The 57528-nt window shown below is 62.2% G+C and carries 49 protein-coding genes (2 of these 49 cut by a window edge); 19 read left to right on the top strand and 30 right to left on the bottom strand.

What is annotated here, in order from left to right:
* From AC3ISG_RS10520 to AC3ISG_RS10510, 3 genes are all read right to left on the bottom strand, one after another.
* Positions 1-1563: the 5' portion of a type VI secretion system Vgr family protein gene (locus AC3ISG_RS10520; protein WP_489299199.1), read on the bottom strand. It extends 1164 nt beyond the left edge of the window; 1563 of the gene's 2727 nt are visible here — the first part of the coding sequence; it begins with the start codon at positions 1561-1563; its stop codon lies beyond the left edge, outside the window.
* Positions 1564-1565: 2 nt separating this feature from the next.
* Positions 1566-2249 carry a type VI secretion system protein TssL, short form gene (gene tssL, locus AC3ISG_RS10515; RefSeq protein WP_489299198.1) on the bottom strand — a complete coding sequence of 228 codons (684 nt, stop codon included), beginning with the start codon at positions 2247-2249 and terminating at the stop codon, positions 1566-1568.
* A gap of 438 nt (positions 2250-2687) precedes the next feature.
* Positions 2688-3872 (bottom strand): aspartate aminotransferase family protein, encoded by a 1185-nt coding sequence (locus AC3ISG_RS10510; RefSeq protein ID WP_489299197.1) that lies wholly within the window; start codon positions 3870-3872, stop codon positions 2688-2690.
* A 99-nt stretch (positions 3873-3971) separates the two neighbouring features.
* Here AC3ISG_RS10510 and AC3ISG_RS10505 point away from each other — a divergent pair, with 99 nt between their 5' ends.
* The 3 genes from AC3ISG_RS10505 to AC3ISG_RS10495 all read left to right on the top strand — a co-directional run bounded on the left by AC3ISG_RS10505 (position 3972) and on the right by AC3ISG_RS10495 (position 7175).
* Complete coding sequence (locus tag AC3ISG_RS10505) at positions 3972-4874, top strand: LysR family transcriptional regulator (RefSeq protein ID WP_489299196.1); 903 nt, start codon at positions 3972-3974, stop codon at positions 4872-4874.
* 132 nt (positions 4875-5006) lie between these two features.
* Positions 5007-6023 carry a zinc-dependent alcohol dehydrogenase family protein gene (locus tag AC3ISG_RS10500; protein ID WP_489299195.1) on the top strand — a complete coding sequence of 339 codons (1017 nt, stop codon included), beginning with the start codon at positions 5007-5009 and terminating at the stop codon, positions 6021-6023.
* Between the two features lie 213 nt (positions 6024-6236).
* A complete protein-coding gene (locus tag AC3ISG_RS10495; protein ID WP_489299194.1) occupies positions 6237-7175 on the top strand; it encodes a PI-PLC domain-containing protein in 939 nt (312 codons plus the stop codon).
* On the opposite strand, the gene AC3ISG_RS10490 is transcribed toward AC3ISG_RS10495, so the two are convergent.
* The 3 genes from AC3ISG_RS10490 to AC3ISG_RS10480 form a co-directional block, all read right to left on the bottom strand.
* Positions 7162-7479 (bottom strand): class I SAM-dependent methyltransferase, encoded by a 318-nt coding sequence (locus AC3ISG_RS10490; protein WP_122538480.1) that lies wholly within the window; start codon positions 7477-7479, stop codon positions 7162-7164. The two genes, AC3ISG_RS10495 and AC3ISG_RS10490, sit on opposite strands and share 14 nt — an antisense overlap.
* A gap of 284 nt (positions 7480-7763) precedes the next feature.
* Positions 7764-8201: a DoxX family protein gene (locus AC3ISG_RS10485; RefSeq protein WP_489299193.1), complete on the bottom strand. Its 438-nt coding sequence runs from the start codon at positions 8199-8201 to the stop codon at positions 7764-7766.
* A 104-nt stretch (positions 8202-8305) separates the two neighbouring features.
* Positions 8306-9709: an MltF family protein gene (locus AC3ISG_RS10480; RefSeq protein WP_489299192.1), complete on the bottom strand. Its 1404-nt coding sequence runs from the start codon at positions 9707-9709 to the stop codon at positions 8306-8308.
* 197 nt (positions 9710-9906) lie between these two features.
* On the opposite strand from AC3ISG_RS10480, the gene AC3ISG_RS10475 reads away from it, so the two are divergent.
* Both AC3ISG_RS10475 and AC3ISG_RS10470 read left to right on the top strand, forming a co-directional pair.
* A complete protein-coding gene (locus AC3ISG_RS10475) occupies positions 9907-10731 on the top strand; it encodes a TatD family hydrolase (RefSeq protein ID WP_489299191.1) in 825 nt (274 codons plus the stop codon).
* Positions 10732-10932: 201 nt separating this feature from the next.
* Complete coding sequence (locus tag AC3ISG_RS10470; protein ID WP_272635224.1) at positions 10933-11154, top strand: hypothetical protein; 222 nt, start codon at positions 10933-10935, stop codon at positions 11152-11154.
* A gap of 64 nt (positions 11155-11218) precedes the next feature.
* On the opposite strand, the gene AC3ISG_RS10465 is transcribed toward AC3ISG_RS10470, so the two are convergent.
* From AC3ISG_RS10465 to AC3ISG_RS10440, 6 genes are all read right to left on the bottom strand, one after another.
* Positions 11219-12013, bottom strand: coding sequence for an acyl-CoA thioesterase (locus tag AC3ISG_RS10465; RefSeq protein ID WP_489299190.1), 795 nt, complete (start codon positions 12011-12013; stop codon positions 11219-11221).
* Positions 12014-12148: 135 nt separating this feature from the next.
* Positions 12149-12919, bottom strand: a complete 771-nt coding sequence (locus AC3ISG_RS10460; protein WP_489299496.1) for a CHAD domain-containing protein — start codon at positions 12917-12919, stop codon at positions 12149-12151.
* A 45-nt stretch (positions 12920-12964) separates the two neighbouring features.
* Positions 12965-14965, bottom strand: a complete 2001-nt coding sequence (locus AC3ISG_RS10455; RefSeq protein WP_489299189.1) for a transglutaminase TgpA family protein — start codon at positions 14963-14965, stop codon at positions 12965-12967.
* A 13-nt stretch (positions 14966-14978) separates the two neighbouring features.
* A complete protein-coding gene (locus AC3ISG_RS10450) occupies positions 14979-15962 on the bottom strand; it encodes a DUF58 domain-containing protein (protein WP_489299188.1) in 984 nt (327 codons plus the stop codon).
* Complete coding sequence (locus AC3ISG_RS10445) at positions 15932-16849, bottom strand: AAA family ATPase (RefSeq protein ID WP_122623224.1); 918 nt, start codon at positions 16847-16849, stop codon at positions 15932-15934. The genes AC3ISG_RS10450 and AC3ISG_RS10445 overlap by 31 nt, the downstream gene beginning before the upstream one ends.
* Before the next feature lie 175 nt (positions 16850-17024).
* Positions 17025-17303 carry a hypothetical protein gene (locus tag AC3ISG_RS10440; RefSeq protein WP_062381160.1) on the bottom strand — a complete coding sequence of 93 codons (279 nt, stop codon included), beginning with the start codon at positions 17301-17303 and terminating at the stop codon, positions 17025-17027.
* A gap of 162 nt (positions 17304-17465) precedes the next feature.
* Here AC3ISG_RS10440 and AC3ISG_RS10435 point away from each other — a divergent pair, with 162 nt between their 5' ends.
* Positions 17466-18527: a patatin-like phospholipase family protein gene (locus tag AC3ISG_RS10435; protein WP_122538457.1), complete on the top strand. Its 1062-nt coding sequence runs from the start codon at positions 17466-17468 to the stop codon at positions 18525-18527.
* Between the two features lie 505 nt (positions 18528-19032).
* On the opposite strand, the gene AC3ISG_RS10430 is transcribed toward AC3ISG_RS10435, so the two are convergent.
* From AC3ISG_RS10430 to kdpF, 6 genes are all read right to left on the bottom strand, one after another.
* Entirely contained in the window at positions 19033-19722 is a 690-nt protein-coding gene (locus tag AC3ISG_RS10430; RefSeq protein WP_122623226.1) for a response regulator, read from the bottom strand.
* 63 nt (positions 19723-19785) lie between these two features.
* Positions 19786-22443 (bottom strand): DUF4118 domain-containing protein, encoded by a 2658-nt coding sequence (locus AC3ISG_RS10425; RefSeq protein WP_489299187.1) that lies wholly within the window; start codon positions 22441-22443, stop codon positions 19786-19788.
* Between the two features lie 55 nt (positions 22444-22498).
* Positions 22499-23065 carry a potassium-transporting ATPase subunit KdpC gene (kdpC, locus tag AC3ISG_RS10420; protein ID WP_489299495.1) on the bottom strand — a complete coding sequence of 189 codons (567 nt, stop codon included), beginning with the start codon at positions 23063-23065 and terminating at the stop codon, positions 22499-22501.
* A 65-nt stretch (positions 23066-23130) separates the two neighbouring features.
* Entirely contained in the window at positions 23131-25227 is a 2097-nt protein-coding gene (gene kdpB / locus AC3ISG_RS10415; protein ID WP_489299186.1) for a potassium-transporting ATPase subunit KdpB, read from the bottom strand.
* Between the two features lie 10 nt (positions 25228-25237).
* Positions 25238-26932 carry a potassium-transporting ATPase subunit KdpA gene (gene kdpA, locus AC3ISG_RS10410; RefSeq protein ID WP_122623228.1) on the bottom strand — a complete coding sequence of 565 codons (1695 nt, stop codon included), beginning with the start codon at positions 26930-26932 and terminating at the stop codon, positions 25238-25240.
* 5 nt (positions 26933-26937) lie between these two features.
* Complete coding sequence (kdpF, locus tag AC3ISG_RS10405; protein WP_037009437.1) at positions 26938-27033, bottom strand: K(+)-transporting ATPase subunit F; 96 nt, start codon at positions 27031-27033, stop codon at positions 26938-26940.
* A gap of 1190 nt (positions 27034-28223) precedes the next feature.
* On the opposite strand from kdpF, the gene AC3ISG_RS10400 reads away from it, so the two are divergent.
* Both AC3ISG_RS10400 and AC3ISG_RS10395 read left to right on the top strand, forming a co-directional pair.
* A complete protein-coding gene (locus tag AC3ISG_RS10400; protein ID WP_122538444.1) occupies positions 28224-28976 on the top strand; it encodes a response regulator in 753 nt (250 codons plus the stop codon).
* A complete protein-coding gene (locus AC3ISG_RS10395) occupies positions 28973-30052 on the top strand; it encodes a sensor histidine kinase (RefSeq protein WP_489299185.1) in 1080 nt (359 codons plus the stop codon). The genes AC3ISG_RS10400 and AC3ISG_RS10395 overlap by 4 nt, the downstream gene beginning before the upstream one ends.
* A gap of 102 nt (positions 30053-30154) precedes the next feature.
* On the opposite strand, the gene AC3ISG_RS10390 is transcribed toward AC3ISG_RS10395, so the two are convergent.
* The 9 genes from AC3ISG_RS10390 to AC3ISG_RS10350 all read right to left on the bottom strand — a co-directional run bounded on the left by AC3ISG_RS10390 (position 30155) and on the right by AC3ISG_RS10350 (position 41839).
* Positions 30155-31207, bottom strand: coding sequence for an AI-2E family transporter (locus tag AC3ISG_RS10390; RefSeq protein ID WP_122624826.1), 1053 nt, complete (start codon positions 31205-31207; stop codon positions 30155-30157).
* Between the two features lie 165 nt (positions 31208-31372).
* Positions 31373-32293, bottom strand: coding sequence for a cation diffusion facilitator family transporter (locus tag AC3ISG_RS10385; RefSeq protein WP_489299184.1), 921 nt, complete (start codon positions 32291-32293; stop codon positions 31373-31375).
* Positions 32294-32368: 75 nt separating this feature from the next.
* Entirely contained in the window at positions 32369-33211 is an 843-nt protein-coding gene (locus AC3ISG_RS10380; protein WP_489299183.1) for a DUF4892 domain-containing protein, read from the bottom strand.
* A 186-nt stretch (positions 33212-33397) separates the two neighbouring features.
* Entirely contained in the window at positions 33398-34252 is an 855-nt protein-coding gene (locus tag AC3ISG_RS10375) for an alpha/beta fold hydrolase (protein WP_122538434.1), read from the bottom strand.
* A complete protein-coding gene (locus tag AC3ISG_RS10370; RefSeq protein WP_122538431.1) occupies positions 34249-35088 on the bottom strand; it encodes an alpha/beta fold hydrolase in 840 nt (279 codons plus the stop codon). Before AC3ISG_RS10370 ends, AC3ISG_RS10375 begins: the two co-directional genes overlap by 4 nt.
* Before the next feature lie 581 nt (positions 35089-35669).
* Entirely contained in the window at positions 35670-36851 is a 1182-nt protein-coding gene (locus AC3ISG_RS10365; protein WP_122534659.1) for a hybrid sensor histidine kinase/response regulator, read from the bottom strand.
* Complete coding sequence (locus AC3ISG_RS10360; protein ID WP_205483034.1) at positions 36845-37462, bottom strand: chemotaxis protein CheB; 618 nt, start codon at positions 37460-37462, stop codon at positions 36845-36847. The genes AC3ISG_RS10365 and AC3ISG_RS10360 overlap by 7 nt, the downstream gene beginning before the upstream one ends.
* The gene (locus AC3ISG_RS10355; protein WP_122624832.1) at positions 37459-38280 is read right to left on the bottom strand and encodes a CheR family methyltransferase; all 822 of its coding nucleotides are present in this window, start codon (positions 38278-38280) and stop codon (positions 37459-37461) included. Before AC3ISG_RS10355 ends, AC3ISG_RS10360 begins: the two co-directional genes overlap by 4 nt.
* Positions 38281-38329: 49 nt before the next feature.
* Entirely contained in the window at positions 38330-41839 is a 3510-nt protein-coding gene (locus AC3ISG_RS10350; protein WP_489299182.1) for a response regulator, read from the bottom strand.
* A 269-nt stretch (positions 41840-42108) separates the two neighbouring features.
* Between AC3ISG_RS10350 and AC3ISG_RS10345 the strand changes: the two genes are divergently transcribed.
* A complete protein-coding gene (locus tag AC3ISG_RS10345) occupies positions 42109-42471 on the top strand; it encodes a response regulator (protein WP_122624834.1) in 363 nt (120 codons plus the stop codon).
* 88 nt (positions 42472-42559) lie between these two features.
* A complete protein-coding gene (locus tag AC3ISG_RS10340; RefSeq protein WP_489299494.1) occupies positions 42560-43774 on the top strand; it encodes a glycosyltransferase family 4 protein in 1215 nt (404 codons plus the stop codon).
* Between the two features lie 10 nt (positions 43775-43784).
* On the opposite strand, the gene cobF is transcribed toward AC3ISG_RS10340, so the two are convergent.
* A complete protein-coding gene (cobF, locus tag AC3ISG_RS10335) occupies positions 43785-44546 on the bottom strand; it encodes a precorrin-6A synthase (deacetylating) (RefSeq protein ID WP_489299181.1) in 762 nt (253 codons plus the stop codon).
* A 251-nt stretch (positions 44547-44797) separates the two neighbouring features.
* Between cobF and AC3ISG_RS10330 the strand changes: the two genes are divergently transcribed.
* The 8 genes from AC3ISG_RS10330 (at position 44798) to AC3ISG_RS10295 (ending at position 54335) form a co-directional block, all read left to right on the top strand.
* Positions 44798-45703 carry an AraC family transcriptional regulator gene (locus AC3ISG_RS10330; protein ID WP_122624836.1) on the top strand — a complete coding sequence of 302 codons (906 nt, stop codon included), beginning with the start codon at positions 44798-44800 and terminating at the stop codon, positions 45701-45703.
* A gap of 242 nt (positions 45704-45945) precedes the next feature.
* The gene (locus AC3ISG_RS10325) at positions 45946-47268 is read left to right on the top strand and encodes an ABC transporter substrate-binding protein (protein ID WP_489299180.1); all 1323 of its coding nucleotides are present in this window, start codon (positions 45946-45948) and stop codon (positions 47266-47268) included.
* A gap of 81 nt (positions 47269-47349) precedes the next feature.
* Complete coding sequence (locus tag AC3ISG_RS10320; RefSeq protein ID WP_489299179.1) at positions 47350-48282, top strand: carbohydrate ABC transporter permease; 933 nt, start codon at positions 47350-47352, stop codon at positions 48280-48282.
* Between the two features lie 10 nt (positions 48283-48292).
* Entirely contained in the window at positions 48293-49126 is an 834-nt protein-coding gene (locus tag AC3ISG_RS10315; protein WP_205483031.1) for a carbohydrate ABC transporter permease, read from the top strand.
* A gap of 95 nt (positions 49127-49221) precedes the next feature.
* Entirely contained in the window at positions 49222-50325 is a 1104-nt protein-coding gene (locus AC3ISG_RS10310) for an ABC transporter ATP-binding protein (protein ID WP_489299178.1), read from the top strand.
* Between the two features lie 34 nt (positions 50326-50359).
* Positions 50360-51877 (top strand): mannitol dehydrogenase family protein, encoded by a 1518-nt coding sequence (locus AC3ISG_RS10305; RefSeq protein WP_489299177.1) that lies wholly within the window; start codon positions 50360-50362, stop codon positions 51875-51877.
* Positions 51878-51885: 8 nt separating this feature from the next.
* Positions 51886-53367, top strand: a complete 1482-nt coding sequence (gene xylB, locus AC3ISG_RS10300; protein WP_489299176.1) for a xylulokinase — start codon at positions 51886-51888, stop codon at positions 53365-53367.
* 32 nt (positions 53368-53399) lie between these two features.
* Entirely contained in the window at positions 53400-54335 is a 936-nt protein-coding gene (locus AC3ISG_RS10295) for a carbohydrate kinase family protein (protein WP_489299175.1), read from the top strand.
* A gap of 910 nt (positions 54336-55245) precedes the next feature.
* On the opposite strand, the gene AC3ISG_RS10290 is transcribed toward AC3ISG_RS10295, so the two are convergent.
* The gene (locus AC3ISG_RS10290; protein WP_489299174.1) at positions 55246-55860 is read right to left on the bottom strand and encodes a hypothetical protein; all 615 of its coding nucleotides are present in this window, start codon (positions 55858-55860) and stop codon (positions 55246-55248) included.
* Between the two features lie 218 nt (positions 55861-56078).
* A complete protein-coding gene (locus tag AC3ISG_RS10285; protein WP_489299173.1) occupies positions 56079-57107 on the bottom strand; it encodes an alpha/beta fold hydrolase in 1029 nt (342 codons plus the stop codon).
* A gap of 308 nt (positions 57108-57415) precedes the next feature.
* Between AC3ISG_RS10285 and AC3ISG_RS10280 the strand changes: the two genes are divergently transcribed.
* Positions 57416-57528: the 5' portion of a dipeptidase gene (locus tag AC3ISG_RS10280; RefSeq protein WP_489299172.1), read on the top strand. Its footprint extends 1624 nt past the window's final position; 113 of the gene's 1737 nt are visible here — the first part of the coding sequence; its start codon is at positions 57416-57418; its stop codon lies beyond the right edge, outside the window.

Genomic DNA, 57528 nt, shown 5'->3' with positions numbered 1-57528 from the left:
CTTGACGTGCTCTTTGCCGCGCTCGTCTTCCATGCGCAGTTTGTTGTTGGCCGGCGTGCGCAGCACGTTGCGGGTGAAGTCCCGGTCTGCCAGGGTCACCGGGTCCGGGTGGCGGTCGTCGTGCAAGGCATGGGCGATGTAGGGCCGGTCGGGGTCGCCGTGCTCAAAGGCCACGGCCACTTCGGTGCCGGCAATCAGCGGCAGGTGCAGGCCGTGGGTATCGCCGGCGTAGGCGCGGGCCAGCCGCAGCCACGCGCTTTCTTCACCGGTTTCCCAGCTGTCCAGGTCGAACAGGAAGTTGACCTTGTAGCGACCTTCCTTATCGATGTGGCTGTAGGGGTCATTGGCGATGACGCTGGTCACACGGGCGGCAACGGTGCCGGCGAGCTGTGGCTTGCGCGGCACCGGGGGCCGGAAGCAAACGCTCTCGCTGTAGGGAATGGCGACGAAGCTGACTTCGAAACTGCGGTCCCGGGCAGCGCGCAGACTCAGGCCGGTGATCACCGCACCGGGTTCGAACGCATGGGGGGGATTGCCGGTGACGCTGAGCATCTGCCCCAGCGCCAGGGTCGCACTGCTGCTGACGCCGCTGAGTCGCGTCTGGGCATTGAGATAACGTTCGTGGCGCAGCCGCGCATAGAAAAAGCCGCTTTCGCTCTCAAGGTCCTCATCCAGATCCCGTGGGTCGCCGAGCACGGTGTAGGGCTCGGCGTAGTGATAGGCCTCGCCATAGGTGGTGGTGGCGCGGCGGCTCTGGTCGACTTCGCCGTCGAGCCAGGCGTTGGCATCCCGTGGGTCGTAGGCACGAAAGTGGATGTGCTTTTCCACCACGCAATGCTCGGATTGCAACTGCCACACGGCGTCCTGATCATGGCTGTCCAGCCCCGATGGCGAGCGATACGGCACCTTGATTTGAGGCCATTGGTAGTGGCGCTGGTCGTCGTGAAATTCGATCACATCGATGTCGAGACGGGCGTCGTGGGCGAACCGAAACCAGATGCCCACCTCGGCCAGCAGCCGTGAAATGAACGCCAGATCGCTTTCACCGAACTGCATGACTTGCTCTCGGCGAGGGTAGTCACGAACGAGGTTGAACCGGAAATCCTGCCCCTCCATGCCGTGGCGACTGCGCAGAATGCTCTCGACAATCTCCGGCACCGACCTCTGTTGGTAGATCCGGCACTGACGGCCGCGGGACAGCAACGCCATGCGCGGTTCCAGCGTGACTTCGTAACGCGCCTCGTCTTTGGAGGCTGACAGCCACTTGAAACCCGTGACCACACCGCAAACAGTGCGCAGTGGCTCGGTGGTTGGCAGCGGCAACCCGCGCATCGCGCCGGGCGCCAGGTGCGCCGCGGTGTGCAGCGTGAACTGCGCCTCTTTGCCAAGCATGTGCCCGGCGCCTATATCCTGAACCGTCGAGGTGAACTCGATGACGTAGGTGAATGGCTGGCTGAGCTGTTCTTCGCCCGTGAACGTCAGCACGTCGAGGTCGGCATCCAGTTCATCGACGCGCAGGGTGTGACGGCTGTGGTCAAAAAAGGCCGGGGGTGAGTCCGTCATGGTCAGACGCCCCTCACGACAAGCTCGTCGACCATGTTGGCGAGCGTGCGATTCAGAAACCACCACAAGACGACCAGCGCCAGCCCCGCGATTGCCAGGTGCAGGCGTGGAGAACGTAGCCACCAGGGGAATGTGCGGACAGGCCCTCTGGCGTCTATCCAGGTCGGCCGCACCGGGAACAGGTGCGGCCCTGCCAGTGCGTCCAGCCGGTTTTTCAGGACCAGGCGTTCTTCGTCATCCAGCGATCGATAACCGCCCAGAAAGCCCAACATCATCACCCGCTGGAATAGGGTCACGACGTGCATGTCCGGGGCAGGCTCGCGCAGCACTTCCCGCATTTGCTCATGCAGAATTTCACCCGCTCGGTGATGCCCGCAGAACCGCGCCTGCAAGGATTCAGTGATCCATACCTCTCGGACCCCGTCCCCGACGTTGGCCAAAACGGATTCGTCGAGCAGCGCGCATTGCGCATGGGTGATCAAGTCGACACTGCGTGAGTGCATGCCCGCCCGCTGCAATGCTTCACGGGCGTTTTCGACCTGCGCAATACAGGTCTGACGCAACGTCTTGCTGTCGGTCATTACCGGACCATGACGCAGCTCAACGGCCAGCAAATAGGTGTCCTGGAATATTAGATCTATATCAATCGCGGCAACACCGGATCGCTCATGATTAGCTGAAGTCATAGGAAACACCGCGAGCAGTTGGATAATTAAATGATTAAAGCGTTTTCCCGTGGGACAGGCGGCGGGATATATTTAATTCACCCGCCGTAAATGTGATGCGATCAAAATGATCGGCGCGTGTGACGAGCATCGCCGGGGTGAGCCGGGCACGGGAGGGAAAGGCTAATCACTGAAAAATTAAAATACTACCCTTGTTTTCACTTCAGGAAACTTCTTACAAATATCAGGAGACTTCTGACAGAAGGGTCTGACAGGCTAACCAATAGGCATCCGAAGCCAAATTCAAATAAATTTAAACCTGACGCCAGAGAGTTAATCAATGCACCGTGGCAACACCTGGCGAATAGCAAAACGCGCCAGTAAACATACTGTTTACTGACGCGTTTAATATTCAAGTTAATTGCCCTGTGATGAGATCGCCCGGGGCAGATCAAAGGCTCATCCCGTTACGCGTTGGCTCAGCGCCCCCACCACCCCTGCCACAATCCTGTCGACATCCGTTGCATCAATCACCAACGGCGGCAACAGCCGAATCGTCTGCCCGCGAGTGACGTTGATGAGTACGCCATATTCCCGCGCCGCCACCAGGCACACTTCCCGAATCGGCCGCGTCAATTCAATCCCGATCATCAAACCCATGCCCCGCACCTGTGCGACATCGGGGTGCCCCGCCAGCGCAGTGCGCAGTCCCGCCAACAGCCGCTCGCCCTGCACCGCCGCATTGTGCAAAAGCCCCTCCCCCTCAACGATATCCAGCACCGTGCAGCCGACCCGGCATGCCAGCGGATTACCGCCAAACGTACTGCCATGACTGCCCGGCGTGAACAACCGCGCCACCGCCGCCGTTGCCAGACACGCACCAATGGGAATGCCATTGCCCAGCGCCTTCGCCAGGGTCATCACATCAGGCACGATCCCTTCGTGCTGAAACGCAAACCAGCGCCCCGTCCTACCGATGCCGGTCTGGATCTCGTCAAGCATCATCAGCCAGCCGTTCTGCGTGCAATGCCCGCGCAGTGCTTTCAGGTACCCGGGTGGAGGCAACGCCACGCCTCCCTCGCCCTGCACCGGCTCGACCAGCACCGCGACGATGCGTTCGCCATACACCCGCGTCGCCTGTTTAATCGCGACGATGTCACCAAACGCCACCTTGACGAACTCCGCCGACATCGGTTGATAACCCAGCCGCGCGGTGCCGTTATCGCTGGCCGACAAGGTGCCGAGGGTGCGGCCGTGAAAGGCGTTGTCCATCACCAGCACCAGCGGGTGCTCGATGCCCTTGGCCCAGCCATACAAACGCGCCAGCTTGAGCGCGGTCTCATTGGCCTCGGCGCCGGAATTGTTGAAAAACACCTGTTCCAGGCCCGACAGCTGCGTCAACCGTTGGGCCAGTTTCTGCTGCCAGTCGATGCGGTAATGGTTGGAGGTGTGCAAGAGCAGCCCGGCCTGCTCGCTGATCGCCGCGACAATCTTGGGATGGCTGTGGCCGACGTTGGTCACGGCGACACCCGCAACAGCGTCCAGGTACTGGCGGCCACTGTCATCCCACAGCCGCGCGCCTTCGCCACGAATGAAGTTCAAGGGCATCGGTTTGTAGGTATTCATCAGGCAGGCGGCGGTCATGTCGGTGGCTCCATCACGGGTCAGTGAGGCCAGTATCGTTAGCCCGTTCTGATGTATAAAGACCGGCATCCTTCAGTGACTTTAAAGCAGGGCTTGATAATGGACGTGTTTCTGGCGATGACGGTATTCGTCAAAGTGGTGGAAGGCGGCAGCATGACCGCGGCTGCGCGCCAGTGCGAAATGTCGACGACCATGGTCGGCAATCACTTGAAAGCCTTGGAGCAACGCCTGGGGGTAAGCCTGTTGCAGCGCACCACCCGCCGGCAAAACCTCACTGAATTTGGCGTCGAATACTACCGGCGTTGCGTCGAAGTGCTGGGCCTGGTCAACGATTCCGAACGCATGGCCGAGCAGGCACAGACCGAACCCAGTGGCACTCTGCGCGTCACCGCCCCGCCGGCCTTCGGCGCCGAACGCCTGTCCCCGATGCTCAGCGATTTCGTTCAGCGCTACCCGCAGATCAAGGTCGAGGTGGTGCTCAGCAATCAGACGATGGACCTGATCGAGCATGGCTTCGACGCTGCCATCCGCCTCGGCACCCCGGAATCATCGGCGTTGATCGCCCGACCGCTGCAGGACTACACCTTGACCATCTGCGCCGCGCCCGCGTACCTGAAACGCCGAGGCACGCCGCAGGGCGCCGATGACCTGAGGGATCACGACTGCCTGGCGTTCGCCTACCCGGCCGGTGACGACTGGCGTGCCGCCGACAAGTTATGGCGACTGACCGGCCCCGACGGCGTGATGGAAGTGCCGGTATCAGGCTCGATGATCGTCAACAGCACGCCGGCGCTGCGCCAGGCCGTGCTCGCCGGGATGGGCGTGTCGATGCTGCCCGACGTGCTGATCACCGAGGACATCGCCAGCGGAAAACTCGTGCCGTTGCTGCAGGATTACCAGCCGCCCAGCCGCACGCTGTGGCTGATGTACCCCCAGGACCGCTATCGCCTGCCCAAGGTGCGCCAGTTCGTCGAACAGGCGTTGCGGGCCTGGGGCAAATAAGCGCTCACGTCAGCCAAGTCGTCAACGCGAATTGATAGCAGGCATGTCGGGTATCGACCGACAGAAATAGTGCCCCGTGGTCCCCATCGATACAGTCGTTGCAACACTCAACGACAGGCATCGAGGTCGACAATGTCACGCGCCATCAAATTCTATCGCTTCGGCAAAGCCGATGTGCTCAGTTGCGAGGAGCAGCCTGACCGGTCCCCCGGCCCACAGGAAGTGCTGGTTCGGGCCGAAGCCATCGGCATCAGCTGGGACGACGTGTTGTGGCGGCAGAACCTGTCACTGGCACCGGTGCAGTTGCCGGCGGGGCTGGGCAGCGAAATGGCCGGCGTCGTCGAAGCCGTGGGCGCCGGCGTGAGCGACTTGCAAGTGGGCGACAAAGTGGCGAGCTTCAAAGCCATGAGCGCCAACCAGTATCCGGTGTGTGGCGATCATGTCATGGTGCCGCGCAATGCGCTGACCCGCTACCCGGACGCACTGACGCCGGTGCAAGCCAGCGTTCACTACACGCCGATGCTGCTGGCCTGGTTTGCCTTCGTCGACCTGGCCAATGTGCAACCCGGCCAGACCGTGCTCGTCACCGACGCGACATACAGCCCCGGGATTGCCTTCGTGCAGTTGGGCAAAGCGTTGGGCCTGCGGGTCATCGCCGCGACGGCCCATGGGGAAGACCGGGAATACCTGATGGCGAACGGCGCCGATCGAGTGATCGTCACCGACGAAGACGACATCTGCCTGCGCATCGAATCCCTGACCCACGGCCACGGCATCGAAGCGGTGTTCGACGGCCTGGGCGGGATGCAGATGTCGATGCTCGGCGACGTGCTGGCCCCGCGCGGCAGTCTGGTGCTGTACGGCCTGCGGGGCGGCAACAAAACGCCTTTCCCGGCGCAGCAGGCCTTCCGCAAGAACATGCGCTTCCATGTGCATTGCCTGGAAAACTTCACCGGCAAGCCGGAGCTGGGCATCGAGCAGAATGGCCCCGCGCTGGAGCGTGCACTGGACGCGATCAACGCGCTGACCGCCGAGGGCCTGCTCAAGCCGGACATTCACCGCACCTGGCCGTTCGAGCAGTTCGGCAAGGCGCACAACCACCTCGACGAACACCCGGTGCGCGGGCGGGTGGTGCTCAAAGTCAAATGAGCGACGTGCCGGGTACCGTTGCCCGACGCGCGACTGCAGGAAGACTTGACGCCTGCGCTCGAGCCGCCCTCTCACATCAAGCAACAGTCGGGCAGCGACTGTTCAGTTGACGCCCGCGAGGCGGCAGCCAGACTTTAGAAAAGGACTTGCGAGCGAATGACCGCTCACCCCGCTCCGCCCTCGGAGCTTCATGACACGTCAAGGAATGACTGTATGCCCCCTATCGCACCCGCTTCACCCCGTCCGCCCCATCTCGACTGGATGGCGCACATCCCCGAACTCGCCCAGTTGCGCATCGACCAACTCATCCTGCCCGGCGCCCACAATGCCGGCAGCGACAAGCTATCACCCAACTTCGCGGTCCCCCAGGAGATGGCCCAGGACGTCGCGCCCCTGGAGCAACTTCGCCAGGGCGTGCGCGCGCTGGATTTGCGCGTGGCGTTTTATTCGAAGTATGAAAAGGGTGACCCGCGGCGTTTCCAGCTGTTTCATCTGACCTCGTCAGGGCGCACGGTCGCCGGAGACATTCTGGCGTGCGTCCATGCATTCTTTGAAGAAGTGGAGCAGAACGGCTCGCCCGCCCGGGAAATAGTCATTCTCGACTTCCACCGATTCAAGAATTTCAGCGAAATCGTCCACCGGGAGTTTCAGAACCTGCTGACAACCACCCTCGGCCCGAGGGCGGTCCCTCGGCGCCTGAGCAGGCTGACGCTGGAAGACATCTGGCGTGATCATGCGGGCAAGAACGTCGTAATCGCCTACAACCACAGTTCGGGCGACGAGTTGCTGTGGCACGGCGTCAAGCAGCGCTGGCCGGGAGAAAACCTGTTCAACACCAACACTTTGAAAGCTTTCGTGAACGAAGTGGCGGTGGAAAACAAACCCGAGTTCAGCCTGACTGCCATTCAATGCGCCAAGTATTCACTGCCGCTGCACGCGCCCAGTGACTTGAGCCTGAAGATCGATCAGTGGTTCGCATCGACGGATGAAAACAGCTTTATCCAGAACTTTTACATCATCAACACCGACTGGACCCTGCGCAGCACGCTGGTCACCCAGTGCTGTCACGCCAATGGTGTGCGCGCCCGCTTCAACCTGCGCAACCCCGATCAGCCGCTGCAACCCAAGCGGCGAGCCGTCAGCAGCGCGTGATCAAACCCTGTCGGGCGACGCGGATCAGGTGGTGAATCACCGCCTCCGCGCGCTCGGCAGCGGGCGCCTGAATCACCGCCAGGTCGAACTGGTCGTTGCTGAAGCGCTCAAGGGCGTCGTCGGTTTCGATGAACTGAATGAGAAAGGCGTGTGGGCCGCCCTGGCGACGCGGCCAGCCGTCGAGATAACGCAGCAGCGTCGGCTGATGGGCACCGCCCAGAAGAATTTGTGGATTACGACGATTGAACTGGCTGGCGATGGGGGCCAGACGTACGAGGGGACGCGGGTGGGAATGACTGCTCATAGTGTCGTTTTCTCTGCCTCATTGATCCGCTGGGCAGCGGTGAGAGGCAACACCGAACCAGCGCTTTAGCGGAATTTCGATGACGAATGACCGTCACCCGGCGCCCCGCAAGTAGCTGTTTAAATCGGCGCATGAACGGCATCCTAGAGAAGCGGCGTGGGCATTGTCAATCGGCGGCTCCTGTCGATCGCCTATTGAACCGAACGCAAAAAAAACCCGGCATCCTGAGAGGCCGGGTTTCTTGTGTGCTACGAATCTGGATGCGCCGCATGTGACGGGGAGAATCAGCCGCGGGCGATCAACCGGTCCAGGGACAGGCGACCCGCACCTTCGAACAGCACCGCCACCGCGCCGGCAATCAGCGCCAGGCCGAACTCATAACCGTTGTTGGCCATGAACAGACCGTTGTGGATGTGCACCGATAGAATCGCCACCACGAGCATCACGATTACCACCAACGCAGCAGGCCGTACCAGCAAGCCAAGGAACAGGGCCAGGCCGCCGAAGAATTCTGCGCTGCCGGACATCAACGCCATCAGGTACCCAGGGTTCAGGCCCAGGCTCGCCATGTACTGGCCGGTGCCTTCCAGGCCATAGCCGCCAAACAGGCCGAACAGCTTCTGGCTGCCATGGGCCATGAGGATGATGCCGATGAGAATCCGCAAGCCGGTGATGCCGAAACCGGCGTGGGTGTTGAAGATCGATTTGAGTTGAGCATTCATGGCGGTTAATTCCGTTTGAGTGGGGAGAATGGCGCCATGATAATCGGTTCTACAAATATGAAAATCGCAAAATACCCGCCATAAATATCGAATGGATAGATATATCAGCGGGTCGCAGGACGCTCCAATGAACTGCGCGCCTGATCAAATGCCAGGTAGTACTTGTTGACGCTGTTGACGTAACTCACGACATTTTTGCCGCCCTGCTCCATGGCGACGCGCTCGACCTGGAAAAACCACTGATTCGGGTTGAGTCCCTGTCGCTTCGCTTCCATCCGCATGGCCTGCACCCGCTCGGGGCCTAGGTTGTAGGCGGCCAGGGTAAAGGCCATGCGCTCGCGTTCATTGATTTTCGGGCTGGCGAAAAACTTGCGCCGTAGCAGCGCCATGTACTTGCTCGCCGCCTGCACGTTGCCGTCAAGGTCGTGAATGTTGTCGACGCCGACGCGCTGGGCAGCCGACGGGGTGATCTGCAGCAGACCGGTGGCGCCGCTGCCACCCTTGGCAACCGGGTTGAGCGCCGACTCCTTGAAGGCCACGGCAGCGAGGTCGAGCCAGTCCATCTTCTGTTTGTCGGCATGCAGCTGCAGCGTGGGGCGCAGCTTTTCCAGGCGTTGACGGTCTTCGCGGGCCAGCGGATTGTGGATCTGATAGCGGTCCTTGTAGGCGGTCTGGAAGGCCGCGTCCTGATTGCGCGGCGGTTCGTAGGTTTGCAGGAAACGGTCAACAGCGCCGCGCAGCATGATCGCGTCCTTGCGCACGAACCAGTTCATCTCGCCCGGATCGCTCAGGGCGGCCGTGCGGTCGATGCGCAGTTTCGGCATCACTTTGGCCCAGCGCTCGGCGATGGGTTGCTCGACCACGGTCAAGTGGTAAACCCCGGCCTGAACCATTTCCAGCACGTCCTCCACGGCCAGGCTCGGATCAACCCATTCGATCTTCACCGGCGGCAGCTTGCGCAGGGCCAGTTTCTGATTCAGTTGCAGGATGGCTTGATCAGCGGCGCTGCCACTGGTCAGCATCAGCGTGCGGCCGGAAAGCTGTTCGGGATGCCTGAGGCCCCGCTCACCCTTGACACCGACCACCACCAGTGGCACTTGGGCGACCACCGGTTCAGAGGCGTCGACATAGCGCGCAGCTCTGGCATCGAGCATTTCGCCTGGCGCGACCATGTCACCTTCGCCCCGCTGCAGCGCGGCCAGCAGTTGGTCCTTGGCTTTGGGGATGAGTTTGAGGGAGATCTTCTGGCCGTCGCGGGCGTGGCTGTTGAGGTAGGTTTCGAACGCCTGCAGGCGACGGCACTCGACGCCAATAGGCTCACCCTGAACTTCAGCGGAGCTGTTGCGGCTCTGATTGACCAGCACCCGCAGGACTTTGCCGCTGCGAATCGCCGGCAGGTCGCGCACCTGATTCTTTTTGATCACCACGGGCGGGCCGGCAGGGCGCGGCGAGGCATGGCTGGGCACGGCCATGACACACATCAGGGAAAACAGGGACGCTCGGATCATTGACGCTCCGATGAAAGGCCGAAAAAAACGGGCTTGAAGTCTGCGTCCCACAGCTGACCGGCTCGCCGTCAGGATCGCGGCAGGCGTCAACAAAAGCGGGGTCACAGGATTGGGTATTCCAAGCAGTTGAGCCTGCTTGTTTTTTATCGCTTCAATCGCTCTGGTATTCTTCTCGGCCTCTGGCCTGAGGTAGCACCATGCAACTAATAGACATTGGCGTCAACTTGACCAACCCCAGCTTCGCCGGCCGCGAACGCGAGGTGGTGGAACGCGCGTACGCCGCCGGCGTCGGCCAGTTGATCCTCACCGGCACCGACGTCGAAGGTAGCGAACAGGCCCTTGCCTTATCCCGCAGGCTCGACGAAAGCGCAGAGCGGTTGTTCAGCACCGCCGGCATTCATCCCCATTCGGCAAGTGCCTGGACGAACGAAACCGAGAGCCAGCTCAGGGCGCTGTTGCGTGAAAAAACCGTTTGCGCCGTAGGTGAATGCGGGCTGGATTTCAATCGCGACTTCTCCCCTCGCCCGCAGCAGGAAAAGGTTCTTGAAGCGCACCTGGCGCTGGCCGTCGAGCTGCAGCTGCCAGTGTTTCTACATGAGCGCGACGCCGACGAGCGCCTGCTCGCGATCTTGCGGGATTTTCGTGATCAGCTCCCGGCGGCGGTGGTTCACTGCTTCACCGGCGAGAAACGCGCGCTGTTCAACTACCTGGACCTTGATCTGCACATCGGCATCACCGGGTGGATCTGCGACGAGCGCCGGGGCACCCACCTGCACCCGCTGGTCCGCGAGATTCCCCGCGGCCGGCTGATGCTGGAGAGCGACGCGCCCTACCTGCTGCCGCGCACCTTGCGCCCAAAACCGAAAAACGGTCGCAACGAGCCGGCCTACCTGCCCGAGGTCCTGCGCGAAGTGGCGCTGCACCGAGGTGAAAGCCCGGACGACGTCGCGGCCCACACCACCGATTGCGCTCGGGGGTTCTTTTCGTTGCCGGTGGTTGCGGCCCTCGTTCAACCATCCTGAACGCGCGACCTGGCAATGTCGCCCTGACATCGTGGGAGCGAGCTTGCTTGCGAATGCATCGGCTCATCCGTCAAAACTTCAGCGGCTGAAATGCTGCCTATCGAGCTGATAGCAATCCTCGATTCGCCGAAGTGAACCTCCAGGCCTATTCTCACCTCTATCGAAAACACTTCTTGTTTACGTTTCACCGAGGTAAGCGTCATGCCCAAGTTCATCACGGATCTTCACATCGGCGAATTCTTTCACTCAACCCGTAAAGAAGGCCTGCCATCCAGTGCGGTGCTGTCGTCACTGGCGTTCCCGCTGTCCATCGTCGCCGGCTTGTTGCTGCTGGACGGCGCGTTCAACGGCAGCCTGACCTCCGCCGCCATCGGCGTGCTGGGTCTCGTCGCTGCCCAAGCCATAAAAGCCCGAGGCCAATAAGGCCTCAGGCTGTAGCGCTCTCTGTATCCGTCACGTGGGCCTGTGTGAGCACCCTCGCCTCCGATCAGCCAAAGACCGTTACCGTCTGACGACTGATAGCCACCAACTCCCCTTTCGGCGTCCACAGCGCTGCGGCGGTATGACCGTAGCCGTCGCGGGCATGCTCGATCACCGCTCGGTACTGCGTCCAGTCATGGGTGGTCATCGCGGGCAACGGCTGCACGAACTCAATCGTCCAGGTTAAAGAACTCCCCGGCGCCGGCTTGCTCAGATGCGGCAGCACGGCCGGTGGCCAGGTGTCGACCAGCGCCAGCAGATGCGCTTCGGTCAACGGCTCCTCTTCCACGTCACGCAAGCGCGCGTAGCCGCCGATCGCACCCGACGGCGTGTTGGAAAACGGCAGGCCGCCCAGCGCCCAACGCAGGTCAATGAAGCGCAGGTATTCCGGCATCACGCCCGAGACAAATGGAAACGGCTGAATGTCGTCCACCGGCTTGAACACGGGTGCAGGCTCGGCCTGCACCGAAATCACCGACTCACGGGGCGCGCCGAAGCTGCCCTGAATCAGGGTCATGACCTCGCCGTTCTGCACCGCCCGGCCCAGGACCTGACTGACGGCCTTGCCTTCGCGCAGGATCTCCACTTCAAAGGCAATCGGCGTGTCGATGGCCGGCGGGGCCACAAAACAGATCGCCAGCGAGCGAACCGGCCGCTCCGTTGACACCTTCGCGCGCATCGCTTCATACATCAACGCCGCCATCAGCCCGCCGAAGCAGGCGCGGCCCTGGGCCCACGAGGCAGGGATGCTGACGGATTCGGGATGGGTGCGGACAGCGTCGAGCAGCTCGGAAAATTTCATGCGCATTCCAGGGTGGCGGCGGGATGGGCGAATGGTAGCGAGTGAGCCGCCGCAGGACAGGGTTTATAACCGCCAATCCTGCGGACCAGACGGTTTAAAACCGCCGGGCTCGACAATCCTGCGGGCCAGCCGGCCTCAGCGCGGAGAATGTTTACCAAAGCAGGCCTTGTACAAACGCTCCAGTACTTTGTCGGACTTTTGTTCTGCACGATGAATGCCCAACTCCCAACCTGCTACGCAAGGCGCGAGATCCGCCTGATGCCGCGCTTGTTCCAGCCATTGCAGATGATCATGCCAATCGCCCAAGGCGCCTTGGGCCGCTTTGAGACGGCGTTGCATGTCTTTGGGCTGATGGCTCAGTTCCGGGTAGGCCTCGCCGGCGTAACGCACGCGCTTGATCAGCAGGCGCAGACGATGGCGGTCGTGGGCAGGGTCGCCCATGGCTTCTCGCAGCTGTTTCCACTGTTTGTCCAGGCGCTTTTCAATGCGCCGCTCCAGCGAGTCGAGCAAGCCATGGCGCTCCTGGGTGCGCAACAGCGCCGGCAATTGATCGAGCACGCCAAACAGCCGATTCAGTTCTGCAGAACCGGCCACTTCCGGGCACGCAGTGTTCAGGTACTGATCGCGTTTGGCCGCCGCCTCGTGCAGACCCTGCTCATCAAGAAATGCGGCCAGCACCTGCATGTCGCGCAAAGGCGTGGTCAGCGCACCGACGTCCTTCGCTGCGGCTTCCACCTGATCCAGCCCCGGCAGTCCACGCAGTGGACGCAACACGCTGCGCAGGCGGCGGACGTTGGTGCGCAGATCGTGCAACGCCTCGCTGTCGGTGGAGACTTCCAGCCGCGCGTGGCAGGCAAGCAGTTTGATGTTGAGACCGATAATCTCGGCGACCAAGTGATCGACCATCGCTGACATGAAGCACTCCTTGGTTGAAGATGAATGTCTGATGATTTACGGCCGCTTGCCCCTCACAGCGGACAAACGCCACGGCAGGCTGCGGCGCAGGGATTTCAGGCGCTGGCGCAGGGCGCCAACGGAGCCGTCTGCGCCGGCGTAGCGCTGGGCCTCGAACTCGTGGGCAAAATCCCTGATCGCCCCGGCGTGCTCCGGAAGCTGCTCGGCAGCACGTTGCGCGAACGCCTGAGCGCCTTCACCCGGCTGACGTTTAAGACCCTGCCGGGCCAGCAGACGTTCGAAATGGTCGAACAGGCGCAGCTGCGAATCACTTTCGCGCCGCCACGGCTTGAACAGCCACAGCGCCAGCAGGCCGAGAATTATCGCTGCGGCGCCAGCAAACACCGGCGCCTGAAACCCTGAAAACCAGCGGCCGAGCACTTGCAGTTGCTGCTGCCCCTGATAGCCCAGCACCCAGCGCTGCCAACCGTAATTGAGGGTGTCCCAGCTCATGCGGATCGAATTGACCCAGGCCAGATGCCGATAGCGCAGCGGGGACATTGGCGAATCGCCAAGGAAGTCCTCGTCAGCGGCGAGGGCCTGTTCAAGCCCTTGCTCGACACGCGCGGGTGCCACCGCGGCAGTCGGGTCGACACTGCGCCAACCCACGTTCGGTTGCCAGTATTCGACCCAGGCGTGGGCATCGAACTGGCGCACGGTCAGGTAATTGCCATCCGGGTTCAGCTCGCCGCCCTGATAACCGGCCACCACCCGCGCCGGCACGCCTGCCGCCCGGAGTGCGAAGGTCATGGCGCCGGCGTAGTGAGCGCAGAAGCCGGCACGGCTGCCGAACAGAAAATCATCGATGCTATTGGCCCCCAGCGCGGGAGGTTTGAGGGTGTAACGAAACGGCTGCGAGGTGAAATATGACAGCAGCGCGTCCACCACGTCGTCGGTGCCCGGATGGCGGCGATGCAGGTCCGCTGCCCATTCGCGCACCTGAGGATTGCCCTTGGCCGGCAGTTGCAGGGCCTGCAAGCGCGCGCCGTCGCTGAGCACGGTCTCGCGCACGGCGTCAGGCCAGGATTCGACGTTGTAGAGCATCGATTGCTCGATCGGTCGCCGACGCTGCCAGCGGAAATCGCTCATCTGCCGCACGCCCGAAAGATCAGTCTGGCCCACATCAAGGGTCATCAGCCACGGCTTGCCGGTCGGTTCCAGCACCACGCTGTAGCTGACCCGCTCGCCTTCCCGGCGCCACAGCGGTGCGTTCGGCACTTGCGCCCGGGAGGATTGCGACCAGCGTCTGCCGTCGAACTGCTCCAGGGTCAGTGCGCGCCAGTACAGCTGATTGCGCGGCGGCAGCGGGCCATCGAAACTCGCGCGAAACACCAGCTCCGCAGATTTGCTCAGCTCGGCGATATCCCCCGGCGCCATGCTGTCGGACAACCCGGTCAGCGCTTTGTTGCTCGGTTGCGGCAGAGACCACAGGGGCTCAAGGCGCGGGAAAAACACGAACAGCAGAAGCATCAGCGGCACCGCCTGCAGCAGCAATTTGGCCGATAGCCGCAGCGTAGCCGCGGGCTTGCTGGAGATGCCGGACTGTTGCAGGCCGATCAGCGCGGCCAGCAGGGTGGTGATCGGCAGCAGGGTGAACAGGCCCCACAGCAGCGAGTCTTCGAACAGATAACCCACCGCGATGCAGAAGAAGCCGAGAAAGATCAGCACCAGCGCGTCGCGGCGGTTCTGCATTTCCAGCATCTTCAGAATGAACGCCGCTATCAGCAGCGCTGCCCCCGCCTCCAAGCCAATCAAACTGCCCCGCGCCAGATAAATGCCCCCGGCGGTGCCGACCAGCAGTCCCGACTTGATCCAGGTACCGGGCATCCTCACCCGCATGCGGAAGATCTGAATGCGCCAGAACGAACAGACCAGCCACAGCACGATCAACGCCACCGGAACGTGCAAGGCGAACGGCACGATCACCAGCGCCTGGGCAATCAACAACCAATTGAGGCTGACCCGGGGGATCGGTTTGGCCAGGCTTGAGGAGGTCATCGCGCCGCGCCTTTCATGCCCGCACCCCGTACAGCGCCAACTGGCGCAGACAGGCTTCACGGTGGGCGTCGCCGCTGTCCACCGCCGAGATAAAACCGGGCAGCCGCAGCGCGAACGGCTGCTGACGCTGGGACAATTCCAGCACCCAGTAACACAGGCGCGACAGCCGCTCTTCGATATCCCCACCCAGGGCCATGAAATCCAGACACAGGTCGTGACCGCTGAGGTCGCTGAACTCCTTGACCATCAGCCCCTGTCCCCGCGACCAGGCTTTCCAGTGCATGCGCCGCATCGAGTCGCCTGGCTGCCACAGACGCAGGCCCTGATAATCGTCGACGCCCGGCCCCGTCGTCGCGTGGCCGTCGTCCTCGGCATGGGGTTGCACGCCTTGCAGCAGCGGCATCGTGCCGGCCAGCGGTTGCGGGTAGATCAGCACGGTCTGTTCCAGGTCCAGCCAGCTCCAAGCGCGAAAAATCCCCAGCGGGAACACGCTCTCCACGCGCAAACGCGGGGCCCGCATCCAGCCGCGTTTGAGCGCCGGCAGCGTCAGGCCGACTTCGACCAGACGCTCGGCTTCAACGTCGGTCTGCTCCAGTTGTTCGCTGTCCCAGCCCAGGGCAATTGCCTGATGCCCATGACCGGTGCTTTCCAGACGCAGGCGCAGTTGCACCGGTTCGCCCACGAACACCGAGCGGGCATGGCCGCCGCTGAGGATCAGCCCGCTGACATTGCGGTAGGTGTGCAGAATGGCGAGCACACCCACCGACAGCATCAGGAACGTCAGGCCGTAGGCGAGGCTGTTCTGGTAGTTGATCGAGACCAGCAGCAATAGAAACAGAATGAGCGCGTAGGTGCCGCCGACCCGGGTCGGCAGGATGAAGATTCGGCGGTGATCCAGCTCGACCCGCGACGCCGGGGGAATGCGGCGTCCCACCCAGCGCTGCCAGACCGGTTTGAAGCGTTCGATCACAGCACCGGCACCTCGCGCAGTAGCCACTGGACCAGCGCGCCGCCGCCATGCCCGGTGGGGTCAGTGCGCTCGCGCAGACGGTGTCCGATGACGGCGGGCAGAATCGCTTGCACGTCTTCGGGAATCACATAATCACGACCGGCAAGCATTGCCCAGGCCCGCGCGGCCGAAAGGATCGCCAGGCTCGCGCGGGGTGACAGGCCGTAGGCGAACTGCGGCTGGCTGCGGGTGGCATCGACCAGCCGCAGCACGTAATCGACCAGGGCGTCGCTGGCCCGTACCTGACGCGCCTGCTGCTGGAGGGACGCGAGTTCGGCGTGGTCCAGCAACGGCTCGATGCGCGGCAGCAGGTCGCGGCGGGATTCACCCAGCAGCAGAGCCTTCTCCGCCGAACGCGCGGGGTAGCCGAGGGACAGGCGCATGAGGAAGCGGTCCAGTTGCGACTCTGGCAAAGCGAAGGTGCCGCCCTGGCTGAACGGGTTCTGGGTGGCGATGACGAAAAACGGGTCGGGCAGTAAACGGGTCGCGCCCTCAATGGTGACCTGGCCCTCTTCCATGGCTTCCAGCAGCGCGCTTTGGCTCTTGGGGGTGGCGCGGTTGATTTCGTCGGCCAGCACCAACTCGGCGAAGATAGGTCCGGGATGGAAGGTGAATTGCCCGGTGTCGCGATCAAAAACGGACGTACCGAGGATGTCGCCCGGCAGCAGATCGGAGGTGAATTGAATGCGTTGAAAGCTCAGGCCGAGCACCCGCGCGAGGGTGTGGCTGAGGGTGGTTTTGCCCATGCCGGGCAAGTCCTCGATCAACAGATGCCCGCCGCCCAGCAGACAGGTCAGCGCCAGCCTGACCTGTGGCTCCTTGCCCAGCACCACTTCATTGATTGCGTTGAGACACGCATCCAGTTTTCTGCCCATCGGAAGGCCTCCCCAGGCGACTGCTCATGGCTAATAGGACTGCAGACGATGCCAGACGTGCCGCCACTGTAAGGTCAGCGTAGGCGTTTTCGCTAGAGCGGGTTCGGGGAATTGAAGGACGTGCGGGGTGAAGGGAGGGACGCGCGGTGTCAGGCACCGCGCGGGGTAAAGCAGATCAACGACCGGCGCGGGATTCACGGATGTAGAAACGGGCTTTCTCGGCTTTCTCGGAGCAACCCTCGAACGCCTCGAACTGCTGCTGCGTCTTGGCGCCGGTCAGCAGCGACAGGGCCTTGGAGTAGCTGACCGTGCCGGCGAAACCTTCGGCCTTGGCCAGATCGAGCTCGTGCCAGGCCGCGTCAAGGTTGGTGGCGCAGCTGTCGCGATAGGCCGTTTTGCCGGCGCAACCGGTGAGAACCAACGCCAACAGGGGCAGGCAGATCCAGGCTTTCATGGGTGTTACCTCAACTAAGGAAATCATTGATGCGGCTTTGACGGTGCGGCGATGCAAAAGTGCCACACCGGGGGGGGATGCACGATACCTGTTTCGGGCCGTTGGCGTTACGCTGGTGTGGGACGAATCGGCTGACTGAGTGCTGACAATGGGAAACCGCACATGAATAAACGCATCGCGCTGGTTCTGGGCTCCGGAGGCGCCAGGGGTTATGCGCACATCGGCGTCATCGAAGAGCTCGAACATCGCGGCTACGACATTGCGTGCATTGCCGGCTGTTCCATGGGCGCAGTGATCGGCGGGATCTACGCGGCGGGCAAGCTGCCCGAGTACAAGGCGTGGATCGAGAGCCTGGATTACCTGGACGTGCTGCGGCTGGTGGACGTGAGCTTTCGGCTGGGGGCGATTCGCGGTGAGAAGGTGTTCGGCAAGATCCGCGACATCGTCGGCGAGATCAACATCGAGGACCTGCCGATCCCCTACACCGCCGTGGCCACGGACCTGACCAACCAGCAGGAAATCTGGTTTCAGGAAGGCAATCTGCATTCGGCGATGCGCGCCTCGGCGGCGATCCCGAGCCTGTTCACCCCGGTGGTTCAGGGCAATCGCACGCTGGTCGATGGCGGCCTGCTGAACCCGTTGCCGATCGTGCCGGTGGTGTCGAGCCATTGCGACCTGATCGTCGCGGTCAACCTCAACTCCACCACCCAGAAGCATTACACCTTGCCGGTGATCGAGCGTCCGCCGGCGGTGAAGAAGCGTTTCGACGGGCTGATGAACTCCATCGGATCGCACCTGCCGTTCCGCCGCAAGCTGGACTTGACCGGCGAAGACGGCTCCCGACTGGCGCAGGAAAGGCTCAAGCCCAGCGCCGCCGTGCTGACGGGCAATCCGTGGTTGATGGCCGACATCGAATCCGCCGACCCCCAGGGCCAGCAACCTTCCGCTGCGCCCACCCAGGCCGGGGCGCCGAGATCGGCCAGCGGCTCAATCATCATCGACAACGTCGGCCCGGCTTCGCTGCTGGACCTGATCAACCAGAGCTTCGAGGTGATGCAGACCTCCCTGGCGCAGTACAAGATCGCCGGCTACCCGCCGGATATCCTGATCAACGTGCCGAAGCGGGTGTGCCGATTCTTCGAATTCTACAAAGCGCCGGAGCTGATCGCGCTCGGGCGGCAGATCGCCAGGGAAACGCTGGATCGGTATGAGCAGGAGCATTGAAGGTGCTACACCTGACGCTTTCCCGGCTAAAGCCGGTCCTACAGTCGAGCTCACCGACAATCGCAGACTGGACGCAATACCCGGGTAGGACCGGCTTCAGCCGGGAAGAGGTCCGCATGAACGCCATCAAACATGCGGTGTGACCACCGACGCCTTCCCGGCTACAGCCGGTCCCACTGTCAAGGTCACCGACAATCGCAGACTGGACGCAATACCCGGGTAGGACCGGCTTCAGCCGGGAAGAGGCCCGCATGAACGCCATCAAACATGCGGTGTGACCACCGACGCCTTCCCGGCTACAGCCGGTCCCACTGTCAAGGTCACCGACAATCGCAGGCTGGACGCAATACCTGAGTGGGACCGGCTTCAGCCGGGAAGAGGCCCGCATGAACGCCATCAAACATGCGGTGTGACCACCGACGCCTTCCCGGCTTAAGCCGGTCCCACTGTCAAGGTCAACGCCAGTCCCGCAGGTATACGCGGCCGTCCTTGGGAGCACCATCCATCACCCATTCACCAACCGATACCCGACCCCCGCCTCGGTGACGATGTACTGCGGCGCGGCGGGGTCGTCACCGAGTTTCTGGCGCAGGTGTCCCACTACGATGCGCAGGTAATGGGTGTCCTCGACGTGGGTCGGGCCCCAGATGTCCTTGAGCAGTTGCTGCTGAGTGATGACCCGTCCGGGATGCCGCGCCAGTTGCGCCAGCACTGCGTATTCCTTGCGGGTCAGGGCGACTTCGGCATCGCCCAGCGACACCCGGCGGTAGGCCAGATCGATGTTCAGCGGGCCAATGACCACTGCCGATTCCACCTGACCGCTCTCCGGCGCCTGGCGCAACAGCGAACGAATCCGCGCCAGAAACTCCTGAATGCCGAACGGCTTGGTCACGTAATCGTTGGCGCCGGCGTCCAGTGCGCGAACTTTCTCACCCTCGCTGGCACGCACCGAGAGCACCAACACCGGCACCGTCGACCACTCGCGAAACTGGCTGAGCACGTCCTGTCCGTCCATGTCCGGCAGGCCCAGGTCGAGCACCAGCAAGTCGGGTTTATTCAATGCGGCCTGGGTCAGGCCGTCGTTGCCGGTGCCGGCCTCCAGCACCTTGTAGCCTTGTGACGCGAGGCTGATGCGCAGGAATTTGCGAATCTGCGGCTCGTCATCGATCACCAGAATGGTCGCCGTCTGGCTCATGGGTGTCCTGTCATAAAAGAAAAGGTCGGTTACAAACGCCCGTCAGGGTAGCGCAAAGCCGGTTCAGACCGCCTGGTCCATTTCCGCTTCGGGCTGCGCCTGCAGCGGCAGGTGCAGACTGATGCAGGTGCCGCGACCGTCGATGCCATCGCCCACGCTGATCCGCCCGCCATGGGCGCCGACCATGCCCTGACAGATCGCCAGACCCAGCCCCGTGCCCTGCCCGCCTCGGTCACCCCGCGCGGCGGTGTAGAACATGTCGAAAATCTTCGCCCGCTCACCCTCGGGTATTCCCGGCCCCTCATCGCTGACGGCGAAGACAATCTCCTCGTTCTGCGCAGTGACCGCCATCTGAAGACGGCCATTGACCGGCGAGAAGCGCGCGGCGTTTTCGATCACGTTGATCAGCGCCTGCTCGATCAGCGCGGCGTGGACATACAGCAGCGGCAATTCCGCCGGCAATTGGGTCATGACCTGCAGCGGCGCGAGGACGGCGCGAAGGCGATTGAGTGCGCTGCCGACGATGTCACCCGGCGAGACCCAGTCCCGCGCCAGTTTCAGCGCGCCGTGGCCGAGGCGCGTCATGTCCAGCAGGTTCTGAATATAGCGATCCAGACGCTCGGCCTCGTCGCGGGTGCCTTCGAGCAACTCGCGCCGGTCTTCCAGCGGAATCGCCTCGCCCAGCGCCAGCAGGCTGTCGATGCTGCCGCGCATGGCCGTCAGCGGCGTGCGCAAATCGTGGGACACCGACGCCAGCAAAGCGCTGCGCAGCTGTTCGGTCTCGCCATGCAAGCGCGCGGCCTCCAGGTCCTCGGCCAGACGAGCCCGGGCCAGGGCCTGACCCAATGGCTGACTCAATGCGGTCAGCAAACGCCGACGCTGCGGGGTGAAGGTCTGGCCCTGTTTCGCACGAATCCCCACCAGTGCCAGCGGCGCATCGTCCACCCACAACGGCAGCCACCACCAACTCCCCGACGGCAGCGTGCCGGTGCCCCTGCCCGCCGGTTGCCCGTGCTGCCAGGCCCAGTCCGCCGCCGCGCGCTCGAATTCGGAAAACTCCAGCGGCCCGCCCGCCTCCACCTTCCAGCCCTGCTCGCGGTCGTTGTCCAGCACGCACAGCTGCAATTCGCTCCAGCCGGCCAAGTGATGATCGGCTGCACTGAGCACCGCCTGGCGATCGGTAGCGGCGGTCAGGCGGCGGGACAGGTCGAGCAGTTCGCTGGTCTCCTCCTGGGTGTCGCGCAGTGCTTGCAACTGGCGCCGCTGGCGGGCGGCGAGATTGCCGGTCAGTGCCGCCATCAGCAGAAAGAACAACAGCGTCAGCACGTCTTCTTCGCGCTGGATGCTCAAAGAAAAATTCGGCGGAATGAACAAAAAGTCATAGGCCAGGAATGACAGCACCGAGCAGACCATCGCCGGGCCGACGCTGCTGCGCACGGCCACCAGCAAAACGGCGGCGAGAAAGACGAGGGAAATGTTCGGCAGCGCCAACCAGCTGGACACCGCCCAGGCCAGCGCGCTGGCGCCAAGGGTGGCAAACAGCGCCAGGGCGTAATCGAACCAGACCAGATTGCGCGGCGAGGTGGATTGCGCCTGATCGGGGCGCGACTCGCTGTCGAGGACGTTGATTTCCAGGCCATGGGCATTTCGCAGCAAACGCGACGCCAGCCCGCCGCCCAACACCCGCCGTCGCAGGGATGGCCGCGACTGCCCCACCAGCACCAGACTCGCGCGGCGCTCGGTGGCGTGCTGAATCAGCGTCTTCGCCACTTCCGGCGCGCGCAATACCACCACTTCCCCGCCGAGGCGTTCGGCGAGCTGCTGGGCATTCTGCAAACGACTGCGCGCCAGTTCATCCAAAAAGCGCCCGTTGTCGACATGCACCAGACTCCACGGCAGATGCCGACGCTGGGCGACGCGGCTGGCGTGGCGCACCAGACGTTCGGCCTGAGCGTCGCCGTCGATGCCGACCAGCAGACGACCCCGCACCGCCGGCGCAGCCTGGCCCAACTGCCGATAACCCAGGGCCAGATCGTTATCCACCTGGGCGGCGGCGGTCTGCATCGCCATTTCCCGCAGCGCGGTGAGGTTGGTCTGGGTGAAGAACGCATCGATGGCGGCGCGGGCCTGCTCCGGCACGTAGACCTTGCCGTCGCGCAGCCGCTCCAGCAGCTCCCGGGGCGGCAGGTCGATCAGCACCAGTTCGTAGGCTTCCTGCAACACCCAGTCCGGCAGGGTCTCGCGCACTTGTACGCCAGTGATGCCGCGCACCTGATCGTTGAGGCTTTCCAGGTGCTGAACGTTGACCGTGGTGTAGACGTCGATCCCCGCAGACAGCAGCTCCTGAATGTCCTGCCAGCGTTTGGCGTGACGGCTGCCGGGGGCGTTGGAATGGGCCAGTTCGTCGACCAGCACCAGTTTGGGTTTCGCCGCAAGAATACCGTCGAGGTCCATCTCTTCGAGCATGACCCCGCGGTACTCGGAGCGAACCATGGGTTGCTGCGGCAAACCGCCCAGCAGTGCTTCGGTTTCGGCACGGCCGTGGGTTTCGACGACCCCGGCCAGCAGCGAAACGCCTTGGCGCATCTGGGTGTGCGCGGCCTGGAGCATGGCGTAGGTCTTGCCGACGCCGGGTGCAGCGCCGAGAAACACCTTCAGCCGCCCGCGATCGTCCCGAGGAAGATTGACCAGCAAAGCGTCGGCGCGGGTGGTTGAGTTCACGAAAAGTTTTCCTGGTGCAGAGTGATGTGTGCGCGTGTGGCGTCACCCATTGGGGTCAGTTCACGACTTTGCCAGACGGTAACCGATTCAGACTCAGATTCAAGTCCAGCACGTTCACCACCGGCGGGCCGATCAGCGAGGTCTGGGTGTTGTCCGCCACCAGTTTCTGCACCGACTCGGCCGGCAGGTTGCGCGCCGCTGCGATGCGGGCCACTTGATATTCCGCCGCAGCCGGCGACAGGTGCGGATCAAGGCCGCTGCCGGAGGTGGTCAGCAGGTTCAGCGGCACCGGACCCTGGCTGTCGACTTTTTCCTTGGCGGCATCCTCGGTCACTCGCATTGCCAACGCCGGATTGCTCGGCGCCAGGTTACTCGCGCCGCTGGCGACGGTGGCGTAGGCCCCGGCAGACGGACGCGGATGAAACCATTCTTCGCCGGTGAAATTCTGGGCGATCAGCTCCGAACCGATCACCTTTTCATGGTCGTCGTACACCAGGCTGCCATTGGCCTGATCCGGGAACGCCACCTGGGCGACGCCGGTCACCACCAGCGGGTAAGCCACGCCGGTGATCAGGGTCATCAGAACGATCAGGCTCACGGCCGGACGCAATACGCTGGACATCATTCAATCCTCATTTCGAAGTGAGCGCCGCGCGGGATCAGTCACCACGCGGCGCGATCAACGGGTTAAACCAGGTGCAGAGCCGTCAGCAGCATGTCGATCGCCTTGATGCCCACGAACGGCACGACAATCCCGCCCAGTCCGTACACCAGCAGGTTGCGGCGCAGCAAATGCGCAGCGCTGGCGGCCTGCACCCGCACGCCACGCAGTGCCAGCGGGATCAGCACGACGATGATCAGCGCGTTGAAGACGATGGCCGACAAAATCGCGCTCTGCGGGCTGGCCAGGTGCATGACGTTGAGCACGCCCAGTTGCGGGTAGATCGACGCAAACAGTGCCGGCAGGATGGCGAAGTATTTGGCCACGTCGTTGGCGATGGAAAAGGTCGTCAGGGCGCCGCGGGTTACCAGCAATTCCTTGCCGATCTGCACCACGTCCAGCAGCTTGGTCGGGTCGCTGTCGAGATCGACCATGTTGGCCGCTTCCCGCGCCGCCTGGGTGCCATCGTTCATCGCCATGCCGACGTCGGCCTGGGCCAGGGCCGGGGCGTCATTGGCGCCGTCGCCGCACATCGCCACCAGTCGTCCGTCGTTCTGTTCCTGACGGATGCGCTCCAGTTTCTTCTCGGGAGTGGCTTCGGCCAGCACGTCATCAACGCCCGCCTCTGCCGCGATCGCCGCCGCCGTCAGCGGGTTGTCGCCGGTGACCATCACGGTGCGAATGCCCAGTTTGCGCAGTTCCTCGAAGCGCTCGCGAATGCCCGGCTTGACCACGTCCTTGAGGTGGATCGCGCCCAGCAGTTTGCCGTCGCCACACACCAGCAACGGCGTGCCGCCGGTCTTGGCGATCTTGTCGATCTCCCGCGCCAGTACCGGCGGCAGGTCATTGCGGTCACGGCCGAGGAATTTCAGCAGCGAATCCACGGCGCCCTTGCGGTACACACGGCCCTCGAAATCGACGCCAGACAAACGGGTTTCCGCCGTGAACGGTACTGCCGTCAACTGGCTCGGTGCAGGCTCGGTCATCGGGTGCAGACCGCGCAAGTATTCAACGATGGACTTGCCTTCAGCCGTGTCATCGGCCAGCGAGGCCAGCAGCGTGCCTTCGCTCAGCTCTTTCGGCGTCACGCCCGGCGCGGCATACACCGCCGCGCAACGACGGTTGCCGAAGGTGATGGTGCCGGTCTTGTCCAGCAGCAACACGTGCACGTCACCCGCTGCCTCCACGGCGCGCCCGGATTTGGCGATCACGTTGAGGCGCACCAGGCGGTCCATGCCGGCAATACCGATGGCCGAAAGCAGGCCGCCGATGGTGGTCGGAATCAGCGTCACCAGCAGGGCGACGAGGAACACCAGTGGCAGGTTACCGCCGGCAAAGTGCGCGAACGGCTGCAGGGTCACGACCACCAGCAGGAAGATCAACGTCAGGCCGATGAGCAGAATATCGAGCGCCACCTCGTTGGGGGTTTTCTGGCGCTTGGCCCCTTCCACCAGCGCAATCATGCGGTCCAGGGTCGATTCGCCGGGGTTGGCGCTGATGCGCACCAGCAGCCAGTCGGAGACCAGTCGGGTGTTGCCGGTCACGGCCGAACGGTCGCCGCCGGACTCGCGAATCACCGGCGCAGACTCCCCGGTAATTGCCGCTTCGTTGACCGCCGCGATGCCTTCGATCACCTCGCCGTCGCCGGGGATCATCTCACCGGCTTCGACGCGCACCACATCACCCTTGCGCAGGGTCGCGGCGTTGACCATCTCGTAACCGCCGTTGGCGCTCTGCTTCCGCGCCTTCAGGCCTTCGCTGCCCGCTTTCAGGCTGTCGGCGCGGGCCTTGCCGCGACCCTCGGCCAAGGCTTCGGCGAAGTTGGCGAACAACACGGTGAACCACAGCCAGACGGCGATCTGCACGGCGACGGAGGTTGGCACGGCCGGATCGGGGATCAGGCACAGAACGGTGGTGAGAATCGCGGTCAGTTCGACCACCAGCATCACCGGCGCACGGTGCAGCTGGCGCGGGTCGAGCTTGACGAACGCCTGCACCAGCGCCGGTCGCCACAGGGCAGCAAGACCGGTTTTGGCGGCTACGGGCTGCGCGTCATGGCGTGCTGTCTCGCTCGCCGGGCTTTTACTGTCCGGGCTCTTTGTTACGGGGGCTTGCATGTTCATGGTGTGGTCCTCAGAAGCCCAGGCTCAAGTGTTCGGCGATCGGTCCCAGTGCCAGGGTCGGCAGGAACGTCAGGCCACCCACGAGCAAAATGGTCACGGTCAGCAGGGTGACGAACAGCGGGCCGTGGGTCGGGAAGCTGTTCTGGCCCAGCGGCGAGCTCTTCTTCGCCGCCAGACTGCCGGCCAGCGCCAGCACCGGCAGGATGTAGCCGAAGCGGCCGATGAACATCGACAGGCCCAACATCAGGTTGTGGAAGGTGGTGTTGGCGCTGAAGCCGCCGAAGGCCGAACCGTTGTTGGCGGTCGCCGAGGTGTAGGCATAAAGCAACTGACTGAAACCGTGGGCGCCGGGATTGCTCACCGCCCCCGCCGGGCCCGGCAGCGAGGCCGCCAGCGCACCGAACACCAGCACGCCGACCGGCATCACGATCAAGGTCGCCACCAGCAACTTGACCTCACGGGCCTGCAGCTTCTTGCCGAGGTATTCCGGGGTGCGGCCGATCATCAGGCCGGCGAGAAACACCGCGATCAAGACGTTCAGCAACATGCCGTAGAGGCCTGCGCCGACGCCGCCGAAGATCACTTCGCCGACCATCATGTTGGCCAGGGCGATCATCCCGGTGAGCGGGTTGAGGCTGTCATGCATGCCGTTGACCGAACCGTTGGACGCCGCCGTGGTGGTCGCCGCCCAGAGCACAGTGGCGGTGGTGCCGAAGCGGGTTTCCTTGCCTTCCATCGGCGCGGTCTGCTCGACCGAGGCGATGTTCAGCGCAGGATTGGGCTGGTACTCGGACCACATCGCCGTCGCGCCGCCAATCAGAAACAGCGCCAGCATGCAGGCGATGATCGCGCGGCTCTGGCGCATGTCCTTGACGTAATGGCCGAAGGTGAACACCAGCGCCACCGGGATCAGGATGATCGACACCAGCTCGAACAGATTGCTCCAGATGGTCGGGTTCTCGAACGGATGCGCCGAGTTGACGCCGAAGAAGCCACCACCGTTGGTGCCCAGTTGCTTGATCGCAATCTGGCTGGCGGCCGGGCCCAGCGGGAGGGCCTGGTCGGTGCCTTGCAGGGTCACGGCGTCCACGTAATGGGCGAAGGTTTGCGGCACGCCCTGCCAGACCAGCAGCAGCGCCAGTACCAGGCACAGCGGCAGCAGACCGTAGAGGGTCGCGCGGGTCATGTCCGCCCAGAAGTTGCCCAGGTGCTGGGTCGAGCGACGGCTGATACCGCGGCAGAACGCCACCAGCACGGCGATGCCGGTGGCGGCGCTGACGAAGTTCTGCACGGTCAGGCCGGCCATCTGGCTCAGGTAGCTGAGGGACGATTCGCCGCTGTAGCTCTGCCAGTTGGTGTTGGTGACGAAGCTCATGGTGGTGTTGAACGCCAGCGACCACTCCATGCCCGGCAGGCCCTGTGGGTTGAGGGGCAGCGAGCCTTGCAGGAGCAGGATGGCGAACAGCACGACGAACCCGGCCAGGTTGAAGGCCAGCAGGGCGATTGTGTAGGTTTTCCAGTTTTGTTCGATCGTGGGGTCGACGCCGGCCAGGCGATAGCAGATGCGCTCGACCGGGCCCATGACCGGGGTCAGAAAGGTGCGCTTGCCTTCCATGACGTTGTAGTAGAACCGTCCCAGCAACGGCGCGGGCAATAGCACCAGGGCGAAAAACGCCAGTATCAGCAGGTAGTCGTAACCGTGCATGGCCGTTACTCCTCGACCCGGCCGGCGCGCAGGAGCGCAACCAGCAAGTAAACGAATAACCCTGCTGCGAGCAGCAGTGACACCCCATCCAGAACGCTCATGAAAAACTCTCCGTCATACGGCGACTGCCGTGTGGGGCAATTGTCTGCAGTGGGGGTGTAAAGGAACGAGAGCGACGGGGGTCGGGGGGCATAAAGAAAGCGTAAAGAGTGAAGAAAACAGAGCGTTTAGAAGCTTTACACCGTGGGCATATCCGGTATTTGTAGGTGGAGTTGTTATGGTTCCGCCCTTACGGCGGGTCACTTTTTCCAAGAGCCGAAAAAGTAACCAAAAAGGCCCTGCTCCTGGTTGGGTTCCTCCTTCGTCGGAATACCCTCACTCCGCCGACGCTCCGTGGGCCCGCGCCGAACGGACATCCATGTCCTGACGGCGCTCTCGCCGCATCCATGCAGCTCGGCCCACTGCGCGTCGTCTACGTTCGGCCTGCACCCAAGTCGCGTTTTGCGGCGTTTGAACTACCGCGTAGAAGATCAAAAGCAAATCAGAGGCAGATCAAGGGCGGGTCAAGCGCCAGGGACTTTTGGGAGTGAGCTTGCTCACGAAGGGGTCGGTACATCCACCGGATATCTGGTGTTTGGGATAAAGCATTCGCGAGCAAGCTCGCTCCCACAGATGGGGTGTCCAATCAGCAAAACTGTCGCCGCCTGGGCTGGCCTCTTCCCGGCTAAAGCCAGTTCTACAGGGGGTACGTGGTGCTTTTGTAGGACCGGCTTCAGCCGGGAAGCCGTTGCTCTGCTTTTGCTCTGCTTTTGCTCTGCTTTTGCTCTGCTTTTGATCTGCATTTGATCTGCTTTTGATCTTCATGCACAAAAAGCACAGTCACCGCCAATCGCGACTTGGGTGCAGGCTGAACGCAGGTCTCGCGCAGTGGGCCGAGCGGCATGGATGCCGCGAGAGCCGCCCCCCGCCATGGATGGCGGATGGCGGCGGGCCCACGGAGCGAGACCGGAGTGAAGGAACCCCGAAGAACGAGGGGCCCAACCAGGAGCAAGCACCCTTGGTTACTTGGGGTGCTTTTCCAAGTAACTCGCCGAAGGCGAAACCCGAGGCCGTTAGGCCGACGCTTTTGATCTTTCTGAGCCACACCGCCGATGTACCGGTCTTGATACATTCAAGACAACCCACCGACACCTCCCCACCCCACCCTTCCGCCCCGCTCGCCAGCGAAGTAGCATGGCAGCGTCGACTCCTATCCGCGGCCCAATCGGCGGCACCACACGGCGGCAGCACCATGCAGACAACACCCGACAGCCCCACCGCCACCGCACCGAGCGCAGAGCGCCGCTGGACCACCCGCGCCCTCATCGTCGATGACGACATCCCCATCCGCGAACTGCTCTGCGACTACCTCGCCCGCTTCAACATCCACAGTACCGGCGTCACCGACGGCAACGCCATGCGCCTGGCCCTGACCGAAGACACCTACGACGTCGTCGTCCTCGACCTTATGCTCCCCGGCGAAGACGGCCTCTCCCTCTGCCGCTGGCTGCGCAGCACCTCCGACATCCCCATTCTCATGCTCACCGCCCGCTGCGAACCCACCGACCGCATCATCGGCCTGGAACTGGGTGCCGATGACTACATGGCCAAACCCTTCGAGCCCCGCGAACTCGTGGCGCGGATCCAGACCATCCTGCGCCGCGTGCGCGACGACCGCACCGAAGAACGCACCACCCTGCGCTTCGACAATTGGCGGCTGAACAGCGTGCTGCGCCAACTCACCGCGCCGGACGGCCTCGTCGTGCCCCTGTCCAACGCCGAATTCCGCCTGCTGCGGGTCTTCCTCGAACGTCCGCGTCGCGTACTCAACCGCGAACAATTGCTCGACGCCGCCCGCGGTCGCTCCATCGAAGCGTTTGATCGCAGCATCGACCTGCTTGTCTCGCGTCTGCGCCAGAAGCTGGGCGATGACCCGAAATCCCCGCAACTGATCAAAACCGTGCGCGGCGAAGGCTATATGTTCGACGCCCGGGAGATTGGTTGATCCGCTCGGCCGACACCCTGTTTGCCCGGCTGTTTGGCGGGGCGCTGCTGGCGATCGTCCTCGCGCACCTGCTGGCGTTCGTCTGGTTTCACTACTACGGCCCGAGAATGCCGCCTCCGCCCGGCTGCGATCGGCCGACGGCCAGCCAGATGCAAGCGCCGTCCGACCGCGACCCTGCCGCCAAGGAAGACCAGAACAACACGCGCCGGCCGCCGTGCCGCCCGCCAATGCTCGGCATTCCGCTGGTGCCCCTGCTGTTCCAGTTGATCAGTCTGGTGCTTGCTGCCTGGTTCGGCGCCAAGGCCCTGAGCCGCCCGATCCGTCGATTGAGCGAGGCGGCCGAACGTCTCAGCGAGAACCTCGACAGCCCGCCCCTGGCTGCCAATGGCCCTCGTGAAGCACGACAGGCGGCGCAGGCATTCAATTTGATGCAAGAGCGCATCCGCGACCAGGTGCAACAGCGCGGACGCATGCTCGCCGCCGTGTCCCATGACCTGCGCACGCCCCTTGCGCGCCTGAAATTGCGGGTCGAGCAGATCGACGAACCGCGGCTGCACGGGCAGATGAGCCAGGACCTCAACGACATGATCGGCATGCTCGACGCGACCCTGACCTACCTCAACGAACAGCGCACCAGCGAAGCGCTGCAGTATTTCGACGTGCAGGCGCTGATCGAATCCCTGGCCGAAAACGCCCAGGACAATGGCGACGACATTCAGGCGAGCGGCACCTGCCGGCCACTGAATTCGCAGCCCATGGCCCTGCGTTCGTGCTTGAACAACCTCATCGACAACGCCCTGCGTTACGCCGGGCATGCGCGGGTGGAGATTGAGGACGCCAGTGATCGCCTGCGGGTCAGCGTCATCGATCACGGCCCGGGGATTCCCGAAGACCTGCGCGAAGTGGTGTTCGAGCCCTTCTATCGCGTCGAAAGCTCGCGCAACCGCAACTCGGGCGGCGTCGGCATCGGCATGACCATCGCCCGGGAAGCCGCACGTCGAATGGGCGGCGACCTGCGCCTCGCACACACCCCCGGCGGCGGTTTGACCGCCGTGCTGGATTTGCCGCGAATCTGACCCCCCGCCGTCACCAAAGCCTGTCATGGCTGCGCTGGGACAAACCCGCGCGTAAAATTGACCGAGTGCCCCGGACGACGGCAGTTTTTTATTGAATTTTAATTACTTGACCGGCTGCCGCGCGCGGCTGTCTCCAACCCAGTCCAGCAACAAACTGTAAGCCACTGCCAGCAACGTCGGGCCGATGAACAGGCCGATAAAGCCGAACGCCAGCAACCCGCCAAACACACCGAGCAGGACAATCACCAACGGCAGATTGCCGCCGCGACTGATCAGGTACGGCTTCAGTACGTTGTCGACGCCACTGACGATGAACGTGCCCCACAGGCCGAGAAAGATCGCCATGCCGTAATCGCCTCTCCAGGCCAGCCACGCCGTGGCCGGTATCCAGATCAGCGGCGGGCCCATGGGCACAAGGCTCAGCAGGAAGGTGCCGATGCCCAGTACCAGGGCACCCGGCACACCGGCAATAAGGAAACCGATCAGAGCCAGCACTGCCTGCGCCGCTGCCGTGCCGATCACACCGTTGACCACCCGTTGCACCGTGCCGGCCACCAGATCGAGGTAATACTGAGCGCGATCGCCGATCAGCCGCTCCAGCAGACTCAGCACGAACGCCGCCACGCGCGGCCCGTCGCGGTAAAAAAAGAACACGAAGATGATGCTCAGGGCCAGCTCGAGAATCCCGCCGCCGATCTGCGCACTGCGCGCCAGCAGCCAGTTGCCGACCTGCCCGAGGTAAGGCCGGACGCTGACCAGCAGCGCCGCGCCCTGTTGGTCGATGGTGTTCCAGTAACCCACCAGCCGCTCACCCACCAGCGGAATGCCCGCCAGCCAGGTGGGAGGATCAGGCAGGCCGTCCACTTGCACGTCCTTGACGAACGCCGTTGCGTCGCGCACGTGGTCCGCCAGATTGAAGCCCAGCCAGACCAGCGGCGCGAGCACCAGCACCATCCAGCCCAGGGTCAGAATGGCGGCCGCGAGGGACTCCCGCCCCTTGAGCGCGCGGGTCAGCAGACGCATCAGCGGCCAACTGGCGAATGCCAGCACCGCCCCCCAGAACAGCGCCGACCAGAACGGCACCATTACCCACAGGCAGGCGCCGAGCAGCGCGAGCAGGAGAATCTGCACCAACAGGCGATCGTTATTGAACATCGGTCATTCCGCAGCAAAAGGGGGTTGAATCAGACAAGCATACCGTCGAACTGCGCAACCCGCCTTGTGCGGATACCTGGGCCTGACTTCAAGACGGGAACAGAGCCCATTTCTATGGGTGCTGATGACTTGACCGGTGATGTCAGCGGGCGAATTGACCTTCTCTCATTCAGCCCATTCTTTATTAACGGTAAAGGCTATTGTCAGCCAACGATCAGGGCCGGTACCTCCAACCTCTTCGCCAATTTCATCCCGGATCAGATCCCATGCCTCCAGGGATCGCGGCGGCAAGCCCGGCGGAACGATGAAGTAAATCTCGATCTGCCTCCCGCGCCCCACACGGGCCACATAGGCACGGTAGGAAAGGAAGCCATGTCGCTGGACAGCATCGCTGGCAACGTCATCGACTCTTTTCTTCATTTCTGGCGGGGTCACCAGCAGAACATCTGCGAGAGCGTCACGAATTGTTGGCAGAGGCAAGGGTAAAACGATGAGACAAACAAGCGCCAACACCGCTGGATCGATATAAGGCGATAACCATTCCAGCGCTGTGCCCCTGATCATCCAGCCGGTCAAGAATGCGACCAACAGAGCGCCGGTCATTGCGGCGGAGATCGTCCAGGCTTTTACGTCCAGCGCAATGAAGCTTGAATGGAGTCGTTTGTTTGCTCGTCGGCCATAGATGATCATTCCAACCGCGCTCACGAGGGCCACTAGCGCAAAAATGAGCGCAAGACCGAAGTCCAGGTGTCGCCCGCCCGCCATCAGGCTTCCAACGGCCATGATCAGACCATAGCCAGCAGTGCCAACCAATAGAGTCCCGGACAAACCAAGCACAATGGGCTCAAGGTGCCAGAACCCCATTGTGAAATTCCTGGTCAGGCGGGCTCGACCGACATCGTTGTGAGAGAAGGCAATCAGCTTGGCAACGATCAGTGCAAAGCTCGTCATGATTGCGTCGATAAGGGTATAGACACCGTCAAAAATAATCGACGCAGATCCGGTCAGCAGACCGAAAACCACTCCAAAAAAAGCCAGAGCAAACGTCACAATAATGGAAAGGCGAAGCACGCTTGGCTCTGTCATCTGACTCACGGGTACGATTGGAGGGCGGCATTGTAAACACATGGTGAAGTCAGACCAAACCTGGCTCTGCGGCGGTCAGCGAATGAGTTCGAGGGTCAGGCCGGGATTTTTCCGGTCGCCCGCTTCCAGCCGTGCAGCGCGTACGCCTTTGGCCACCAGCGCTTGACGCCACGCTTCGCGCTGATCCCCGGAAAGCGTAACCCGCAAGGTGCTGTCCAGATTCAGGCCACGGGACAGCAAGGTGATCCACGGCTCCTGCGGCTCAGCGGTCAGCATCGGCAGCTCCAGCTCGCCGGTGCTTTTCAGCTCGCGCAACAGGGTCGCGGAAGTCGGCAGCAAATCCCCCAGCGGCGTGCTCGACTGAAACTGCTCGACATGGAGGAAAGCCCGGCGGTTGCCCCGGGTGATGCCGTACAACGCCACGAGCGTGTTGTTCGCCGGGGCGGCGAGGCGCAGCAGCAGATAGGACTGACCGTTGTCGGCGCCATACAGCTTGGCGTTGCCGAATACCTCGTTGGCCCACAGGCTGCTTTCGCCGCAATCGCGGGCCTGGCACCAGAACAGCAACTGCGCGCCCTGCTGCTGCAAGGCTTCACGGGCGGCGGTGAAGGCCTCGTCGGCAGTGTGCTCGACCGGCAACTGGTAAGTGATCCCGGTGACATTGCCGCGCCCGGACACCTGCCCGTCGAAGCGCAACTGGCCGCTGATCTTGCGGATCGAGCCGAGCGGGTAGACGCGTTCCAGCTCGACGGAGGGCCGGTAATCGACGATTTCAGCGTCTTCCAGTCGCGGCAGATTGGGCAGATCCTGGCTTCCGGGAACGTCGGCTGCATGGGTGACAGTGCTGAGGCCGGTGAGCAGCAGCGTGATCGCGAGCGTGCGGGTGAAGGCGTGGCTGAACGTTAGGGATGCGCTCATGGCAGGGCAATCGGCGAGGCGGGGGTTGATGCGGCGGATAAACCCGCAGGCAACGTAATCGGCAGGCAAAACAAAGCCGCGACAACGCGCGGCAGACATGAAAATAAAACGGTGAGGCGTGGGCAGTGGTCCATCGTGCAGTCTCCTGTTTCAACTGCCCCAGCCTCGGCAGTTGCAGGCCGCAAGTCAAGGAACGGCGAAGAAGCGATTGAAACAGTCTGCAACAGAGGCCGCACCCGCCTCGTCGTTGAGGTGCAGATGGTGCCCGCCCGGCAAGGACGTCACCGTGAAAGGAACGCTGGCGAGCAGCTCCCGGTTCTGCGCAAGCATGCCCTCCTCGGCCACGATTAACTGCGCCGGACAGCGCACCGCCGTGACGAAAGACAGCGCCTGCGCTCGCGTCAGACGAATTGCCGAGGGCAAAGTCAGCCGGCTGTCGCTGCGCCAGGTGTAGCCACCCGGCACCGGCATCAAGCCACGCTGGGCCAACAGCTCGGCGGCGTCGCGACTGACCGCCACCATGCCTTTCATCCGCGCTTCCACCGCCCGGTCCATGTCCGGGTAGACCGGTTTGTGTTTGCTCTGCTGGGTCAATTGCGCCTGCAGCGCCGCGCCCATGCGCTCGACGACAGACTCTGGCTCGCCCACCGGCGGAACCAACCCGTCGATCAAGGCCAGACGGCTCACCCGCTGGGGAACGGCCGCCGCAACGATCACCGAAATGATCGCCCCCAACGAGTGACCCAGCAGGGAAAACCGTTCCCAGCCCATCTGCCCCGCCACCTGCAAAACGTCGTGGGCGTAGTCCGGCAGACCATAAGCCGATCCCGGCGGGCGGTGGTCAGAGTGGCCATGCCCGGCCATGTCCAGCGCCAGGATCCGCAGCCCCTCAAGCTTGGGCGCCAGCCGCGCGAAGCTGTTGGCGTTGTCCAGCCAGCCATGCAGGGCGATCACCGGAATGCCGTCCTGGGGCCCGAACAGATGAGCCGCCAGCTCGATATGGGGCAGGCTCAGGCGGATTTCTTCCACCGAGCAGGTCATGCGCCGGCTCGGTGCAGCGCGGCGTTAGCGTCAGCGGTGGCGGCGTCGGCTCTGGCCGTCCAGCGGGAAAACAGCGTTCTGAGCATGCGGGCGGTGTCCTCGGGATGTTCGAGCGGGAACATATGCCCGCCGGGCACGGAAAGATACACGCCCTCGCGCATGCTCTTGACCGATAGCGCATGGTGGCGCCGCACCACATCGCTGCTTTCGCCGCGCACCATCGCCAACGGCACCCGCAACTGACGGGCAAGGCCCGGACTGGTGTGGGGCACGCTGCGATAGATGCTGATTTCAGTGGCGGGATCGAAACGCAAACGCAACCCGTCGCCCTCGGCTTGCAGCCCATGAAGCAGATACGCCTCGAAACACTCGGGGTGGAAACGCCGGAACAGCGACTTGCCGGCAAAGTAATCCCGGGCCGCCTCGACACTGCTGAACACTTCACGACGCCCCAACGTGCGGCCTGCGGGCGTGATGCGATCGATAAAACCAAAGCGCTTGGCGGCACGAATCATCCACTGATCGAACCGCGTCAGCACCGGTGAATCCAGCATGACAACGCCCCGGTACAACTCCGGATGACGCAGCGCCGCGTGGTAATGCAGCACGCCGCCCAGCGAATGGCCCACGCCCCACACCGGTTCAGGCTGCTCGCGCAAATGGTGGATCAACTCATCCACCAGCTGCGGCCAATTGTCCGTTACCGGAAATTGCGGGTTATGGGCATGCTGCTCAAGATGCCGAACCTCGAACTCAGGCCCAAGCGCGGCAAACAACTTGCCGTACGTACCCGACGGGAAGCCATTGGCGTGAGCGAAAAACAGAAGTTGGGCCATGCCGACGCATCCAGGGCAACCAGAACAAGCCGCGATTGTGCGCATCGCCGGGCTGGGCGGCAATGACCGGAACTGCCATCGATGAGGCCACTCCGGTCATGGGGAGGTATATGTGGTTGAGCGGAAGCGATCGGGGGTCACACCGCGAAAGTTCTGGTGCTGTCAGGGGCCTCTTCCCGGCTAAAGCCGGTCCCACTAACAGCAACGCATGCATTCAACGGGATCGCCTCCGACTGTAGGACCGGCTTTAGCCGGGAAGCTTTTGATCTTGATCTTCATACACATAACGCCCAGACGACGCCATTCGCGACTTGGGTGCAGGCTGAACGCAGGTCTCGCGGAGTGGGCCGAGCCGCATGGATGCGGCGAGAGCGCCGTCAGGACATGGATGTCCGTTCGGCGCGGGACCACGGAGCGGGACCGGAATGAGGGGATTCCGACGAAGGAGGAACCAAGCCAGGAGCAGGCACTTTTGCTTACTTTTGGATGGTGCGACTTTCGACTTTTCAAAAGTAAGTCGCCGAAGGCGAAACAGTCTGCCCCCAGGCAGACGCTTTTGATCTTGATCTTGGAGATCTCGATCAGAGCGGCAGCGATACCCGAAACATCGACCCCGCCCCTTCCTCGCTCTCGACACTGATCCGCCCGCCATGAGCGCTGACGATCTGATCGGAAATGAACAACCCAAGGCCAAGGCCGGCCACCGCATGACTGGCAGCAACACGCTCGAACTGCTGAAAAATGCGCTTCTGATTTTCCGGACTGATCCCGATCCCATGATCGCGCACTTCGATCCGCGCCTCGCCTGCCTCGCTGTACACCCGCAACTCGATCGGCTTGCGCGCGCCGTAGCGCAACGCATTGGTGAGCAGATTCGCCACCACCTGCTCGATGCGAAACTCGTCCCACACGCCAATCACCGGCGCCGTGGCGTGCAACGTCACCACACTGCTGGCTGCAGCGATCTGCGCCGAATAGCTTTCCACCAGATTGACCACCAGCTCCGACAAATCGAAGGGGCTGGTACGAATCGACAGCTTGCCCGTTCGAATCCGCGACACGTCAAGCATGTCCTCGATCAGGCGAATCAGGCTCTGGATTTGCCGCTCATCGCGGTCGACCATGGCCCGGAGTTTCTCCATGGTGAACGCCGACGCATTGTCCTTGGCCAGATGCAACTTGCGCAGCTGGGTTTCCAGAATCAGCCCATTGAGCGGCGTGCGCACTTCGTGGGAGACAATCGACATGAAGTCATCGCGCATGCGGACCGCACGCTCCAGCTCGCTCTGCGTCGATTTCAGCTCGCGCATCAGCGCTTCCTGCTCCGCGCGGCTACGTTCCAGCTCCTCGAGCTGCTGCTTGAGGGCCTTGCGCTGGCGGTACAAATCAACGAAGACGTTGACCTTGCTCTTTACCGCATGAATATCGAGGGGCTTGTGCAGGAAATCCACTGCACCGCTTTCATAACCCTTGAACGCGTAATTCAGCTCGCGCCCGGCAGCACTGACAAACACGATGGGAATGTTCTTGGTCTTCTCGGTGCTGCGCATCAGCTCGGCAAGTTCGAAGCCGTTCATCCCTGGCATCTGCACGTCGAGAATCGCCATCGCAAACTCGTGTTCAAGCAGCAACGACAGGGCCTCGTCCGCAGACAACGCCTTGAACACCTGACGGTCCTCACGCTTGATCAGCGCTTCGAGGGCGAGCAGGTTCTCCGGCAGATCATCCACGATCAGCAGTTTGGCTTTGATATCACTCAGCATGCAATTCGTTCCAGCTCGACAAGCAAGGACCCAATGTCGGGCAAAGGCAGTAGAAAATCCGGCGTATGAAGGGCGAGCGCCGCTTCGGGCATGGCCCGCGCGAGCGCCTGGGCCGGGTCCTGGACCACGGTGAGACCACCGTACTCCTTGATTCGTGCAATGCCACGCGCGCCGTCGCTGTTGGCACCGGTCAGCAACACGCCGGCCAGCCGATCACCATAGGCGTCTGCAGCCGATTCGAACAGGATGTCGATGCTCGGGCGCGAATGATGCACACGCTCCTCCTGACTCAGCGACAGGCTCAGATCGTTCTCGATGGAGAGGTGATAACTGGGCCCGGCAAAATACAGCGTTCCAGGCTTGATGGTCTCTTTGTCATCCGCTTCCTTGACCGGTATCGCCAGGTTCGCGGCAAACACCTCGGCCAACTGACTGCGACGCTGATCCGGCACATGCAGCACCGCGAGGATCGGCAGCCGAAAGCCCCGGGGCAAGGTACGGAAAATCTTCAGCAGCGCTTCGACACCACCGGCCGACGCGCCGACCACAATGGCGTCCACCGCCGGCAGCGCGGGCGCCTCCGGTGGGGTGTCAGGAAACGACGTTCTCATGATTTGCGGTAGATCCGCTCGAGTTTGACCAAGGGATCGAAGTGGCCCTTGTACCCGGAGAAGTCCAGGGTTTCCTTGCTGCCCAGCACGAGAAACCCGCGATGGCAAAGGGACTCGTGAAACAGCCCGAAGGCGCGGTCCTGCAGCTTCTTGTTGAAATAGATCAGCACGTTACGGCAGGAGATCAACTGGGTTTCGGAGAACACGCTGTCGGTCGCCAGGCTGTGATCGGCGAAGGTGACATTCTCTCGCAGGGTCTTGTCGAAAATCGCGTAATCGTAGGCGGCGGTGTAGTACTCCGAGAATAGCCGCTTGCCGCCGGCCTTCAGGTAGTTCTCGTTGTAGCCGCGCATGTTTTCCATGGAGAAGATGCCTTGTTTGGCCTTCTCCAGGGAATTGGGGTTGATGTCGGTGGCGTAGATGATCGTCCGATCGAGCAGGCCTTCCTCGCGCAGCAGGATCGCCATTGAGTAAACCTCCTCCCCGGTGCTGCACCCGGCAATCCAGATTTTCACCGACGGGTAGGTCTTGAGCAGCGGCACGACTTCTTCGCGGATCGCCAGGAAGTGCGTCGGGTCGCGGAACATCTCGCTGACCGGGATCGTCAGGAATTGCAGCAGCTGCATGAACGCCGAAGGGTCATGCAGCACGCGCTCCTGCAACGCGGAAATGGTCTTCAGTTCAAATTGACGTAACGCGTGGGCGACACGTCGTTTCACCGACGCACCCGAGTAATCGCGAAAATCGTAGCTGTACTTCAAGTAAATCGCTTCAATCAGCAAGCGTAACTCGATATCGGCGTCTCGTTCTTGGTGCATCGGCAACACTCTGGATCGGGCAAAAAGGCGGTCAATTGATCCGGTTCATTCAGATACGTTCCATCTTCGGCATCCACACGCGAATCAGCGAGAACAGTCGATCCAGATCGATCGGTTTTGCCAGGTAGTCGTTGGAACCGGCTTGCAGGCAGCGATCCTGATCGTCCTTCATCGCTTTGGCGGTGACGGCAATGATCGGCAGCTTGCGCCAGCGCGGGTTCTTGCGGATCTCGATGGTGGCTTCGTAGCCGTCCATTTCCGGCATCATCACGTCCATCAGAACCAGATCGATGTCATCGACAGTGTTGAGCTTCTCGATCGCTTCCAGCCCGTTGCGCCCGACTTCGACGATCGCGCCTTTGTGCTCCAGCGCGCTGGTCAGGGCGAAGATGTTACGCACGTCGTCGTCGACCACCAGGATCTTGCGCCCTTCGAACACGCGGTCGCGACTGCGCGCGGTCTTGAGCATCTTCTGGCGCTCGTTCGACAGCTGCGACTCGACCTTGTGCAGGAACAGCGTCACCTCATCGAGCAGGCGCTCTGGCGAACGCGCACCTTTGATGATGATGGTCCGCGAGTAGCGCAGCAGCTCTGCTTCTTCGTCACGGGTCAGGTTGCGCCCGGTGTAGACGATGACCGGCGGGAACGCGCAGATCTCGTCGGTGGACATGCGCTTGAGCAGCTCGTTGCCGAGCATGTCCGGCAGTTTCAGGTCGATGATCATGCAGTCGTAGGCGTTGTCGCGCAGCAGATCAAGGGCGTCCTGAGCGAAGCCGACCGCCGTGATCTCGATGTCGTCGTCACCGATCAGGCGCGCGATGCTGTCACGCTGCAAGGCATCGTCTTCGACCAGCAGGATGCGTTTGACCTTCTGCGTGAGCTTGGCTTCGAGGCGGGCGAAGACGTCCTTTAGCTCTTCGCGGGTGGTCGGTTTCACCGCATAGCCGATGGCGCCCATTTGCAGCGCGGCTTCCTGACGGTCTTCGACGGAAATCACGTGCACCGGAATGTGCCGGGTGCTCGGCAGCTCTTTGAGGCGCTGCAGAACAGTGAGACCGGAATGGTCCGGCAGGCGCATGTCCAGCAGGATCGCGTCCGGGATGAACGATGCGGCCAGATCGAAGCCTTCGTCGGCGGCATGGGCCACCAGACAGTTGTAGCCGAGCTCGTGGGCCAGGTCGTAGAGGATGTGGGCAAAGCGCACTTCGTCTTCGATGACCAGAATGCAGCGTTTGGTGAACGGTGCTTTTTCGCGGTCGTCGGCAAAGCGCGGAATCGGCTCGGCAGGCGGCGAAACCCTCACCGCAACAGGTGCGGGCGGCGTGACGCGGGCGGGAGCTGCCGGGGGCTGCACGGCAACTACTGGCGCCTCGGCATACTGCGAAGGCTCTTGTTCAACGTACTCTTCCGGCAGCACAAGGGTGAAAATACTGCCCTGTCCCGGCGCACTGGTGACGCTGATCGAACCGCCGAGCAGACGCGCCAGATCCCGGGAAATCGACAGGCCCAGGCCGGTGCCGCCATAACGGCGATTAGTGGTGCCATCGGCCTGACGGAACGCTTCGAAAATGCTTTCCTGCTGCTCCTCGGCGATGCCGATGCCGGAGTCGCGAACGGTGAACGCCACGCCCTCGCCGGGCTGGCGGGAAACCGTGAGGCTGACAGTACCGCTTTCGGTGAACTTGACGGCGTTGGACAGCAGGTTCTTGAGGATCTGCTCCAGTCGTTGGCGATCGGTGTACAGCGAAACCGGCGTGCCGGACTGGATTTCCACCGAGAATTCCAGCTTCTTTTCGGCCGCCAGGGGCTGGAAGGTCATGCGCAAACCTTCGACCAGACGGCTGACGCTGCTGTTTTCCGGACGCACGTCCAGTTTGCCGGCCTCGACCTTGGAAATATCCAGAATGTCGTTGATCAGGTTGAGCAAATCGTTGCCCGCCGAGTAGATCGACTCGGCGAACTTGACTTGCTCTTCGGAAAGGTTGTCCTGGGGGTTTTCCGCCAGCAGCTTGGCCAGAATCAGCGAGCTGTTCAACGGTGTGCGCAGCTCGTGGGACATATTGGCGAGGAATTCGGATTTGTATTTGCTGGAGCGCTGCAACTCGTCGGCGCGGGCTTCCAGCTCAATCTGGGCGATGTGCAATTCTTCGTTATTGCGGTCCAGTGCATCACGTTGGTCGGCCAGCGCCTTGCCCTGCTCGGCCAGTTGCTCGTTGGTCTGCTCCAGCTCCGCCTGCTGGGTTTCCAGGTGGGCCTGGGATTCCTTGAGGATCCGCGACTGCTCTTCCAGCTCTTCGTTGGCCGTGCGCAGTTCTTCCTGCTGCACCTGAAGCTCTTCGTTGAGCTGCTGGGTTTCAGCGAGCACTTCCTGCAAGCGTTGACGGTAGCGCGCCGCCTCGATGGACGTGCCGACGTTCTCGGCCACCAGTTCAAGAAACTCCAGGTCGCGGGGCGTCAGCTCGCGAAGGAAGCCCAGTTCGATGACGCCGTTGACGTGGTCATCGTTGCTGGTCGGCACCACCACGACGCTGCGCGGCGAGCCTTCACCCAGGCCGGACGTGACTTTGAAGTAATCCTGAGGGACGTTGTTCAGGGTGATGATCTGATCCTGCTCGGCCGCTTTGCCAACCACGCCCTCACCGCTGTAGATAGACTGCTCGTGCTGCTCCTGCTCGCGGGAGAAACCGTAGGAAGCCACGCGCACCAGACCGCCGTGCTCCTGACGCACGTACACCGCCGCGACGACCGCGCCCAGGTATTGGGCGAAGAAATCCAGCACGTTGCGGCCCAGCAGGTTGAGGGTGAGCTGGCCGATGACCTGCTCGGCCAGTTCGCTCTGGCCATTGCGCAGCCAGGCGACGTGGGACAGGCGCTCGGCGTCCAGCTGTTGCGCCTTGAGGTTGGCGGCGTAAGTGTCGGACAGCGTGGTCATGTCCCGACGCCCGACCCAGGCCAGAATCCCGCTGACGATCAGAATAAAGGCGATGTACAACGAGACCGACATCACGGTGGTGTGGGTCACGTCGGTGTTGCGTGTCAGACGCAGCTGATGCTCGACGTTGGCCGCTTGCTCGTATTGCTCACGCATCTCGTCAGCGAGGCGCTTGCCGCGACGATTCTGGATCGGCGTTTGGTAATCGCCGCCGGTGCGCCGCAGGGTGATCATCTCTTGGGCGAACTCGTTCCAGGAGGATTGCAGCGCGGCCAGTCGTTTGAAGCGGTCAACCTGTTCCGGGTTGTCGGCGACCAGTTCTTCAAGGCCCTGGAGTTCGGTGCTGATGGCAGGTTTGGCGACTTCGTAGGGGTCGAGGAAACGCTCATCGCCGGTCAGCAGGAAGCCGCGCATCCCGGTCTCCATGTCTACCGAGAGCTTGAGCGAGCGATTCAGGTTGTTGATCACCCGGTCGGTATGTTCGACCCACTGGATGGCCGACAACAGGTAGGAAATCAAAATGACGAAGAAAGCCGCACTCAGCACGCCGACAGCCAAAGGTAAACTGACGTTGCGGCTTAACAGTTTGCGGAAACGTTGCTCGTCGACTGCAGAGTTGGTGATCATCGCAAGGGCTCAGGCGGACTCGTCTAAACGACGGAGTTTGCCGCAAACCTCGGCAACAACTCCAGCATATGACGTAGAAGATTGAATTATCTGACATTAGATAAAGAACTATCAGGCTCGAACTGTACATTTGAGTGCAGCCAAAAAGCCACTACACTCAATTGAATCGTGTTGTTGCGGCTCAGAACTTGGCACAATTGCGCCCCCCGGCGAAACGCTGAAAACCCTACGCCGTGCGATGCGCTCTCTGCCCAATTAAGGAACCTGCCATGTCCGATTCACCCCGCACGATTCTGGTGGTCGAAGATGACAACATCGTCCGGATGTTGATTGTCGACGTCCTCGAGGAGCTTGAGTACACCGTGCTGGAAGCGGCCGACGCCGCCGAGGCGCTTGTGGTTCTGAACAACGCTGACCAGACCATTGACCTGATGATGACCGACCTGGGCCTGCCCGACATGAACGGTAAAGATCTCGCGAATCGGGCGCGTGAAATCCGCCCCGACATTCCGGTGCTGTTCGCCAGTGGCTACGCGGATTCCGTCGATGTGCCAGAAGGCATGCACAACATCGGCAAGCCGTTTTCCATTGATCAGCTGCGTGACAAGGTAAAGGGCATTCTTGGCAACTGAACAACCGCCGCAGTCCACCCCGATCCATGTGCTGATCATTGGCTACGTCTGGCCCGAGCCGCGATCGTCTGCGGCCAGCGGCCATGTCATGCAGCTGATCGACTGTTTTCTCGAACAGGGCTGGCAGATCACCTTCGCCAGCGCGGCCACAGAAGGCGAGCACAAGGCCGATCTTGCGGGGCTGGGGATCACCGAAGTCACCATTACCCTCAATCACAGCAGTTTTGATGCCTTTATCAGTGAGCTGCAGCCTGACGTGGTGCTGTTCGACCAGTTCCTGATGGAAGAGCAATTCGGCTGGCGGGTAGAGAAGCATTGCCCGAACGCGATCCGCCTGCTTGAGACTTCCGACCTGCAGAGCCTGCGCCACGCCCGTCATCAGGCGGTCAAGGAACGGCTCGACGGCAAGCCCGACGCTGATCTGACCGGTTATTTTCAGACGTCGCGGGATCAACTGTTCACGCGGATGGCGTCCACTGACCTGGCGCAGCGCGAGGTCGCCGCGATCCACCGCAGTGACCTGAGCCTGATGGTGTCCGACGTCGAAATCGAATTGCTGACCCAGGCATTTTCAGTGCCCGCTGCTCAGCTCCATTGGGCACCGTTGCTTGTGCGAGAGAACCACACAACGCCCGCCAGCCCGCGTGGATTCGAAGACCGTGCGCACTTCATCACCATCGGCAACTTTCGCCATGCACCAAACTGGGATGCGGTGCTGTGGCTGAAAAATACCGTCTGGCCGCTGATCCGCGCGCAATTGCCGGCAGCTCAGCTTCGTGTGTATGGCGCGTATACGCCGCCCAAGGCTGCAGCACTGCATAACGCTGCCCAAGGGTTCCACATCATGAACTGGGCTGAAGACGCGTTGGAAGTGATGGGTGCGGCGCGGGTTTCCCTGGCGCCACTGCGATTCGGCGCGGGCATCAAGGGCAAGATCATCGACGCTATGGTCTGCGGCACACCTACCGTGACGACGCCCATCGGTGCCGAAGCCATGCACGGCGAGCTGTCCTTTCCCGGCGCGGTGGCCTGTGATGCCCAAGGGCTCGCCGACGCCGCCGTCAGCCTCTACACCGATCAGGCACGCTGGGGACGGGCGCAACGGGACGGCTGGCACCTGCTGCCGGCGCGTTTCAGCCATGATCGCCATTGCGCCGCGCTGATCGAACGCATCCTTGCGCTGCGGGAGACGCTACCGGCCCATCGCACGGCCAACTTCACGGGCACCATGCTTCGCCATCATCAGCACAAGAGCACGCAGTACATGTCGCAGTGGATCGAAGCCAAGAACAAGAACACCTGAAGCGTTTTGTCTAAGGGACGGCGCGGCGTAGCAGATAGGTGTCCATGATCCAGCCCTTCTGCGCCCGCGCTGTTTCACGCGCCTGACGTATCTGCGCGCTCACTTCGCGCAGCGGGCCTGAAATGAGGATTTCGTCAGGGGTGCCGAGATAAGCCCCCCAATAGATGTGCAGCCCTTCGTCGATAAACCGCTCGAAGGTGCAGTGGGCGTCGAGCATCACCACGCTGTTGCTGATCTGCGCACCCTGCTCCGCCGCAAGCTCCCGCCCGGTGGTGATGTGGATCGGTTCGCCAATGCGGTTCAGGCCGATGCGATGCCCGGCAGCCAGCGCCTGCACGCTGGTGATGCCGGGGATGACCTCATAGCCAAAGGGCTCCCGGCCGCGGGCCAGTACCTGATCGAGAATCCGCATCGTACTGTCGTACAGCGCCGGGTCGCCCCACACCAAAAACGCCCCAGTCTCGCCTGCCTTTATTTCATCGGTAATCAGTTGCTCGAACAGCACGGCGCGCTGCTCGTGCCAATGCTCGATCCCACTGCGATAGGACGGCGAATCGTCCTTGCGCCGAGGATCGCTCACCTGCACCAGACGATAGTCATGCCCCTCGATGTAGCGCTCGCAGATGTCCCGGCGTAACGCCAGCAGGTCATCATTGGCGTAGCCCTTGTCGAGGATGAAAAACACCTGGGTGCGGTTCAGCGCCTTGATCGCCTGAACGGTGATGTGCTCGGGATTGCCTGCGCCGATGCCGATCACGAGGATTTTTTTCATGGGGTGGCGGTTCTCTGGAGGCGTTCGCGGAAGGTGCATCAGCGTATCGGGTTGTTGAGGGGTGTGGTTAGTCCACTGCGCAGCTGCGCGTCATGGCGCAGCATTGATGGCGCTCAAACCGGCCTCTTCCCGGCTGAAGCCGGTGCCACTGAAGCCACGCGTCCATCTGCATCGGTTTAAAGCCTCTCTCTGTATTCCGCCCATCAAATAGTGCACATTATTCCCACGCCACTCTCCAGACCGGCCCCCGCATGACCAGAACAACAAGAGTCACCGACCCTTCCTACGAGTTGATGGACGACCACAATGGGCTGTCGATCATCTACCGCGAGCACGGTTTTCCCTGCCCGCTGGTGCGTTGGCATTTCCACAAGGAATACGAGCTGCACCTGATCGTCGCCAGTTCCGGCAAGGTCTTCGTCGGCGATTACATCGGCAATTTCTACCCTGAGACGCTGTTTCTCACCGGCCCCAATCTTCCGCACAACTGGATCAGTCAGATTGAAGAAGACGAGGTCATTCCCAAGCGCGACATGCTGGTGAATTTCACCGAAGAGCTGCTCGAAAGCGGCAATCAGGTGTTCGCCGAACTCAAGGCCCTCGCGCCGTTGCTCGACCGTGCGCAATACGGCATCGAATTTCGCTGCAAGCGGACGATCCGCCAGGCCACCAAATTGATGCAAAAGATTGCCGACACCACTGGAATGACCCGCCTGGGACATTTCTTCATCCTGTTGGAATTGCTGGCCGCCAGTGACGATTTCCAGCTGTTGTCCGGTACCACTGCGTCGCAACTGTCGGATGATCACGCCGTGGAGCGCACCAACAAGGCGGTGGAATACATCTTTACCCACTACGCCCGCGAACTGCCGCTGGAAGAAGTGGCGGACTACCTGGGCATGAAGCCGACCTACTTTTCCCGCGTATTCAAGCAAGCCACCGGGCGCAGCTTTGTGGAATTCGTCAACCGCTTGCGCATCAGCAAGTCCTGCGAACTGCTCGCCGATGGCGACCGGCCGGTGACTGACGTCTGTTTCGAGTCGGGTTTCAATAACATCTCCAATTTCAACCGACGCTTCCAGAAGCTCAAGGGCATGACCCCCTCGCACTACCGTCGTCTCGCCGTACAGCGCTTGACTGAGCAAAACCTGTACTGATTCGCTGCCCCTTCGCGCCCGTCAACTACGCTGGAACTGCCCCGCACCATGTGCTGGCGCAGTTGTACGGCATGGCCGTCGGAATTCCCGGTGCAAAAAAGTATCAGTTCAAGTGCGCCGCAGGATTTGTCAACCCGCGCCCACAAGGCTGTAATCAACGCACATTCTTCCTGGCCTCCGGAAGAAACAAAAACAATAACCAAGCTTCTGACGTCCGTCTCGGCGCAGAAGAGGAGTGATAAATGAAGACCTCTGCAAATGTTCTCCTTGCCGGTACCTGTCTGACCCTCCTGTCCCTGTGCACCACCGCCACTGCCGGTGAAGTCACTATCGCCACCGTCAACAACAGCGACATGATCCGCATGCAGCGGCTGTCCAAGACCTTTGAAGAACAGCACAAGGACATCAAGCTCAAGTGGGTCGTGCTGGAAGAGAACGTGCTGCGTCAGCGCCTGACCACCGACATTGCCACCAAGGGCGGCCAGTTCGACGTGTTGACCATCGGCATGTACGAAGCCTCACTCTGGGGCGCCAAGGGCTGGCTCAAGGAAATGAACGATCTGCCTGCGTCCTACGCGCTGGACGACGTGTTTCCTTCAGTACGTGATGGCTTGTCGGTCGACGGCAAACTCTTCGCCCTGCCGTTCTATGCAGAAAGCTCGATCACCTACTACCGCAAAGACCTGTTCAAGGCAGCCGGCCTGACCATGCCGGAGCGTCCGACCTGGACGCAGATTTCCGAATTTGCCGACAAGCTCACCGACAAGTCCAAGGAACAGTACGGCATCTGCCTGCGCGGCAAGGCCGGCTGGGGCGAGAACATGGCGCTGATCACCACCATCGCCAACTCATTCGGCGCCCGCTGGTTCGACGAACAATGGAAACCGCAATTCGACCAGCCTGAGTGGAAGAACGCGCTGACCTTCTACACCAATGTCATGAAAAAAGACGGCCCGCCCGGCGCCTCCAGCAACGGTTTCAACGAAAACCTCGCCCTGTTCAACAGCGGCAAATGCGCGATCTGGGTCGACGCCAGCGTCGCCGGCTCGTTCGTCACCGACAAGTCCCAAAGCAAAGTCGCCGACAGCGTAGGCTTCACCTATGCGCCGCACGAAGTGACCGACAAGGGCTCGGCGTGGCTGTACTCGTGGGCACTGGCGATCCCGACCAGCGCGAAGAACGACAAGGACGCGCGCGCCTTCACCGAATGGGCCACATCCAAAGAGTACGCCGCGCTGGTCGCCGAGAAAGACGGCGTCTCCAACGTGCCGCCAGGCACCCGTGCATCGACCTACACCGATGCGTATAAACAAGCCGCGCCGTTTGCCAACATCACCCTGGAATCCCTCAAGGCCGTCACGCCGAAAGCGCCTACCTTGAAGCCGGTGCCGTACGTGGGCATCCAGCTGGTGACCATCCCCGAGTTCCAGTCGATCGGCACCTCGGTCGGCCAACAGTTCTCGGCGGCACTGGTGGGCACCTCCACCGTGGATCAGGCATTGACCAACGCGCAAAGCGTGGCCGAGCGTGAAATGAAGCGCGCGGGTTACCCGAAAAAGGGCTGACACCCGCTGCTTGAAGGCGGCAGGCGCTGATTGCCTGCCGCCACTGTTCACGCTAACGCTTTTGCCCGGTTCGGAGTCGACATGAACACCTCAACCCTCACCCCGCGCACCGCCGCGGCCGACGATAAGTCGTCCGCCAAAGGCCGCGTCACCAAGCCCGGCTGGTTTCTGGTCAGCCCTTCGGTGCTGTTGCTGCTGGTGTGGATGATCGTGCCGCTGGGCATGACCATCTACTTTTCGCTGATCCGCTACAACCTCCTGAACCCCGGCGAAAACGAGTTTGTCGGGCTGGAGAATTTCGAATTCTTCGTGACCGACGCAGGCTTTCTGCCCGGCGCCATGAACACGCTGTTGCTGGTCGGCAGCGTGCTGGCCATCAGTGTGATCCTCGGCGTGTTGATCTCGGCGCTGCTGGAAGCCAGTGAGTTTCTCGGCCGCGGCATCGTGCGCGTGCTGCTGATCTCGCCGTTTTTCATCATGCCGACGGTCAGCGCGCTGATCTGGAAGAACCTGATTTTCCACCCGGTGTCCGGCATCCTCGCCTGGGTCTGGAAGCTGTTCGGCGCGCAGCCGGTGGACTGGCTGGCCAATTACCCGATGCTGTCGATCATCATCATTGTGTCGTGGCAGTGGCTGCCCTTCGCGATCCTGATTCTGATGACCGCCATGCAGTCCCTGGATCAGGAACAGAAGGAAGCGGCGCGGCTGGATGGCGCCGGCCCGATCGCGATCTTCTGGCACCTGACCCTGCCCCACCTGGCGCGCCCGATCGCCGTGGTGGTGATGATCGAGACGATCTTCCTGCTTTCGGTGTTCGCTGAAATCTTCACCACCACCAACGGCGGCCCGGGATTCGCTTCCACCAATCTGGCGTACCTGATCTACAACCAGGCACTGCTGCAATTCGACGTGGGCATGGCATCGGCAGGCGGTCTGATTGCCGTCGTGATCGCCAATATTGCCGCGATTATCCTGGTACGGATGATCGGCAAAAACCTCACCGACAAGTCTTGAGGGCAAGGCCATGATGACGCTCAAACAATCCCGTCGCCTGCAAAGTGCCCTGCTCGGCACCTTGTCGTGGGTGATCGCAGCGCTGATTTTCTTCCCGATCTTCTGGATGGTCCTGACCAGCTTCAAGACCGAGATCGATGCGTTCGCCACGCCGCCGCAGTTCATTTTCACGCCGACCCTGGAAAACTACCTGCACATCCAGGAGCGCAGTGACTATTTCCACTTCGCCTGGAACTCGATCCTGATCTCTTTCAGCGCGACGATCCTGTGCCTGCTGATCGCGGTGCCGGCGGCCTACTCCATGGCGTTTTTCGAAACCAAACGGACCAAGGGCACCCTGCTGTGGATGCTCTCGACCAAGATGCTGCCCCCGGTGGGCGTGCTGATGCCGATCTACTTGCTGGCCAAGACCTTCGGCCTGCTGGATTCGCGCATTGCGCTGATCGTGATCTACACGCTGATCAACCTGCCGATCGTGGTCTGGATGATTTACACCTACTTCAAGGACATCCCCGGAGAGATTCTCGAGGCCTCGCGGCTGGACGGTGCCACCACGCGCCAGGAAATCTTTCGCGTGCTGATCCCGATCTGCAAGGGCGGGCTGGCCTCGACGGCGCTGCTGTCACTGATCCTGTGCTGGAACGAAGCGTTCTGGTCGCTGAACCTGACCTCCTCGAACGCCGCGCCGCTGACTGCGCTGATCGCCTCGTATTCGAGCCCTGAAGGTTTGTTCTGGGCCAAGTTGTCGGCGGTGTCGACCCTGGCCTGCGCGCCGATCCTGATCTTCGGCTGGATCAGCCAGAAACAACTGGTCCGCGGGCTGTCGTTTGGTGCCGTGAAATAACGCAGAGCGTCAAGTACGGCGTCCACACGCAGAGCGTGGGGACGATCCCGCAGTTGATGATTTCGACATTTTGAAGAATAAAACCGGAGCCCATCATGGCTAACCTGACAATCAGAAATCTGCAAAAAGGCTTCGACGGCCACCAGATCATCAAAGGCATCGACCTGGACGTGAAGGACCGCGAATTCGTGGTCTTCGTCGGTCCGTCGGGCTGTGGCAAATCCACCCTGCTGCGCCTGATCGCGGGCCTTGAAGACGTCACCAGCGGCAGCATCGAACTCGATGGCCGCGAGATCACTCAAGTAACACCGGCCAAGCGCGACCTGGCGATGGTGTTTCAAACCTACGCCCTGTACCCGCACATGACTGTCGGCAAAAACCTGTCGTTTGCGCTGGATCTGGCCGGCACGCCGAAGGCCGAAGTCAAGAAAAAGGTCGATGAAGCCGCGCGTATCCTCGAGCTGGGCCCGCTGCTGGAACGCAAGCCCAAGCAGCTGTCGGGCGGTCAACGCCAGCGCGTTGCAATCGGTCGCGCCATCGTGCGCAACCCGAAAATCTTCCTGTTCGATGAACCCCTGTCCAACCTCGACGCCGCCCTGCGGGTGCAGACCCGACTGGAGCTGTCGCGCCTGCACAAAGAGCTGCAGGCAACGATGATCTACGTCACCCACGATCAGGTCGAAGCCATGACCCTGGCCGACAAGGTGGTCGTGCTCAACGGCGGTCGCGTTGAACAGGTGGGCTCGCCGCTGGAGTTGTACCACCACCCGGCCAACCTGTTCGTCGCGGGCTTTCTCGGCACCCCGAAAATGGGTTTCCTCAAGGGCACGATCAGCCGTGTCGAAGCCTCGGCCTGTGAAGTGACCCTGGAGGCGGGGACGAAAGTGCTGCTGCCCTTCACCAACGCACAGCAGAGCGTGGGCGACTCGGTGACCCTGGGCATTCGTCCCGAGCACCTGGAGCTGGCCAACGAGGGTGATTGCCAGTTGACCGTCATCGCCGACGTCAGCGAACGCCTGGGCAGCGACACGTACTGCCACGTGCGCACCACCTCCGGCGAGCCGCTGACCATGCGGATTCGCGGCGACCTGGCCAGCCAGTACGGCGAAACCCTGAAACTGCACCTGAACAGCGCGCACTGCCACCTGTTCGACGCCCAAGGCCAGGTCATTCGTCGCGCGCTGCAGGCCGCTGCCTGATCCCTCGCACTCCACAGCATTCGGGAACACCGTCATGAAACTGAACAAGCAGAACCTCTCCAACCTGGGCGCCGGGATCGCCATCCCCGCCTATTCCCTCGACGAGCGTCGCCAGGGCATCGCGCACATTGGCGTCGGCGGTTTCCACCGCGCCCACCAGGCGTTTTACACCGATGCGCTGATGTCCCTTGGGGCGAATGAACGCAGTGGTGAAGGCCTGGACTGGGCCATTTGCGGCGTCAGCCTGCGCGAGGAAGACCGCGGCAATTTCGAAGCATTGAAGGGCCAGGATTTTCTCTACACCCTGTTCGAACTGAGCGACACCCCGGACACCGAAACCCGCGTGATCGGCGCCATGAGCCAGATGCTCATGTCCACCGACAGCGACCTGGCGCTGATCGACAAACTGGCCAGCCCGGATATCCGCATCGTCTCGCTGACCATCACTGAGGGCGGCTACTGCATCGACGACAGCACCGGCGAATTCATGAGCCACCTGCCACAGATCCAGTACGACCTCGAACACCCCGCCACACCAAAGACCGTGTTCGGTTATCTGTGCGCGGCGCTGACCCGACGCCGTGCGGAAGGCACGCCAGCGTTCACCCTGATGTCCTGCGATAACCTGCCGCACAACGGCGCGGTGACACGCAAGGCGCTGCTGGCGTTCGCCAAACTGCGCGACCCGGAACTGCACGACTGGATCGCTGCAAACGTCAGCTTCCCCAACGCCATGGTCGACCGCATCACCCCGATGACCAGCACCGCCCACCGCCTGCAGCTGCACGATCAGAAAGGCATCGACGACGCTTGGCCGGTGGTCTGCGAACCCTTTGTGCAGTGGGTGCTGGAAGACAAATTCGTCAACGGTCGTCCTGCCTGGGAAAAGGTCGGCGTGCAGTTCACCGACGACGTGACCCCGTACGAAGAGATGAAGATCAAGCTGCTCAATGGCAGCCACCTGGCGCTGACCTATCTCGGCGCGCTGAAGGGCTATCGCTTCGTCCACGAAACCATGAATGACCCGCTGTTCGTCGAGTACATCCGCACCTATATGGATCTGGACGTGACCCCGCAACTGGCGCCGGTACCGGGCATCGACCTGACCGATTACAAACAGACCCTGATCGATCGGTTCTCCAATCAGGCGATTGCCGACCAGCTTGAGCGCGTGTGCTCCGACGGCTCTTCGAAATTCCCGAAATTCACCGTGCCGACCATCAACCGTCTGATCGTCGACAGCGGCAACATGGACCGCGCCTCGCTGGTGGTCGCGGCCTGGGCGCTGTACCTGCAAGGCAACCGCAACGGCGACTTCACCGGCGAGAACGGCGTGCCGTACACCGTCGTCGACCCGCGCGCGGACTTCTGCAAGGCGCTGGTGGCCGATGACGTGCTGGTCACTCAGCGGCTGCTTGAAGTCGAAGAAATCTTCGGTGCGGCGATTCCCCAGTCCCCTGAGTTCGTGGCATCGTTCGAGCACAACCTGAACAGCCTGAAGCAGCTGGGCGTCAGCAAAACCCTGGAAAACCTGTTGGCGAAAACCGTCTGAGGTGGAACATGTTTCTCGGCATCGATTGCGGCACCCAAGGCACCAAGGCGATTGTTCTGGATGCCGTCAGCGGCAAGGTCCTCGGCGAAGGCTCGGGGGCCCATCACATGATCAGCGGCGCCAACGGGCGCCGCGAGCAGGATGTGCAGGAATGGCTCGATGCGTTCGAGCAGGCGACGGCGGCGGCGTTGCAGAAGGCAGGAGTGTCCGGCACGGACATTCAGGCGATCGGCGTGTCCGGGCAGCAGCATGGCCTGGTGATGCTCGATGAGTCCGGCCAGGTGCTGCGCCCCGCCAAGCTATGGTGCGACACCGAATCCTCGCCCGAAAATGATCGCCTGCTGGCGTACCTGGGGGGTGAAGCCGGGTCGCTGGAGCGTCTGGGTATCGCCATCGCGCCGGGCTACACGGTTTCCAAGCTGCTGTGGAGCAAAGAGCAGTTTCCCGAGCTGTTTGCCCGCATCGACAAGATCCTGCTGCCCCATGACTACCTTAATTACTGGCTGACCGGCCGCAGCTGCAGCGAGTTCGGCGACGCGTCGGGCACCGGTTATTTCAACGTGCGCACCCGCCAGTGGGATCTCGACATTCTTCAACACATCGACCCCACCGGCCGGCTGGTCAAGGCGCTGCCGGAGCTGATCGAGGCGCATCAGCCGGTGGGCACAATTCTTCCTGCCATCGCCGAGCGGCTGAGCCTCAACCCGAAGGCCATCGTCTCCAGCGGCGGTGGCGACAACATGATGGGCGCGATCGGCACCGGCAATATCGCGCCGGGCTCGATCACCATGAGCCTGGGTTCGTCGGGCACGGTCTACGCCTTCGCCGACGCCGGCAATGTCAGCACGCAGCCGTCGGTAGCGACCTTTTGTTCTTCATCGGGCGGCTGGCTGCCACTGATCTGCACCATGAACCTGACCAACGCCACCAGTGCCATCCGCGAGCTCTTCGCGCTGGACATCGGCGCCTTCAACGCAGCGGTCGCGTCGTCACCGATAGGCGCCCAGGGCGTGCTTGTGCTGCCATTCCTCAACGGCGAACGCGTACCCGCCCTGCCCCACGCCACCGGCAGCATTCTCGGGCTGGACAGCACCAACTTGACCCAGGCCAACCTGTGCCGCGCGGTGGTCGAGGGCACCACCTTCGGCCTGCGCTACGGTCTGGACCTGTTGCGTGACAGCGGCATTAAAAGCGATAACATCCGCCTGATCGGTGGCGGCGCCAAAAGCGCAGTCTGGCGGCAGATCGTGGCCGACATCATGGACACGCCGGTCATCTGCACCACCGGCACCGAAGCGGCCGCACTGGGCGCGGCGATTCAGGCGGCGTGGTGTCACTCCCGTGCCGAGGGTGCCGGTGAGTCGCTGCAGTCCCTGACCGAGCGTTGCGTCAGCCTCGATCCGGCCAGCGAAACCCGGCCGGTTCCTGAACACGTTGCGGCGTATCACGCGGTGTATCAGCACTATCGCACTCAATTGCAGGGCCTCTGACGGACAGCCCCGTCGGCCTTTATGGAGCAACTATGTATCTGGTCTGTGGCGAAGCACTGTTTGATTTTTTCTGTCAGCCGGACAGCGGACAAAGCAACAAAGTGGGTTATCAAGCCATCGCCGGTGGTTCGCCATTCAACGTCGCGGTGGGGCTGCGCAGGCTAGGCGTCGATGCCGGGTTCTTCGCCGGGATTTCCAGCGATTACCTGGGCAAGCGTCTGATGACGGTATTGGCGGAAGAAGGCGTGCGCGAGGACTTTCTGGTGCATGTGGACGCGCCGACGACGCTGTCGATGGTCGCCGTAGGCGCGGACGGCTCGCCGCAGTACAGCTTTCGCGGTGAAGGCTGCGCGGACCGAATGCTGAGCGTCGAGCATCTGCCGACGCTGGACGACAGCGTGCGCGGCTTGCATGTGGGTTCATTTTCGCTGGTGGTGCAGCCGATCGCCGATGCGCTGCTGACGCTGGTCCGGCGCGAAAGCGGCAAGCGGCTGATTACGTTCGATCCCAACGTGCGCCTGAATCCGGCGCCGAGCATCGAGCTGTGGCGCGGTCAGGTGGCGAAGTTTGCCGAGCATGCGCACATCATCAAGGTCAGTGATGAGGATCTGGAGCTGTTGTATCCGCAGATGGATGCGGCGGCGGTGGCCGAGGGTTGGCTGAAGGACAATTGTCAGTGGGTGATCATGACCCGCGGTCGTCAGGGCGCCACGGTGTTTACGCGGGCGCTGGGCACGTGGTCGGTGGCGGCGCGCAAGGTGGAGACGGTTGATACGGTGGGGGCCGGGGATACGTTTCAGGCGGCGTTGATTGCGTTTCTGACGGAGCGGGGTCTGGATGTGCCGTCTGCTTTGGCGGGGGTAGATCGCGAGACGCTTACGAAGATGCTGGAGTTTGCGGTGGCGGCGGCAGCGGTGACCTGTACGCGTGAGGGGCCGGATTTGCCCTATCGGGCGGAGGTGGTCTAGGCGTCTGGTCCTTTTCAGATCGAGATCAAGATCAAGATCAACAGCGTCTGCCTGGGGGCAGACTGTTTCGCCTTCGGCGAGTTACTTGGAAAAGCACCCCAAGTAACCAAGGGTGCTTGCTCCTGGTTGGGCCCCTCGTGCCTCGGGGTTCCTTCACTCCGGTCCCGCTCCGTGGGCCCGCCGCCATCCGCCATCCATGGCGGGGGGCGGCTCTCGCGGCATCCATGCCGCTCGGCCCACGGAGCGAGACCTGCGTTCAGCCTGCACCAAAGTCGCGATTGGCGGTGTCTGGGCTATCGCGTAGAAGATCAACAGCAAAAGCTTCCCGGCTAAAGCCGGTCCTACAGTCGGAGCCGGTGCCATTGACGGTACGCGGTGTGCTTTTTAGTGGGACCGGCTTTAGCCGGGAAGAGGCCAGCTCAGGCGCCGACATTTTTGCTGATAGCCCCCCGTCCCTGTGGGAGCGAGCTTGCTCGCGAATGCTTTATCCAGAACACCAGATATCAGATGGATGTACCCGCCCCTTCGTGAGCAAGCTCACTCCCGCACGTCCTTAGCGCTTAACCCGACCTCGATCTGCCTTTGATCCGCCTTTGATCTGCTCTTGATTTGCTTTTGATCTTCCTACGCAAAATGTTCAAACACCGCCAAACGCGACTTGGGTGCAGGCTGAACGGAGGTCTCGCGGAGTGGGTCGAGCCGCATGGATGCGGCGAGAGCGCCGTCAGGACATGGATGTCCGTTCGGCGCGGGCCCACGGAGCGGGACCGGAGTGAGGGTACTCCGACGAAGGAGGAGCCCAACCAGGAGCAGGCACCCTTGGTTACTTGGGGTGCTTTTCCAAGTAACTCGCCGAAGGCGAAACGTCTGCCCTCAGGCAGACGCCCTTGATCTTACGAACCCTCTGCCGTTAGGCCATTTCCGCCTTTGCCATGGCGATCCTGGTCTTCACCTCCTGCTCAGCCACCTGCTGATCCGTCTTCTGCTTCTGCAGCTCAGTCACCTGCTTGTCCACCGCTGCCTGCTCCTGCGGCGTCATGGCGTCGTATTCCTCCTTGCTGACCCCCGTCAATCGCTGCCGCACCTTCTCCGCGTCGGTCTGGTTCATGTAGGACAGAAACTGATCCTTCACCGAACCCGCGCCGTCAGAACCCGCCGTGCCATCGCTGGCCGCCAGTTCATCGGAGACGGTCTTGCTGACGCTATCAGACGACGCGACCTGCTTGTCAGCGCTGGACAGAAACGCCGCAGCGGCTGCCGCCTTGTCATCATCCGTCACCGACGACGCCGTGTTGGCCGCCGCCGCTTTCAGGTTCACCATCATTTTGGCAAACGACTCGTCGTAGCCCTGCTTGCCGTCATTGCTGCTTTGCGCCGCGCCTTCACCATTGCTCGCAATCGCCGCCACGGGTGTGGCAGCGCCGGCCATGGCGCTGGTGTAGGCATCCGAGTCCGCCGTGGCGAAATGGGTGTGGCTCACCGCCTTCGACACGAACTGCTGGATGGCACTGTTGCCGATTAACATCTTTCACCTCCTGTTCAGGTTGTCCGATGTACCCCGACAGCAGCAAAACCGATGCCATAACGCCTTACCCAGCTGGAAGGCCCGCCAGCAGCGGCCTGCAGGCCACGCGTCTAGCCGTGACGGGCCGCGTAATCGACACTGCTTGCCGTCTGCGGCAGATTCTCGCCGCCGGCTTGCCATACTGGCCAGCGCACCGCCGACAAGCCGAGGCCGTCGTCTTATTTAAGGAACGCCTTCACCGCCTCATTCACCTTGTCCGCCTCACACGCCGGCGCCATGTGCCCGCAATCGCTGTTGAGCACCAGCAACTGCGCGCGCTTTTGAGCGGCCAGCGCCTTGGAAGGGGCCGGGTCTACCATGCGGTCCTGCTCTGACGTGATGACTAACAGCTGCGCCTTGATCTTCCCGGCCAGCGCGGCCATATCGCCCTGACGCAACAGATCAAAGGACGTCATCGCCTGCAATTGCCGGTACCAGTCGACCGTACTGAACGCCTGGCCACCTGTTGAGGCAGAAACACTGCCGCCAGGCGCAGGTTTGTTCCCCACAGGCTTGGCTGCAGCACGCTCCGGCGTCCACAGATAACCGTTGTGGACCGCCGTGAGCTGCTTGAACGCCGTGCCGGGCGCATAGTTGCCATCGTTCCAGCCAGGCGCGCGTTCGATGGCGGCCAGTTCTGCATGCCAGGCCTGCAAATCGCGTTCGGTTGGGTGAGGCGTGCCGACGATGGTCACCACTTTGCTGGCAAAATCCGGGTACATCACCGCCCATTGCAGGGCCTGCATGCCACCCATGGAAATGCCAACGATGGCATGGGCGTGGTCGATGCCCAGGTACATGGCGAGCAAGCGATGTTGCGCCTTGACCATGTCGCGGATGCCGAACTGCGGAAACTTCAGGCGTGGCGCAATCGGACTGTTGGACGGCGAGCACGACACGCCGTTGCCGATGGCGTCCATCGCCACCACGTACCAGCGATTGGTGTCGACCAACTTGCCCGGGCCGATCATATCGGCCTGGTCGGACGTCCGTCCGGCCAGCCAGGTGGTCACCAGCACGACGTTATTGCGATCTTCTGCCAGGGTGCCGTAGGTGCGATAACCCAGGTCACAGCGCGATATCTTGCCGCCGGTCATGTTCACCGAGCCAATGTTTACGCGCTGCTGCTCTGCCCCCTGGCAAATGCCCACACTCATCAGGACCAGCAACGCACACAGCGTCCGGTCAGCGTATTGACGCAGTTTCATGGATTTCCTTAGAGGTAAGACCTTAATGGTTTGCGGCTACGGAAAACCATGTACATCAACACCATGCCGTCGCGCTGCGCCATCAGCGTAGCTGGTAATGTCAGACGGGTGAGGCCAATTCGCACCTATTTTTTCAGGCCATTCAACAGCCTGAGTGATTTATGGTTGTGCGCCGCTTTTACCCGTCAAGGCGACAGATATCCGACTGAGGGCTCCCCCTGCTCCACCGGCGATGGTAGCGTGCGGTGGTTTCTGATCGAACGATCAGACATTTCTCTCAACATGCCTGCCAAGGAATGCCCCACCCAATGGACTTTTCGCTCAAGCAAATCGCCGCCGCACTGATGCTGGCCGGCGTATCCTCTTTCGCACCCGCCGCTTTCGCCACTCTCACCGCGCAACAGAGCGGCACGATTGTCGG

The organism is Pseudomonas sp. GL_135, assembly GCF_057834665.1.
Note: the sequence above shows the minus strand (reverse complement) of the source record. Positions and strands in the feature narration are given on the sequence as shown.

Excerpts from the sequence above, each read along its gene's own strand:
- AC3ISG_RS10440 (WP_062381160.1), bottom strand. The coding sequence starts at position 17,303 with ATGAAAGCCTGGATCTGCCTGCCCCTGTTGGCGTTGGTTCTCACCGGT.
- AC3ISG_RS10320 (WP_489299179.1), top strand. The coding sequence starts at position 47,350 with ATGAACACCTCAACCCTCACCCCGCGCACCGCCGCGGCCGACGATAAG.
- AC3ISG_RS10310 (WP_489299178.1), top strand. The coding sequence starts at position 49,222 with ATGGCTAACCTGACAATCAGAAATCTGCAAAAAGGCTTCGACGGCCAC.
- kdpA (WP_122623228.1), bottom strand. The coding sequence starts at position 26,932 with ATGCACGGTTACGACTACCTGCTGATACTGGCGTTTTTCGCCCTGGTG.
- AC3ISG_RS10315 (WP_205483031.1), top strand. The coding sequence starts at position 48,293 with ATGATGACGCTCAAACAATCCCGTCGCCTGCAAAGTGCCCTGCTCGGC.
- AC3ISG_RS10330 (WP_122624836.1), top strand. The coding sequence starts at position 44,798 with ATGACCAGAACAACAAGAGTCACCGACCCTTCCTACGAGTTGATGGAC.
- AC3ISG_RS10370 (WP_122538431.1), bottom strand. The coding sequence starts at position 35,088 with ATGGCCCAACTTCTGTTTTTCGCTCACGCCAATGGCTTCCCGTCGGGT.
- AC3ISG_RS10500 (WP_489299195.1), top strand. The coding sequence starts at position 5,007 with ATGTCACGCGCCATCAAATTCTATCGCTTCGGCAAAGCCGATGTGCTC.
- AC3ISG_RS10505 (WP_489299196.1), top strand. The coding sequence starts at position 3,972 with ATGGACGTGTTTCTGGCGATGACGGTATTCGTCAAAGTGGTGGAAGGC.
- AC3ISG_RS10285 (WP_489299173.1), bottom strand. The coding sequence starts at position 57,107 with ATGAAACTGCGTCAATACGCTGACCGGACGCTGTGTGCGTTGCTGGTC.
- AC3ISG_RS10355 (WP_122624832.1), bottom strand. The coding sequence starts at position 38,280 with ATGCACCAAGAACGAGACGCCGATATCGAGTTACGCTTGCTGATTGAA.
- xylB (WP_489299176.1), top strand. The coding sequence starts at position 51,886 with ATGTTTCTCGGCATCGATTGCGGCACCCAAGGCACCAAGGCGATTGTT.
- AC3ISG_RS10345 (WP_122624834.1), top strand. The coding sequence starts at position 42,109 with ATGTCCGATTCACCCCGCACGATTCTGGTGGTCGAAGATGACAACATC.
- kdpB (WP_489299186.1), bottom strand. The coding sequence starts at position 25,227 with ATGAACATGCAAGCCCCCGTAACAAAGAGCCCGGACAGTAAAAGCCCG.
- AC3ISG_RS10380 (WP_489299183.1), bottom strand. The coding sequence starts at position 33,211 with ATGAGCGCATCCCTAACGTTCAGCCACGCCTTCACCCGCACGCTCGCG.
- AC3ISG_RS10470 (WP_272635224.1), top strand. The coding sequence starts at position 10,933 with ATGCCCAAGTTCATCACGGATCTTCACATCGGCGAATTCTTTCACTCA.
- AC3ISG_RS10445 (WP_122623224.1), bottom strand. The coding sequence starts at position 16,849 with ATGGGCAGAAAACTGGATGCGTGTCTCAACGCAATCAATGAAGTGGTG.
- AC3ISG_RS10465 (WP_489299190.1), bottom strand. The coding sequence starts at position 12,013 with ATGAAATTTTCCGAGCTGCTCGACGCTGTCCGCACCCATCCCGAATCC.
- AC3ISG_RS10485 (WP_489299193.1), bottom strand. The coding sequence starts at position 8,201 with ATGAATGCTCAACTCAAATCGATCTTCAACACCCACGCCGGTTTCGGC.
- AC3ISG_RS10365 (WP_122534659.1), bottom strand. The coding sequence starts at position 36,851 with ATGCTGAGTGATATCAAAGCCAAACTGCTGATCGTGGATGATCTGCCG.
- AC3ISG_RS10490 (WP_122538480.1), bottom strand. The coding sequence starts at position 7,479 with ATGAGCAGTCATTCCCACCCGCGTCCCCTCGTACGTCTGGCCCCCATC.
- AC3ISG_RS10510 (WP_489299197.1), bottom strand. The coding sequence starts at position 3,872 with ATGACCGCCGCCTGCCTGATGAATACCTACAAACCGATGCCCTTGAAC.
- AC3ISG_RS10455 (WP_489299189.1), bottom strand. The coding sequence starts at position 14,965 with ATGACCTCCTCAAGCCTGGCCAAACCGATCCCCCGGGTCAGCCTCAAT.
- AC3ISG_RS10305 (WP_489299177.1), top strand. The coding sequence starts at position 50,360 with ATGAAACTGAACAAGCAGAACCTCTCCAACCTGGGCGCCGGGATCGCC.
- kdpF (WP_037009437.1), bottom strand. The coding sequence starts at position 27,033 with ATGAGCGTTCTGGATGGGGTGTCACTGCTGCTCGCAGCAGGGTTATTC.
- AC3ISG_RS10295 (WP_489299175.1), top strand. The coding sequence starts at position 53,400 with ATGTATCTGGTCTGTGGCGAAGCACTGTTTGATTTTTTCTGTCAGCCG.
- AC3ISG_RS10360 (WP_205483034.1), bottom strand. The coding sequence starts at position 37,462 with ATGAGAACGTCGTTTCCTGACACCCCACCGGAGGCGCCCGCGCTGCCG.
- AC3ISG_RS10325 (WP_489299180.1), top strand. The coding sequence starts at position 45,946 with ATGAAGACCTCTGCAAATGTTCTCCTTGCCGGTACCTGTCTGACCCTC.
- AC3ISG_RS10350 (WP_489299182.1), bottom strand. The coding sequence starts at position 41,839 with ATGATCACCAACTCTGCAGTCGACGAGCAACGTTTCCGCAAACTGTTA.
- AC3ISG_RS10390 (WP_122624826.1), bottom strand. The coding sequence starts at position 31,207 with ATGTTCAATAACGATCGCCTGTTGGTGCAGATTCTCCTGCTCGCGCTG.
- AC3ISG_RS10480 (WP_489299192.1), bottom strand. The coding sequence starts at position 9,709 with ATGATCCGAGCGTCCCTGTTTTCCCTGATGTGTGTCATGGCCGTGCCC.
- AC3ISG_RS10400 (WP_122538444.1), top strand. The coding sequence starts at position 28,224 with ATGCAGACAACACCCGACAGCCCCACCGCCACCGCACCGAGCGCAGAG.
- AC3ISG_RS10460 (WP_489299496.1), bottom strand. The coding sequence starts at position 12,919 with ATGGTCGATCACTTGGTCGCCGAGATTATCGGTCTCAACATCAAACTG.
- AC3ISG_RS10375 (WP_122538434.1), bottom strand. The coding sequence starts at position 34,252 with ATGACCTGCTCGGTGGAAGAAATCCGCCTGAGCCTGCCCCATATCGAG.
- AC3ISG_RS10495 (WP_489299194.1), top strand. The coding sequence starts at position 6,237 with ATGCCCCCTATCGCACCCGCTTCACCCCGTCCGCCCCATCTCGACTGG.
- AC3ISG_RS10430 (WP_122623226.1), bottom strand. The coding sequence starts at position 19,722 with ATGAGCCAGACGGCGACCATTCTGGTGATCGATGACGAGCCGCAGATT.
- kdpC (WP_489299495.1), bottom strand. The coding sequence starts at position 23,065 with ATGTCCAGCGTATTGCGTCCGGCCGTGAGCCTGATCGTTCTGATGACC.
- tssL (WP_489299198.1), bottom strand. The coding sequence starts at position 2,249 with ATGACTTCAGCTAATCATGAGCGATCCGGTGTTGCCGCGATTGATATA.
- AC3ISG_RS10290 (WP_489299174.1), bottom strand. The coding sequence starts at position 55,860 with ATGTTAATCGGCAACAGTGCCATCCAGCAGTTCGTGTCGAAGGCGGTG.
- AC3ISG_RS10340 (WP_489299494.1), top strand. The coding sequence starts at position 42,560 with ATGCAGCTGATCGACTGTTTTCTCGAACAGGGCTGGCAGATCACCTTC.
- AC3ISG_RS10385 (WP_489299184.1), bottom strand. The coding sequence starts at position 32,293 with ATGACAGAGCCAAGCGTGCTTCGCCTTTCCATTATTGTGACGTTTGCT.
- cobF (WP_489299181.1), bottom strand. The coding sequence starts at position 44,546 with ATGAAAAAAATCCTCGTGATCGGCATCGGCGCAGGCAATCCCGAGCAC.
- AC3ISG_RS10475 (WP_489299191.1), top strand. The coding sequence starts at position 9,907 with ATGCAACTAATAGACATTGGCGTCAACTTGACCAACCCCAGCTTCGCC.
- AC3ISG_RS10435 (WP_122538457.1), top strand. The coding sequence starts at position 17,466 with ATGAATAAACGCATCGCGCTGGTTCTGGGCTCCGGAGGCGCCAGGGGT.